Annotated in this window: 51 protein-coding genes (2 of these 51 cut by a window edge); 11 read left to right on the top strand and 40 right to left on the bottom strand. The window is 52.1% G+C overall.

The annotated features are described in order from the left end of the window. The 21 genes from PCI15_RS04700 to PCI15_RS04600 form a co-directional block, all read right to left on the bottom strand. Nucleotides 1–2,123, bottom strand: the 5' portion of a protein-coding gene (locus PCI15_RS04700) for an efflux RND transporter permease subunit (protein ID WP_271273205.1). The gene continues 1,015 nt to the left of window position 1, outside the view; the window shows 2,123 of its 3,138 coding nt (coding positions 1–2,123); its start codon is at nucleotides 2,121–2,123; its stop codon lies off the left edge, out of view. A gap of 3 nt (nucleotides 2,124–2,126) precedes the next feature. Further along, nucleotides 2,127–3,224, bottom strand: a complete 1,098-nt coding sequence (locus PCI15_RS04695) for an efflux RND transporter periplasmic adaptor subunit (protein ID WP_271273204.1) — start codon at nucleotides 3,222–3,224, stop codon at nucleotides 2,127–2,129. Then, nucleotides 3,221–3,904: a TetR/AcrR family transcriptional regulator gene (locus PCI15_RS04690; RefSeq protein ID WP_271273203.1), complete on the bottom strand. Its 684-nt coding sequence runs from the start codon at nucleotides 3,902–3,904 to the stop codon at nucleotides 3,221–3,223. The genes PCI15_RS04695 and PCI15_RS04690 overlap by 4 nt, the downstream gene beginning before the upstream one ends. Before the next feature lie 671 nt (nucleotides 3,905–4,575). After that, nucleotides 4,576–5,253 (bottom strand): hypothetical protein, encoded by a 678-nt coding sequence (locus PCI15_RS04685; RefSeq protein WP_271273202.1) that lies wholly within the window; start codon nucleotides 5,251–5,253, stop codon nucleotides 4,576–4,578. Nucleotides 5,254–5,268: 15 nt separating this feature from the next. Next, the gene (locus tag PCI15_RS04680) at nucleotides 5,269–7,458 is read right to left on the bottom strand and encodes a DEAD/DEAH box helicase (protein ID WP_271273201.1); all 2,190 of its coding nucleotides are present in this window, start codon (nucleotides 7,456–7,458) and stop codon (nucleotides 5,269–5,271) included. Continuing rightward, complete coding sequence (locus PCI15_RS04675; RefSeq protein WP_271273200.1) at nucleotides 7,455–8,765, bottom strand: ATP-binding protein; 1,311 nt, start codon at nucleotides 8,763–8,765, stop codon at nucleotides 7,455–7,457. The genes PCI15_RS04680 and PCI15_RS04675 overlap by 4 nt, the downstream gene beginning before the upstream one ends. A gap of 4 nt (nucleotides 8,766–8,769) precedes the next feature. Further along, nucleotides 8,770–11,055, bottom strand: a complete 2,286-nt coding sequence (locus PCI15_RS04670) for a tellurite resistance TerB family protein (protein ID WP_271273199.1) — start codon at nucleotides 11,053–11,055, stop codon at nucleotides 8,770–8,772. 19 nt (nucleotides 11,056–11,074) lie between these two features. Continuing rightward, the gene (locus PCI15_RS04665; RefSeq protein ID WP_271273198.1) at nucleotides 11,075–11,881 is read right to left on the bottom strand and encodes a competence protein CoiA family protein; all 807 of its coding nucleotides are present in this window, start codon (nucleotides 11,879–11,881) and stop codon (nucleotides 11,075–11,077) included. Between the two features lie 487 nt (nucleotides 11,882–12,368). Beyond that, nucleotides 12,369–13,343: a lipoyl synthase gene (gene lipA / locus PCI15_RS04660; protein WP_271273197.1), complete on the bottom strand. Its 975-nt coding sequence runs from the start codon at nucleotides 13,341–13,343 to the stop codon at nucleotides 12,369–12,371. Between the two features lie 15 nt (nucleotides 13,344–13,358). Continuing rightward, nucleotides 13,359–14,045 (bottom strand): lipoyl(octanoyl) transferase LipB, encoded by a 687-nt coding sequence (lipB, locus tag PCI15_RS04655; RefSeq protein WP_271273196.1) that lies wholly within the window; start codon nucleotides 14,043–14,045, stop codon nucleotides 13,359–13,361. Nucleotides 14,046–14,048: 3 nt separating this feature from the next. Further along, entirely contained in the window at nucleotides 14,049–14,321 is a 273-nt protein-coding gene (locus PCI15_RS04650) for a YbeD family protein (RefSeq protein WP_271273195.1), read from the bottom strand. Between the two features lie 31 nt (nucleotides 14,322–14,352). After that, a complete protein-coding gene (locus tag PCI15_RS04645) occupies nucleotides 14,353–15,237 on the bottom strand; it encodes an aminotransferase class IV (RefSeq protein WP_271273194.1) in 885 nt (294 codons plus the stop codon). Between the two features lie 58 nt (nucleotides 15,238–15,295). Further along, nucleotides 15,296–16,453: a D-alanyl-D-alanine carboxypeptidase family protein gene (locus tag PCI15_RS04640; protein WP_271273193.1), complete on the bottom strand. Its 1,158-nt coding sequence runs from the start codon at nucleotides 16,451–16,453 to the stop codon at nucleotides 15,296–15,298. A gap of 53 nt (nucleotides 16,454–16,506) precedes the next feature. Further along, entirely contained in the window at nucleotides 16,507–17,349 is an 843-nt protein-coding gene (locus tag PCI15_RS04635; protein WP_271273192.1) for a septal ring lytic transglycosylase RlpA family protein, read from the bottom strand. 29 nt (nucleotides 17,350–17,378) lie between these two features. Further along, nucleotides 17,379–18,377, bottom strand: coding sequence for a lytic murein transglycosylase B (gene mltB / locus PCI15_RS04630; RefSeq protein ID WP_271273191.1), 999 nt, complete (start codon nucleotides 18,375–18,377; stop codon nucleotides 17,379–17,381). 61 nt (nucleotides 18,378–18,438) lie between these two features. After that, the gene (gene rodA, locus PCI15_RS04625; protein ID WP_271273190.1) at nucleotides 18,439–19,575 is read right to left on the bottom strand and encodes a rod shape-determining protein RodA; all 1,137 of its coding nucleotides are present in this window, start codon (nucleotides 19,573–19,575) and stop codon (nucleotides 18,439–18,441) included. Next, nucleotides 19,575–21,605, bottom strand: a complete 2,031-nt coding sequence (gene mrdA, locus PCI15_RS04620; protein WP_271273189.1) for a penicillin-binding protein 2 — start codon at nucleotides 21,603–21,605, stop codon at nucleotides 19,575–19,577. The genes rodA and mrdA overlap by 1 nt, the downstream gene beginning before the upstream one ends. Nucleotides 21,606–21,668: 63 nt before the next feature. Continuing rightward, the gene (gene rlmH, locus PCI15_RS04615; protein WP_271273188.1) at nucleotides 21,669–22,136 is read right to left on the bottom strand and encodes a 23S rRNA (pseudouridine(1915)-N(3))-methyltransferase RlmH; all 468 of its coding nucleotides are present in this window, start codon (nucleotides 22,134–22,136) and stop codon (nucleotides 21,669–21,671) included. Nucleotides 22,137–22,181: 45 nt separating this feature from the next. Then, a complete protein-coding gene (gene rsfS / locus PCI15_RS04610; protein WP_271273187.1) occupies nucleotides 22,182–22,523 on the bottom strand; it encodes a ribosome silencing factor in 342 nt (113 codons plus the stop codon). A 15-nt stretch (nucleotides 22,524–22,538) separates the two neighbouring features. Then, nucleotides 22,539–23,204 (bottom strand): nicotinate-nucleotide adenylyltransferase, encoded by a 666-nt coding sequence (gene nadD / locus PCI15_RS04605; RefSeq protein ID WP_271273186.1) that lies wholly within the window; start codon nucleotides 23,202–23,204, stop codon nucleotides 22,539–22,541. Further along, nucleotides 23,201–24,454 carry a glutamate-5-semialdehyde dehydrogenase gene (locus PCI15_RS04600; protein WP_271273185.1) on the bottom strand — a complete coding sequence of 418 codons (1,254 nt, stop codon included), beginning with the start codon at nucleotides 24,452–24,454 and terminating at the stop codon, nucleotides 23,201–23,203. Before PCI15_RS04600 ends, nadD begins: the two co-directional genes overlap by 4 nt. A 222-nt stretch (nucleotides 24,455–24,676) precedes the next feature. Here PCI15_RS04600 and PCI15_RS04595 point away from each other — a divergent pair, with 222 nt between their 5' ends. Next, nucleotides 24,677–26,257, top strand: coding sequence for an atrophin-1 family protein (locus PCI15_RS04595; protein WP_271273184.1), 1,581 nt, complete (start codon nucleotides 24,677–24,679; stop codon nucleotides 26,255–26,257). A gap of 3 nt (nucleotides 26,258–26,260) precedes the next feature. Then, nucleotides 26,261–27,052, top strand: a complete 792-nt coding sequence (locus tag PCI15_RS04590) for a sulfite exporter TauE/SafE family protein (RefSeq protein WP_271273183.1) — start codon at nucleotides 26,261–26,263, stop codon at nucleotides 27,050–27,052. A gap of 198 nt (nucleotides 27,053–27,250) precedes the next feature. On the opposite strand, the gene grxC is transcribed toward PCI15_RS04590, so the two are convergent. Both grxC and PCI15_RS04580 read right to left on the bottom strand, forming a co-directional pair. Beyond that, a complete protein-coding gene (grxC, locus tag PCI15_RS04585; RefSeq protein ID WP_271273182.1) occupies nucleotides 27,251–27,493 on the bottom strand; it encodes a glutaredoxin 3 in 243 nt (80 codons plus the stop codon). Nucleotides 27,494–27,581: 88 nt separating this feature from the next. Beyond that, nucleotides 27,582–27,968: a hypothetical protein gene (locus PCI15_RS04580; protein WP_271273181.1), complete on the bottom strand. Its 387-nt coding sequence runs from the start codon at nucleotides 27,966–27,968 to the stop codon at nucleotides 27,582–27,584. 153 nt (nucleotides 27,969–28,121) lie between these two features. Between PCI15_RS04580 and PCI15_RS04575 the strand changes: the two genes are divergently transcribed. From PCI15_RS04575 to PCI15_RS04565, 3 genes are all read left to right on the top strand, one after another. Beyond that, nucleotides 28,122–29,021 carry an AraC family transcriptional regulator gene (locus PCI15_RS04575; protein ID WP_271273180.1) on the top strand — a complete coding sequence of 300 codons (900 nt, stop codon included), beginning with the start codon at nucleotides 28,122–28,124 and terminating at the stop codon, nucleotides 29,019–29,021. A gap of 96 nt (nucleotides 29,022–29,117) precedes the next feature. Further along, entirely contained in the window at nucleotides 29,118–29,612 is a 495-nt protein-coding gene (locus PCI15_RS04570) for a SixA phosphatase family protein (RefSeq protein WP_271273179.1), read from the top strand. Between the two features lie 126 nt (nucleotides 29,613–29,738). Next, complete coding sequence (locus tag PCI15_RS04565) at nucleotides 29,739–30,692, top strand: AEC family transporter (protein WP_271273178.1); 954 nt, start codon at nucleotides 29,739–29,741, stop codon at nucleotides 30,690–30,692. A gap of 4 nt (nucleotides 30,693–30,696) precedes the next feature. Here PCI15_RS04565 and PCI15_RS04560 read toward each other — a convergent pair whose 3' ends face one another. The 13 genes from PCI15_RS04560 to PCI15_RS04500 all read right to left on the bottom strand — a co-directional run bounded on the left by PCI15_RS04560 (nucleotide 30,697) and on the right by PCI15_RS04500 (nucleotide 42,573). Beyond that, a complete protein-coding gene (locus tag PCI15_RS04560) occupies nucleotides 30,697–30,987 on the bottom strand; it encodes a putative quinol monooxygenase (RefSeq protein ID WP_271273177.1) in 291 nt (96 codons plus the stop codon). Between the two features lie 141 nt (nucleotides 30,988–31,128). Further along, nucleotides 31,129–32,514, bottom strand: a complete 1,386-nt coding sequence (gene dnaB / locus PCI15_RS04555; protein ID WP_271273176.1) for a replicative DNA helicase — start codon at nucleotides 32,512–32,514, stop codon at nucleotides 31,129–31,131. Nucleotides 32,515–32,720: 206 nt separating this feature from the next. Further along, a complete protein-coding gene (gene rplI, locus PCI15_RS04550; protein WP_271273175.1) occupies nucleotides 32,721–33,167 on the bottom strand; it encodes a 50S ribosomal protein L9 in 447 nt (148 codons plus the stop codon). Nucleotides 33,168–33,271: 104 nt separating this feature from the next. Further along, entirely contained in the window at nucleotides 33,272–33,499 is a 228-nt protein-coding gene (rpsR, locus tag PCI15_RS04545; protein ID WP_205659073.1) for a 30S ribosomal protein S18, read from the bottom strand. 36 nt (nucleotides 33,500–33,535) lie between these two features. Continuing rightward, nucleotides 33,536–33,958: a 30S ribosomal protein S6 gene (gene rpsF, locus PCI15_RS04540; RefSeq protein ID WP_205659072.1), complete on the bottom strand. Its 423-nt coding sequence runs from the start codon at nucleotides 33,956–33,958 to the stop codon at nucleotides 33,536–33,538. Nucleotides 33,959–34,188: 230 nt separating this feature from the next. After that, a complete protein-coding gene (locus PCI15_RS04535) occupies nucleotides 34,189–34,692 on the bottom strand; it encodes a hypothetical protein (RefSeq protein WP_271273174.1) in 504 nt (167 codons plus the stop codon). 79 nt (nucleotides 34,693–34,771) lie between these two features. Next, nucleotides 34,772–35,179: an OsmC family protein gene (locus tag PCI15_RS04530; protein ID WP_271273173.1), complete on the bottom strand. Its 408-nt coding sequence runs from the start codon at nucleotides 35,177–35,179 to the stop codon at nucleotides 34,772–34,774. A 54-nt stretch (nucleotides 35,180–35,233) separates the two neighbouring features. Beyond that, nucleotides 35,234–36,049, bottom strand: a complete 816-nt coding sequence (gene trpC / locus PCI15_RS04525) for an indole-3-glycerol phosphate synthase TrpC (protein WP_271273172.1) — start codon at nucleotides 36,047–36,049, stop codon at nucleotides 35,234–35,236. Further along, nucleotides 36,049–37,074 carry an anthranilate phosphoribosyltransferase gene (gene trpD / locus PCI15_RS04520; protein WP_271273171.1) on the bottom strand — a complete coding sequence of 342 codons (1,026 nt, stop codon included), beginning with the start codon at nucleotides 37,072–37,074 and terminating at the stop codon, nucleotides 36,049–36,051. Before trpD ends, trpC begins: the two co-directional genes overlap by 1 nt. Nucleotides 37,075–37,094: 20 nt before the next feature. Then, nucleotides 37,095–37,703: an anthranilate synthase component II gene (locus tag PCI15_RS04515; protein WP_271273170.1), complete on the bottom strand. Its 609-nt coding sequence runs from the start codon at nucleotides 37,701–37,703 to the stop codon at nucleotides 37,095–37,097. A 181-nt stretch (nucleotides 37,704–37,884) separates the two neighbouring features. Further along, nucleotides 37,885–39,195 carry a DUF945 family protein gene (locus tag PCI15_RS04510; RefSeq protein WP_271273169.1) on the bottom strand — a complete coding sequence of 437 codons (1,311 nt, stop codon included), beginning with the start codon at nucleotides 39,193–39,195 and terminating at the stop codon, nucleotides 37,885–37,887. Nucleotides 39,196–39,349: 154 nt separating this feature from the next. Continuing rightward, the gene (locus tag PCI15_RS04505; protein ID WP_271273168.1) at nucleotides 39,350–40,255 is read right to left on the bottom strand and encodes a bestrophin family protein; all 906 of its coding nucleotides are present in this window, start codon (nucleotides 40,253–40,255) and stop codon (nucleotides 39,350–39,352) included. 134 nt (nucleotides 40,256–40,389) lie between these two features. Continuing rightward, complete coding sequence (locus PCI15_RS04500; RefSeq protein ID WP_271273167.1) at nucleotides 40,390–42,573, bottom strand: EAL domain-containing protein; 2,184 nt, start codon at nucleotides 42,571–42,573, stop codon at nucleotides 40,390–40,392. Nucleotides 42,574–42,946: 373 nt separating this feature from the next. Here PCI15_RS04500 and PCI15_RS04495 point away from each other — a divergent pair, with 373 nt between their 5' ends. After that, nucleotides 42,947–43,498, top strand: coding sequence for a YqiA/YcfP family alpha/beta fold hydrolase (locus PCI15_RS04495; RefSeq protein WP_271273166.1), 552 nt, complete (start codon nucleotides 42,947–42,949; stop codon nucleotides 43,496–43,498). A gap of 125 nt (nucleotides 43,499–43,623) precedes the next feature. On the opposite strand, the gene PCI15_RS04490 is transcribed toward PCI15_RS04495, so the two are convergent. Genes PCI15_RS04490 through PCI15_RS04475 form a run of 4 tightly spaced genes read right to left on the bottom strand, consistent with a single transcriptional unit; the run spans nucleotide 43,624 to nucleotide 49,318 of the window. After that, complete coding sequence (locus PCI15_RS04490) at nucleotides 43,624–46,329, bottom strand: arsenate reductase (azurin) large subunit (protein ID WP_271273165.1); 2,706 nt, start codon at nucleotides 46,327–46,329, stop codon at nucleotides 43,624–43,626. A 12-nt stretch (nucleotides 46,330–46,341) separates the two neighbouring features. Beyond that, nucleotides 46,342–46,920 carry an arsenate reductase (azurin) small subunit gene (locus PCI15_RS04485; protein ID WP_271273164.1) on the bottom strand — a complete coding sequence of 193 codons (579 nt, stop codon included), beginning with the start codon at nucleotides 46,918–46,920 and terminating at the stop codon, nucleotides 46,342–46,344. Continuing rightward, complete coding sequence (locus PCI15_RS04480) at nucleotides 46,917–48,191, bottom strand: cytochrome c peroxidase (protein ID WP_271273163.1); 1,275 nt, start codon at nucleotides 48,189–48,191, stop codon at nucleotides 46,917–46,919. Before PCI15_RS04480 ends, PCI15_RS04485 begins: the two co-directional genes overlap by 4 nt. Nucleotides 48,192–48,205: 14 nt before the next feature. Next, entirely contained in the window at nucleotides 48,206–49,318 is a 1,113-nt protein-coding gene (locus tag PCI15_RS04475) for a cytochrome-c peroxidase (RefSeq protein ID WP_271273162.1), read from the bottom strand. 423 nt (nucleotides 49,319–49,741) lie between these two features. Here PCI15_RS04475 and PCI15_RS04470 point away from each other — a divergent pair, with 423 nt between their 5' ends. From PCI15_RS04470 to PCI15_RS04450, 5 genes are all read left to right on the top strand, one after another. After that, the gene (locus PCI15_RS04470) at nucleotides 49,742–52,174 is read left to right on the top strand and encodes a HEAT repeat domain-containing protein (RefSeq protein ID WP_271273161.1); all 2,433 of its coding nucleotides are present in this window, start codon (nucleotides 49,742–49,744) and stop codon (nucleotides 52,172–52,174) included. 16 nt (nucleotides 52,175–52,190) lie between these two features. Continuing rightward, nucleotides 52,191–54,773, top strand: coding sequence for a PAS domain S-box protein (locus tag PCI15_RS04465; protein WP_271273160.1), 2,583 nt, complete (start codon nucleotides 52,191–52,193; stop codon nucleotides 54,771–54,773). Continuing rightward, nucleotides 54,770–56,143, top strand: a complete 1,374-nt coding sequence (locus PCI15_RS04460; protein WP_271273159.1) for a sigma-54-dependent transcriptional regulator — start codon at nucleotides 54,770–54,772, stop codon at nucleotides 56,141–56,143. Before PCI15_RS04465 ends, PCI15_RS04460 begins: the two co-directional genes overlap by 4 nt. A gap of 162 nt (nucleotides 56,144–56,305) precedes the next feature. Continuing rightward, the gene (locus tag PCI15_RS04455) at nucleotides 56,306–56,812 is read left to right on the top strand and encodes a nuclear transport factor 2 family protein (RefSeq protein ID WP_271273158.1); all 507 of its coding nucleotides are present in this window, start codon (nucleotides 56,306–56,308) and stop codon (nucleotides 56,810–56,812) included. Nucleotides 56,813–56,940: 128 nt separating this feature from the next. Then, nucleotides 56,941–57,671 carry the 5' end (the start) of a hypothetical protein gene (locus PCI15_RS04450; protein WP_271273157.1) on the top strand. It continues 778 nt past the right edge of the window, so only the first 731 of its 1,509 coding nucleotides appear in the window; the start codon lies at nucleotides 56,941–56,943; its stop codon lies beyond the right edge, outside the window.

Raw genomic sequence — 57,671 nt, 5'->3', positions numbered from 1 at the left:
ACATCAATCTCCCAGTCGATCCCCGGCAGCGGCCGATCATCTTCCGCACCTTTAAAGCCGCCGATCCCCTTCATCATTTCGCGGATATCCGCCACCGTGCGGTAGAGAATTTCATTGTCATAACCGCTGACGAGTAATTTAATCGGCTTACCGGAACTCGGGCCGTTTTCCCCTTTACGGGTTTCCAGAATGATCCCGGGAACGTCTGCAGTGCGGGCTTTCATTTCAGCCAGTATTTCAGTGGCGGTGGCCCGTTTATCCCAGTCATCCAGCTGAAACTGAATGATACCAATGACATCTTCAGCCACATCATTCGGCGGCGCATTGTAGCTGCGGGCGTAGACTGACTTATAGCCTTCCACCGGCATCACCCGCTGTTCCACATCCCGGAGTATGGCGTCCTTCTCATAGACAGAAAGATCACCCCGGGCATGGATATTCAGCAGCACCATTTCCGGCTCGACATCCGGAAAGAACTCAACGCCCTTGCCAAATACACCGTAGGCAACGTAGCTGCTGCTGATGGCAATCAGCGCCACAAACAGTGTCACCAGCGGGTAGCGCAGTAACCGCGTCATTATCTTTACATAGGCTTTGTTAACGGCCGTTTCCGGTAACGCATATTCATCACTTGCCTGCGCTGTATTTTGCTTACGCCGGGCACTCACAGCCCCCAGCACCGGGAGAAAGATCAGCGCCATAAACAGCGAAGCTGTCAGACAGACCACCACGGTTGCCGGCAGATACTTCATAAATTCACCGATAACGCCGGGCCAGAACATCAGCGGCATAAATACCACCAGCGTCGTGGCAGTACCGGCAATCACCGGCCAGGCCATTCTGGATGCGGCATAACGGAATGAATCACGGGCACTGAGGCCCTGACTCATGCGGCGCTCCGCCAGCTCGGTCACCACAATCGCACCGTCCACCAGCATGCCCACCACCAGAATAAGACTGAATAGCACAACTATGTTAAGGGTGAAGCCCATCAGGTTCAGCACCATCATACTGGCCAGGAAAGAGCCCGGAATAGCCAGCCCCACCAGCAATGAGGTACGTAACCCCATGGCAGCCAGAACCACCACCATGACCAGAATGATGCCGCTCAGTACGTTGTTCATCAGGTCCCGCAGCATCGATTTGATCTGGGTGGACTGATCCAGAATATAGCTGTATTCAAGGCCCTGAGGCCAGAGGGTGCTGTGCTCAGCAACGATACTCTGAACTTCCTGAATGGTATCGATAATATTGGCGCCGACCTTTTTCTTCACCTCCAGCACCATGGCGTCGCCGCCACCGACCCGGGCAAACCCCTGCGGATCTTTATAGGTTTTACGGATAGTCGCAATATCGCCGACAGTCACCACGGTTCCCGCTGAGGATTTCACCGGCATATTGAGCATATCTTCCAGCTCGGACACCACTCCCGGTACTTTCAGCACCTGCCGGCCGCTGCCGGTATCCACTGCCCCGGCGGCCACCAGCTGGTTATTCCGGGCCACGCTGTCCAGCACGGTCTGGAAATCCAGCTCATAGCTTTCCAGCAGTTGTGGCTCGATGACGATTTCCATCAGCTCTTCACGTTCACCGCCGATGTCCACCTCAAGCACCCCGGCAACACCTTCAATTTCATCTTTCAGATCTTTCGCCACCTTGAGCTTTACCCGCTCAGACAACGGCCCGGCAAGGGCAATGTTAAGCACCGGAAACAGGGCTACGTTGACCTCATGAATCTGTGGCTCTTCGGCATCTTCCGGTAACTTACTCTTGGCAATATCGACCTTTTCCCGAACGTCCTGCAGGGCTTTGTCACTGTCAAAGCCGGCATCAAATTCCAGGGTAACAGAGGCATGTCCTTCGGAGCCGACCGAACGCATTTCTTTTACCCCTTCAATGGATTTGAGTTCCTTCTCCATTGGCCGTACCAGCAGGCGCACCGCATCGTCCGGTGATATACCGTCAAAGGCGATCGACACATACATGATCGGAATGGCAACATCCGGGTCCGCTTCTTTGGGAATACTCTGAAACGCGGCAAAACCGCCTACCAGAAAAAACAGTAAAATCAGAATACTGGTGCGGCTACGGTCAATTGCCGCGGCAACAAGTGCTGCAATCATCCCTTAGCCTCCCTGTGTGCTGTCGCTGGCAGACACTGCCAGGTCAACGTCCGTCACCGGATCAATCTCTTCACCGCTGGCAACAAACTCCTGACCCACCATGATGACACGCACATTTTCATCCAGACCGCTGAGCCAGAAACCGCGCTGATCAGTACGGATGATTTCCACCCGGGCATTACTGACCCGGTTATCTCTGTCTACCAGCTTCACCCGCAGGTTGCCGGCTTCATCCAGCCCCAGAACCGACCCAGGCAACAGATGCCCCATCTGCTCACCGGCCGGTAACAGCAGAGTTGCCGACAGGCCGATAATCCGCAGATGATCAGGATTAGGGATCTGTACCTCAACCCGGTAACTGCGGGTGACCGCATCAGCTACCGGCGAGATATAGCTCAACTTGCCGGTCAGTTGCAGACCGTTATTCAGCTCAGCCTCTACATTCTGATTTTCCTGCAGACGGCCCACACTGTGCTGCGGCACCTGCCCGGTAATCTTAACGGTACCGTCGTCCACCAGCTCACCGATCACATCACCGGTCTGTAAAAAGTCCCCTAACTCAACCACCCGTGTATTCAGAACCCCATCAAAAGGAGCGACCACCCGGGTCTCTTTTATTTCATGCTCAATGCGTGCCAGCTGCGCCTGCGCAGCCTGCACCGCCGCCTGATCGGCAATAACCCGGTTCTGGGACTGCAGACCACGCTTCTTCAGTTTAATGCTGGCTGCCAGATCACTGCGACGCTGCTTCAGCAGAGCCTTTGCCTCAGCCAGTTGCGCAGAGCGGTAGTCAGCGGAAATCTCGATCAGATTATCCCCTGCTGCCAGCCGCTGACCTTCATCCACCGGTAAGCCGGACACCCGGCCATCGATTTCAACCTTCACTTCCAGGGTACGGTTTGCCTCAACCTGCCCCTGTACTTTTACCAATTGCTGAACCTTGGTAGCATCCGAATCCTGTACCTTTACCTTCATCAGCGGCTTTTCTTCCACTACCGGCTCAGCAGCAACCTGATCAGGTGCCTCTTCCTGCATCCCGGACGCCATCCAGGCACCCAGTCCGATAACAACGGCAATTGCCAGCAATACTGATTTATTCATGGTTTTCCCTGTTCCACAGGCCGGGTCAGACGGCCGGTAATTGCGGCGAGCATATAGTCCACCACCTGATTAATGTATTCGGTTTTCTGTTCGTAGGTTTCTAACATCTGATGTTTACAGCTACCACCTTCCTGCAGAGTGATCATCGCCCCTTCAAAGGTAGCGCTCATACCGGCGATCATCATTTCCTGCGACATCGCCGGGTTCACATCGCCTTCTTCAATGCCGTTGCGTACCGCCAGGCCAAAGGCTTCAGTGAGCTGCCCGTCAATGACATCCAGCTTTTCCAGATACTCGGGACTGATCCGCTCCCGGAAAGAGCGCTGCTTGCAGTGCACATGCATATGCTGATGTGCCACGTTATCCCGGTGGAACTCAAAGGCGTACAGCAACATGCCGCGCATCTGCTCCAGCCCGCTGAGTGACCTGTCCTGGGCCAGCGTCAGGAATGCTTCATGCATCTGCTGACAATCTTCAAACAGCAGGCAGGCGTAAATGTCATCTTTACAGCTGAAATGCTTATATACCGTGCCTTTCCCTATACCGGTGTGGCGGGCAATTTTGTCGACACTGAGGGTCTCCCAGTGCTCTCCCGCCAGTAATTCCAGAGTGCTGTCGAGAATGTCCCGTTCCCGGCGGCTGAACTCTCTCGCTTTACGTTCATTCATAGATTCAGACATACTTATTAAAACCGGCCGTCATTTTATGACCGCCGGTCACAAAACACAATAAACAGATTGCTGAGTATTTTTCACACAGTCTTAAAATGGCCAGGCAGGCCTTAAACAAGTGTGAAATCCAATCCACATCCAAACTGAGTTTGGAAAAATTTGGACGAATAGAAATGAGCTGAAAGGCTTACAGAGTAAGGAGATTAGTGGCTAAAGACAGGGTGGCAGAAATCTCGGAAATCCAAACTTTTCCGCATTCACCCATAAAAATATATCTACAGAAGACAGTCAAGATATGCCATCACAGTATAGATAGTACCAAAAGCAGCAGGATAAGCATCTTACGGCCTTCAATCCTATGTGCTGTTTTCACGTACCTGTGACTCCAACCGTTAAAATCTACTTAAGACTTCCACTGCTGAGAAAACTGATCCAAATCTAACGAGCTCCATCCGTTCTTCCATAAATTTAGATATGGCATGTCTGAGAAAGATGGTGGCATATCTGTTGTGTTAACTCGAACGACAAAGGGCAATATAGATGCATCATCCATTAACAGTGCATCTCCCGTTTTAAGCGACAACAAATTAATAGATTTATCCAGTTATTTTATCAGCTGCTACTCAAGTAGACATTTGCACTCAACTCTATAGAAGTTTGTCGACCCAATAACCAAAATATCAATCACTGAATAATGAAATGTACTCAAGCCCCATGCCAAAGCGCCCTTTAATATTTATATTACGTCCCTTTGAATTAAAATTATCCCCTTGAAACACTAAAGTAATATCGTTAGGGCTCTTATAGCTAAACCTCTCTAAGAAAATAAGCTTTGATACTTTCATTTTATTTAACAAAGAGCTGTCAACGTTATAAGCATCACCACCAACTAGCGAATTTACTAAACCAGACGCAAATTTTACACCCTTATGCTTTACCGAAGCAGAAACTACACTAGACGCTACAGATCCAAATTTCTCAACAGTCTTATCTACTAAGGACTCCCTAACTAAGTCAAAATGAACTCTATCATTATCTTCAACATCTAAGTCAGTTCTTACGTGATAGTTTTTAACATTATCATTTATTTCAATCGCTACACAACTCTTAAACTGAAAATCGATAGAGCTATTCCTATCTATTAAATAACAACCTGTTTGGCTATCGCTATCCATGTTTCTTATAAATAAAAATGTTCTGACACTGGCTAACTGAACATCTGATATTGAATATACTGTATCTGTAGAATTGAAATACAAGGTAACAGTACTATTCACTAAAAATTTAAAGATAACACAGCCAATTATAATCAAAACAAACGCAATGAAAATAAAAAACTTATTAAAAACAAATGACATACATTTACCAAAAAATCAAAACATACTTACTAAATAACTATGTAATTTTTTCACATCAAAAACTCTGTGACCAAAACCAATCGAAAGAATTTCTGGCGATACTAATTCATCGAATTTATCTATTATTTTATCAGATGCCATTTCTGCAAGTTCAGTCTCAGTTGGTAAACCTGTTACCACTATATCCTTCAGCATTCTTTTAACATTTGTGACTGTAGAGTTTTCAACCTCAACAACTCCAGCATAACTTCCTGCCTGAACACCTTTGGAGAGTAAAATCGCAACTAAAGTATTTGCTACTCGATCTCCACTCCAAGTTAGAATACAAACTGACTTACCTGACTGTATTACTGATTCTTCAGTCAAATTGGCTTCTTTAAAGTACTTAGCCCCTTCATTAAACAATTCTCTAGCTACTGCGTCAGCAAAATCGACTTTCTGACTACCAAGATCAATTCTATAATCACCCTGAGAATATATTTTATACATTTCCTGGCGAATTTTACCGTGTGTAAACATACCACTACCGCCAAACTTAGGTGGTTTTCCTCCCTTAGTGGCTTCTACATTAATAACCTTTTTGTCAGAATCGACATCAAGTACCTTCCACCTTCTTCCAGCAAAAACTATATGTTGGCTAGGCAAAACAAGTGAATCAACAGGCAATGTGCCAAGAGTCTTAGCTCCAACTACAACACGATATTCTTCAGGAGTCTGAAATACTGCATAAAATGTGTAATGGTTAACAATTTTCTCGCCTTCAATGCCGAGTACTAGCTCACCACTACCAAGTTGAGTAAGGAGTCTAGTATTTCCCATATGCTTCAATAGGGAGACAAAGTGCTCAGTAGTAACATTTTGAAAGGGGCCCTTCTTACAAAGGAGAGTGAATAATTGGTCAGCTCTCACTCCCCCCCACTGAGCTGTAACAGCTAAAACTTGATGTAATAAAGTCGAAAAATGATACTGGCTCGTATCTGCTGGCTCAAACCACTTGCTATCTAACAGTAATCGAATCATTGCCAGTGACTGAACTAACTCAAGCCTTAACTTATCAACAATCCCCGAACGTATCGTAACGTCATCTTCAGTTATGAACATTCTGAGAATAGAAGGATTCCCCCGCCTGCCAGAACGCCCGAGACGCTGCCTCAAACTGGATACAGAATGTGGAGCATTTACCTGTATTACTGACTTCACCTTACCAATATCAATGCCCAGCTCTAAGGTCATTGTGCAAAGAGCCGTTGTAGGCAAATTCCCCTTTTGTAACCGTTGTTCCAAATCCTCGCGAAGTTCTTTGGATAGTGAACCGTGATGGGGAAAAAATTCGTTCGGTACAATATTCTCTTCGCACATCTCGACTAATCGAGCCGCCAAGTTTTCGGTGTTATTTCTACTATTTGCAAAAACTAGGTGAGAATCACCACGACACAATTGATACAGCTCACTGCAAACAAGAGTATCTGCTGATTCAGCATTACCTTCCTGGCTTGCTGGCTCGACAAATCCCCGAACCTGGCATTTTATAGTCGCTGTACTTTTCGAATTTGTGATGATTTCACAAGGTAAGCTTTGATCTGGTCTAAGTGACTTTGGCACTTGCTCTAAGTCACCAAGAGTAGCGCTCAAAGCAACTCGTGGAATCGGTTTGTCATATCGATCCAGTAGATGCTCTAAACGATTCAATAATGACAATAACTGCATGCCACGTTCAGTACCGATAAAAGCGTGAAATTCATCAATTACTACATACGATAAGCTGTTAAATGCTGAGTTTACCCATCCTGACTCTCTTACAAGCAGTGATTCAAGGGACTCTGGAGTAATCAATAGAATTCCAGAGGGCGTGCTTCTAGCTTTCTTTTTCTTCGCTTGGGAACTATCACCGTGCCAAGGCGTGACATCCATTTCCAACATTTCTGCTAAGCTATCTAACCGCCGATACTGATCATTGATCAGTGCTTTAAGAGGGCTTATATATAGTATTGAAAAGCCGTCTTTAACATTAGCTACAGCAGAAGATGCTGGTAAAAAAAAAGCTTCTGTCTTACCCGCTGCTGTAGAAGCACTAATCAAAACATCTTGGCATCCTGATAAAATAGGCTCTATAGCTAGTTTTTGTATCTCTCGGAGATCAGACCAGCCTTGTTTAAAGAGCCACTTCTGAACACTCACATCCAACTGTTCGTAAGACGCCTTCATAGCTTAAAACTAATCAGTTCATCAGACTCTGAGTCATCTTCCGTTAGTTCTATATCACTGGGCTGCTCTTCCTCGATAACCAGTTCAGCAATTAAGTCAGACCATTTAAGACTTGGGTTCTGGTCAAGCACTGCCAGCATGTCTAAAAATGATTTGATTGTATTTCTAGGCGTACGAAAATAAGCATCGCCGATTGTGCGACTACAATGTTGTAAGAATGCCTTTAGAGCTTCATCTGGTATTAAATATTGCTCTTTATCTCCACCCGCATATACATGGCGTAGATTCATCAACAAAATGTAAAGCTCTTCTGGTGTTAAGCTTGCCAAGTGCAATGCTGGTGATGAGTAATCAATAACACCCGCATTTTTTGCAAAGCTGTTCTCTGCTAAACGAGACTGCAGGGCTTCATAGCTATAGAGCCCTTTTCTAGGATCAAGAAGGAACTCTGGGGTTCCACCCAGCAAGAAACCTAAATGTTCGGCAGATCCCTGAAGGCAATCATTCAGTATTCTCAAAACTTGCTCATAATTCGAAGTGCGAGCTTGAGTACTACTTAATTTATAGAGGTTAACCAACTCATCAAGGTTTACGAGTAATCCAGCATATCCTGCCTGTCGAACAAATAGACTCATTAACTTTAAAGCATCATAAAACGATGCATCAGATATAATTGTTCTGACACCTAAATCACGTTTCGCATCAGTTTTTGTAGAGTACTCTGCTCTTAGCCAACGTATTGCAGCTACTTTCAACGACTCATTATCTTCCTCATGGCCCAACCAATAACACTCAATAACCTTAGCAAAATCATAACCACCTACTAACTCAGAAAGAGCTGATAGCTTTTTGTGAATGACATCTGAGACATCTTCTCGTGATTTTTCGGCATCCTTACGTGCTTCAGTTATAAACCGCTCAACTACGCTTGTTAATGCATTCCCATCAGGCTTATTCCGTGTAGAGAGATTTCGCATTAGTTCAGAATATAAATTCCTGGCCTGTCCACCTGATGCATGAATCCTTCTATCTGGCGATAAATCAGCATTGATAGTTACCAGTTTTTTCTCTAAAGCAATCGACCTGACCACACTCAAGAAAAAAGTCTTTCCTGAACCATACTCACCAATTATTAATCGAAATCCTGAACCGCCTTCTGCAATTCTTTCAATATCCTGGTACAGAGCCTTAAGTTCATTCACTCGACCCACTTGTATATGCTGAATACCTATTTTGGGAGTCACACCAGACTTCAACGACTGAATGATCGCATCCCTTTCCTTCAACCTAATTCTTTTGTCAGCCATTAATCTAACCTTCTAATTCCAATACGATTTCTTGATCTACATAAATATCATCATCGTCATCAAATACGGGAGCATCTACTTTATCGAATGACCAATCATTAATTGCTTCTAAAGCCCCATCGACCATTAAACCAAGGCTTTGGCAAAACTCTGCAACTTCTGAACGAGGCCACTTTTCCTTAACTTTAAGATAAGCGAACAACTCAAGATGTTTATCATCCAGCCCTTCAATAGCATTACTCTGCACCGCCACTTCCAGCGGCTCATGCTCACTTTCTTCATCTTCCGAGAAGATAGCTCCAAGCATATTTTGAACATCGTTAGTAGCTGCCTGATGTATCGATAAAATCTCATCGTCGAGTTTAAAACCTGCTGTTTCGTATTTTTCAACCTTATCTGCTGGTGACTTAGGTTGTTGGACTGGAGCTGAAGTGATGCTATGGATATCACTAGTAACCATTGCCTTATTCAAACCCAATACTGTATACAATTTCTCAAGCTGTTTAATCTCTCTCGGATCAATCGTTCCGTCGGCAAGAGCAACACTAACCAAGATACGACTTATCGATGCCTTTTCATTAGAAGCCAACTTCTCTAAACGAGCTTTCAGTCCAGTCATATTAGATGGCGAGTTCAACCGCCAATTAAGATAAGCGTGAAGTGATCGTTTTTCGACAGGAGATAATTTTGTATCGTGGTCAATAAGGTTATGCAGAATTTCTACTTCTCTGTCATCAATATTAGAGTCAATTGCTGCAACCATACTCCCTAAACGCAATACCATTCCTGTTTCATTAAACATTGATGAAGGTTGAAAGTATTCACCATGGCCATCATGAAACAAGACTATTTTTCCATCAACAGATGGCTTCGCATGATGATAGCGATTGTCAGGGGCCATCCCAAAACCAGCTTTGTCAGTAAGACTTTGGATTAGCTCAACTTCCTTTTTATTAATTTTTTCTGGCAGACTATTTTCTGTGTGCTTCCAAAAATCTTTAAACTCAACTATGCCCTTGTGATTCTGTATAACATCTTCCGCCCACTCCCTTAATCCAATGAGCTGTGGACAATTCACATCATTGATTAACTCGTCAGGCAGTAATAAAATCGCAGCTATATCATTTTTATCTGTGTCTTTTTTACCAAGATATCGACTATAGCCTTCTAGAGCATCTGTACACTGATCAGCAATCACGATTAGTTTTTTAACTGGCCCTTTCAAAATACTAGGATCAGGTAAGTCTTCTTTATCTAAACTAATACCGCTCAACGTACTACTAGCAGAATGGTAACCTATACGCAGCTTAGTCTTATTAGGCTTTACTAAAATCCCCTCTCCAAATTTCTCTATATACTTAGCTTTAAAAAGCTCTGCGAACTCTAGAGAGCAACGACGAGCAGGAGTTCTAAGTGAGTATTCCTGAGTATTTCTAATCCACTCCAATGCTAATTCCGCAGGTATTTCAGAACCCTCTAGTACTGTTCTCGCAAGATTCACTCTAAACAACAACGAGTCAGGTGAAGCTTGTAACTCACTATCCATTGAGACCAAATCAGGTTCATGAATACACATAAACTCAAGTAATCGATATGAATAATTTCGAAAAGATCTACTACTTCCATAGATACTTCTCAACCTTGTCACTTCAGCAAAAATATCCTGATACTCGGTCTTAGAAACATTACCTTTGACTGCTTCGACTACGATTCTTCTTTCTAACCCATAAAAATAAATGAACACATAGCCCAGAGGAGTTTCTGGAGTATTTCTCTCACTTGCTAACCAATTAATATACGCTCCCCTGCAGCGAGGAGAGATAGAGATGAATTTTGGCCAGTAGTTAAGTGACTCATCAGTAAAAGAATGGTCTTCCAGTTGAATCTTTAGGCTGTTGTCGATGAGCGATGCTTCTGTGCTATTTCTCATGTAATAACTATCTTCCTGAGAAAAGGCCTTCAACTTACCACCAAAGTAAAAATTACCTCCTGTAATCTCCACTCCAGCTATCACTATTTTATCGCCTGATTTTATCCAGCGCGCTGGTGTTTTATTATTGCTTTCTTCTTCCTCATAACCATATGAAATAGTAAACGTAGCTAATTCATCATCGTCACTACTACTGGAGGATATCGAACTAGTTTTAACATTCACAGACAAGCCTTGCCTAACACTTTGAGATTTTGGCTTACTAGTAGCCACTGTTCTTTGGCTATTTTTATCGTCTTTTTTCTTGAATAAAAATCTGTACACAAGATACCCGATAAAAATATAAACCAGCACATCCATGCAAATCTCCAAATATTAATTAAAATTTACGATTAAGTTCAAAACCATCCAAAGCTCTATCTATAAAGTCACCTCTCTTTTCTGCACTCTTACTTTTTAATGCAGCTGCCGCAGAAATATAGATAGGCTCTTTGAGTAACAACTCTCGAGCCCTGGTAATCATTGCATCTTGACGTGAATGGTAAAGCCATTCCTTACTATCAAGCTCTATCAATAAATACTCACGAAGAAGACTCTTAAAACTTTTCTCAGTCTGACCATTCATCTCTGAAAAAATCTTCAATGTTCCAGTCAGATCTATGTTGATCACTCCTGTTTCAATTCCATCCAGTAACTCTGGATCTATAAGAAAAGCTTTATGCTTATGAGACAAACCAACAACCAATTGGTAAGTACCAACATGGATAACAACATCTGCTTGATGCCTACCAACTCTGCCTTCAATCACACATTCACCAATCTCTATATCGGAAGCAGGTGTAATTAGTATTTCACGGCTTATTCGGCACTGATGAATTGGATGACGATCTTCAACGTCATAGAGATATGATGGTACGTGAAGCTTTTCAGTCTTAGACTCGGCAAAGATTTGCTTCGCCATCTGAGTAACAGAAACAAAAAAGGAAAACTCACAGTCCTTATCTGTTTGATCAGATGTACCACGTGTAGCGTGAGAGAAGTGCCAAGTATTTACATTACCTTTTCGAGCACTGAGGGGGGTTTTACAAGAGGGGCAGATACATTCGCATTTCAGACCTCGTTCAACTTCATGAACACCAACGTACTTATTGGTTTCTTTTTGTAATGCAAATGGGACCTTATTCATACCTTTTCCATGTAAATTAAACTGGCAGTTACTCCTTTGCCAATTCTTTGTCTATAAGACCTTATTTATCAGTTAACTGATCTCCAGTCTAGCGAAATGCTGCCCATCAACCTTTGACCTCAAACAACTTGAAGCTTGATTACTTTCCACATACAGCAGCACAATTGAAGCTAGACACTCCGCATTGAGATCACAGTCTCATGAGATAACTAATAATCACGGTTAAGCGCCTGAATTATCGAAAGAAGAGAAAAAATTCCAGGATCAGAAATATGACTGAAATTTAAGCATCCCGGTGGATAAGCGCAGTGATGGGCCGCAGACGAGTTACCACAAGGTTATTAACAGGGTTGTCTAATGATTCTGTGTATAACTGCTCAAAGTCAGCCTCTCCGCTGACAGAACCGAAACAAAATGGATAGGCTGCTGATACAAAAATGCCGGCTAAAACATTGCCGGCATTTATATGCTTATGAAAGCAGCGGAATCAGGAAACGCTTTCGCCTTTCGCCTGAAGATCCGCATGATAAGACGAACGCACCAGCGGACCACTGGCAACATGGCTGAAGCCCAGGGCTTTGGCTTCCGCGGCATAGTCGTCAAACTCTTCCGGTGTCACATAGCGGTCAACCGGCAGGTGGTTACGGCTTGGCTGCAGATACTGACCAATGGTCAGCATATCCACATCATGGGCGCGCAGATCTTTCAGCACTTCAAGAATTTCTTCTTTGGTCTCACCCAGCCCCACCATCAGACCGGACTTAGTACGCACTTCCGGCCGGGCGGCTTTAAAACGCTGTAACAGTTTTAATGACCAGGCGTAATCTGCCCCCGGGCGTACCTGACGGTACAGACGCGGCACGGTTTCCAGGTTATGGTTGAATACATCCGGGGGAGTGTCTTTCAGAATATCCAGGGCAACATCCATCCGGCCACGGAAATCCGGTACCAGGGTTTCTACCTGAATATTGGGGCTGCTTTTACGGGTTTCCTGAATGCACTTTACAAAGTGTTCGGCACCGCCGTCGCGCAGGTCATCACGGTCTACAGACGTAATAACCACATAACGCAGGCCCATATCGGCAATGGCTTCAGCCAGTTCCTGCGGCTCATTCTCCGGCAAGGCTTTCGGACGGCCATGGGCAACATCACAGAACGGACAGCGGCGGGTACAGATGTCCCCCATGATCATGAAGGTTGCCGTGCCGTGGCTGAAACATTCCCCAAGATTCGGGCAACTTGCTTCTTCGCATACCGATGCCAGTTTGTGCTTGCGAAGCTTGTCCTTGATGCCCTGCACCTTGGGTGTCGAACCCAGCTTAATACGCAGCCATTCCGGCTTACGCAGTATCTTGTCCCGCTCGGTGGGAATAATTTTCACCGGAATGCGGGCAACTTTCTCAGCACCCCGTAACTTTACTCCGGCTTGCGCGCGCTGCGGCTTGCTGCTCTGTTCGGTCATGCCAATATATCCACTTCAGTTTATCGTTGTAGCATGGCTAAGCTGCTGGTAGTCCAGCTTCGCCAGTAAAATATCAAGAAATTCACGGTGCACAGCGGCCGGGTCTGCAACCGGCTGTAACCGGGCCAGACTGGTCACAGCCATGCCGGCGTACCCGCAGGGGTTTATCCGGTCAAAAGGTGCCAGGTCCATATCAATGTTGAATGCCAGCCCGTGAAACGAGCAGCCCCGGCGCACTCTTAATCCCAGTGCAGCAATTTTGGCATCACCCACATAAACACCGGGAGCATCTTTACGGGCATAGGCTTCAATGCCACGTTGTGCCAGCAACTCAATGACACTCGCTTCCATCCGGGCGACCAGCTCACGGACGCCGAATTTTTTCCGGCGGATATTCAGCAGCATGTATACCACCAGTTGACCCGGACCGTGATAGGTGACCTGGCCACCCCGGTCAACCGGAATCACGGGGATATCTCCCGGGTTCAGCACGTGTTCTGCTTTACCGGCATGCCCCTGGGTGTAAACAGGACTGTGCTCCAGCAACCAGACTTCATCGACAGTTGCTGCTGTTCTGCCGGCAGTAAAATCCTGCATGGCTTGCCAGGTGGTCATATACTCCTGCTGACCCAGCTCCCGAATCATCAGTGCCTGCGGCGAAGCGTCCTGCTGCTCAGCCTCTGCAACCGTTGTTTCAGCCATGCCTTACATCACCATCTGAACACGGCCACTGGCCATAAATTCTTTATGCATGGCTTCCAGAGCTTCGGCGCTTGCTGCCGTCATTTTAATACGGATCGCCGTGAAATTGCCCTTCTTGCTCGGCTGCTCAACCACTTTAGAAACGTCCAGCGCCGGGTCATATTTACGTACCACGTCCAGTACAAACTCTTTATAGTCCGGCGCACTGCGACCCAGAATTTTAACCGGGTAGTCGGCGCAGGGGAATTCTATCTTGGGAGCTTCTTGTTCACTCATTGTCAGGTCTCTCGTTATAAATCTGTTACTTTCAGCCATGCATCATCTGATGTTGCAACTGAATAAAACGCTCAAACATCTGTTGCCAGAGGCGGCCCTTGTTGCCATCGCCGATGGTGTGTCCATCGACACTCAGTACCGGCACAATCGCCCGGGTTGAACTGCTGATCCACACTTCATCGGCGGCCAGCAGGCGGGAATATTCAATATCAACCTGCTGACAGGGTATCCCCTGTTCATCAGCAAGCTGAAGAATCAGTTCGCGGGTCACCCCGCCAAGAATCTCTGAACTGGATTTCGGTGTATACAGCACCCCGTTCTCCACCATAAAAAGATTACTGGAAGCACCTTCTGTCAGCACGCCGTCACGTATCAGGATAGCTTCTGCTGCATCGGCCTGCCGCGCTTGCTGTAACACCAGTATATTCGGCAGTAAACCGGTCGCCTTAATATCACAGCGGTGCCAGCGCAGGTCTGCAGTCACGATAGCAGCAATTCCCTGAACGGAATCAGGGCCATCCGCATAAATATCATTAATGGGTTTACAGCAAGCGAATATTGTCGGGGTCAGGTCGGCATCATACTGATGGCTGCGCCCTTCCGTCGCGCCACGGCTAACCTGCAGATACACTGACAGATTACCGCCACCATTGGCAGCAACCAGCGCGTCTAACAGGCTGCTCCAGTCCACGTCTGTACGGATCTGAATAGCCCGCAGGCTGTGTTCCAGCCGCCGGATATGTTCCTCCAGCCGAAACCCCTTACTCTGATAAAAAGGGATGACTTCGTAAATACTGTCGCCAAACAGAAATCCGCGGTCGAACACCGAGATCTGGGCCTGGTCCGCGGGCAGCAACTGCCCGTTCAGATGCACTATATCCATGGCGGCTATTTTAATGCCCTTCGCCCCAAACATAAACGCCCGTGCTGAAATCAGCACGGGCGTTTTGTATCAGACTGATATCCGTCAGGGATTAATTGATCAGATTGTAGAAGAACAGAGCAATTTTATCCCAAATACGCTTCAGTAAACCGGCTTCTTCAACATCCTGCAGCGCGACAACCGGTACCTCTGCTACCAGCTCATCACCCAGCTTCACCTGAACCTTGCCGAAAACATCACCTTTGCTCAATGGTGCTTCGATTACATTGTCCAGATCCAGCGTTGCCTGCAGCTGATCACTCTTACCCCGCGCGACAGTGACGGCAAGATCAGCCGCCGGCCCTAACGCAACCTGATCAACCTTACCGCCCCACACTTGCGTGGTTTGTAACCGCTCACCTTCTTTATACAGCTGATGGGTACGGAAATAACGGAAGGCATAAGCCAGCAACTTCTGGCTTTCCTGGGCGCGGGCTTCTTCACTTGTCGTCCCCATCACGACGGAAATAAGCCGCATACCGTCACGCTTGGCAGACGCTACCAGACAATAGCCAGCGGCTTCCGTATGGCCGGTCTTTAAACCGTCAACGCTGTTATCCCGCCACAGCAACTTGTTACGGTTCGGCTGGCGGATTTTGTTGTAGGTAAAGTACTTTTCGGAGTAGATACCATAATGCTCCGGGAAATCCTTAATGATCGCGCGGGCCAGAATCGCCATATCACGGGCAGATGAATAATGGTCATCTGCCGGTAAGCCTGTCGCGTTCATAAACTGACTGTTGCTCATCCCCAGCAAATCAGCGTGCTGATTCATCAGGTCAGCAAATGCCGCTTCACTGCCGGCAATGTATTCTGCTACCGCGACACTGGCGTCGTTACCCGATTGAATGATAATGCCTTTAAGCAGATCACTGAGCAGTACCTGAGTACCTTCCTGGATAAACATCCGCGAGCCCTGCGAACGCCATGCTTTTACAGAAACAGGGACCAGATCGGTTTTGCTGATATTGCCCTTGGTCAGCTCGTCTTCGACGATGTAGCTGGTCATCATCTTGGTCAGGCTGGCAGGCGGGAAACGTTCATCTTCACGGGACGCCAGTATCACCTTACCGGTGTCCGCATCCATCACGATATACGCACGGGCAGCAATCTGAGGTGGTGCCGGCACCAGTGTTGCGGCTTGCAACGGCGCAGCCACAATGGCGATAAACAGCAATAGAAACGGTTTAAACAGTCTGGAAATCATCATTATCTTTATCGTTGTCTTTTCTTCGCTGCATATCATGCAGCCTGTGTTGCTACTCAATCCACCAGATGCGGCTGGGCATAGCCCGCAGCTTCTACCTTGGAAACAATTTCAGCCAGGTTAGCACCGGAATCCACCGGGCCCAGCTGAACCCGGTACAGGGTCAGATCACCTTTGGCCAGCGGCACAATGCGTACCGGCATGTTACCAAACAGCCCGTTCAGTTCCCGGGTGGCCTGTTCGGCACTGCTCAGCAGGCTGAACGCGCCCACCTGCAGATAGCGTTTTTTACCTACCTGCTGAGATTGCACCGGCTGACCCGCGGCCACTACCGCCCGTGAACTCTGCCAGGTACGCGGATCAATGGCTTCAACTTCAACCCGGCTAACACCGCCACCCAGCATATCGAGTTTTTTGGCTGCGACAAAGGAAAGATCAATAATCCGCCCTTCATGGAACGGCCCGCGGTCATTCACCCGCACAATAATCTTACGGTTGTTCTTCAGGTTTGTGACCTGAACATAGGTCGGCAAAGGTAATGACTTATGGGCAGCCGTCATGGCAAACATGTCATAAATCTCACCATTTGAGGTTTTATGACCATGGAATTTTTTACCGTACCAGGAAGCAATGCCCCGTTCTTTATATCCTGCTGATGAAGGCAGTACATAATAGGTTTTACCAAAGACTTCGTAACGGCTTTTGTTGCCACCACGGCTTTTCGGTTCTACCCGAGGAACAGCATTCGGAATTTTAGACACATCCACATCGGTTTCATCCGGCGGCCGGTCCTGTTTGATCGAGTAACGGCCACCGCCGTCACTGCCACCGCTGCCCGGCAGGTAAGAACAGCCTGCAAGCAGCATAAGCAAAATGCCACCGAATAATGCTCTGAACATGTATTTGCCTTCTTCCGTTGCAATTAAACTTATCGCTTAGCCTTCAGCGCAGCACTTAACTCAAACACCGCCGAAGCATACAGACGGCTGTGGTTATAACGGGTTATTACATAAAAATTATGTAGCCCGAACCAGTCCTGATACTTACCGTCCTTTTCAAGCCGCATTAGACTGACCATTTCAGCATCATCAAGTTCCGCAGCACTGCTGAAATCTCTGGCACGCCACTGCGCCATATTCAGCTTGGGCTTTAAACCGTCGTTAAACCAGTCCTGCTCGGCAGTTGCCGGCGCAATGGCTTTAATCCGTACCGTGCCGCCATTTTTCCAGCCATGTTCGGCAAAATAATTGGCCACACTGCCGATGGCATCTGTAGGATTATTCCAGATGTCCTTTTTGTTGTCGCCATCAAAATCGATCGCATAGCTGTTAAAACTGCTGGGAATAAACTGACCCAGCCCCATCGCACCGGCATAAGAGCCTTTCAGGGATAACGGATCAACACCTTCCGCCCGGGTCAGCAGGAAATATTCTTTAAGTTGCTCCCGGAAAAAAGCCGCCCGGCGGGGATAATCAAAGCCTAACGTAGCCAGCGCATCGACCACCCGGTAGTTACCGGTAATCCGGCCATAACTGGTTTCAATGCCGATGATCGCAACAATGATTTCGGCCGGTACGCCAAACTGCTGCTCAGCTTTTTGCAACGTCTGGCGGTTTTCCTGCCAGAATTTCAGCCCCTGGCTGATACGTTTTTTGGTCAGGAAGAGCTTGCGGTATTCCCCCCAGGTCAGGCGTTTTTCCGCCGGACGGGACATCGCTTTAAGAATGCTCTTCTGCTTTTTAGCCTGATCCAGCACCTGTTCCAGTTCCGCTTTGGAAAACCCCTGTTCAACCAGTTCACTGATCAGGGCCTGCGCTTCCGGCCGCTGTGTATAATTCTCAGCCGTTTTGGCTACTGAAGTGCCTGACACTGCCAGTAAGCAGCTAACCCCTATGCCTGTACAGGCGCGTAATATATTCCGTTTCACCCTGATACCCTTTAACTGTGTGCATCTGCCGGGAGGAAGACACTTCCCGGCTGTATAATTATTAGCGTTTGATCATCTGCCGGTGGGTGTGAACAGACATCAGCAAGCCGAAACCGGCCATCAGCGTTACGATGGATGTTCCACCATAGCTCACCAGCGGTAACGGTACCCCCACAACGGGAAGCAGGCCGCTCACCATGCCTATATTCACAAACACGTAGACAAAAAATGTCAGGGTGACACTGCCAGCAACCAGACGGCCAAAGCTGTCCTGCGCCTGCACGGCAATTATCAGCCCCCGGGCAATGATCATTACATACAGCGATAAGAGTATCAGCACACCGACCATGCCCTGCTCTTCTGCCAGTACCGCGATAATAAAGTCGGTATGGCTCTCAGGCAGGAAGTCTAACTGTGACTGGGTTCCCTGAAACCAGCCCTTACCGGAAATGCCCCCGGAACCGATGGCCGCCTTGGACTGGATAATATTCCAGCCGGCCCCCAGAGGATCGCTTTCCGGATCAAGAAACGTCAGTACCCGCTGTTTCTGGTAATCCTTCATCACCATCCATAAGCCGGGCAGACCCGCTGCCGCAACCGCCAGCGCACCGAAGATATACCGCCAGTAAATACCGGACAGCAGGAGAACAAAAATACCGGATGCAGCAATCAGCAACGATGTCCCCAGGTCCGGCTGTTTCATGATCATCACCACCGGCACAAACACTAGGCCCAGCGAGATGAATATGTGCTTAAAGCTTGGCGGTAACGCCCGCTTGGCAAGGTAACCCGCCACCATCAGGGGCAGCACCAGCTTCATAATTTCAGAGGGCTGAAAACGAAAACCCGGCAAGGCTATCCAGCGCTGGGCACCTTTTGCCCCGACACCAAACAGCAGAACACCGACCAGCAGGGCAATGCCCAGTACGTACAGTATAGGCGCCCAGTGCGCAAAGAAACGTGGCCGGAACTGTGCCAGAAGGACCATCACAGCAAAGCCAGCACCGAGCCGGATACCCTGCCGGGTCACGTAGTCCATATCCCCACCGGAAGCACTGTAGAGAATCAGTAATCCGTAACTGCACAGCATCAGCAGCAGGACTAACAGCCAGGCGTCCAGATGGGTGTAGGACCAGAGCCCCCGACGGCGGGCCAGATGCGGCTGCGCCTCTGGCATCGTGCGTTCAAAATCACGCATTACAGGGCCTCCGCTGCGGTTATCCGGTCAGCCGGCCGAGTTGCCGGTAAAGCCGCTTTCTCTGCCGCTGCCGCCTGCGCAGCAATCAGATCATTCTGTTCAAACTCAAAAAACGCATCCATGACTTCCCGGGCAACCGGTGCTGCAGTACTGGAACCACCTCCGCCGTTTTCAACAATCACCGCCACGGCAATTTTCGGGTCGTCCACCGGCGCAAATGCAACAAACAGCGCATGGTCACGGTGCCGCTCAGCCAGTTTTTCGGCGTCGTAGGTTTCATCCTGTTTAATCCCGACAACCTGAGCGGTACCGGTTTTACCGGCAATCTGAAAATCAATGCCGGTACCGATACGGCGGGCCGTACCCCGCTCGCCGTGTACCACCGCAACCATGCCGTCGATAATGTCATTCCAGTAAGCCGGCGTGTTCAGCTTCACATCAGGCATTTTTTTACCTTTACTCGGAATACTGATCACACTCTCTTCAAGCGGTTGCCCCGGCTGCACCGACTGACTGCTGACAGTCACCAGACGGCCGTCCGTATCCTGCCTGATCTGCATGCCTTTATCTTTGGTAATGATGTTCTTCAGCATGGTCGGCTGCTTCCATTCACCCCGGTTTGCCAGCACCATTGCAGAGGCCGCCAGCTGCAGCGGTGTCGCCAGCATCCAGCCCTGCCCGATACTCAGATTAAGCGAATCCCCCGGGAACCAAGAGCCCCGGCCGGTACGTTTTTTCCATTCACGGGACGGTAAGATTCCCGGCAGGGCCTCCGGTAAATCAAGGCTGGTCACCTGCCCGAAGCCAAACTTATCCAGATAGCCGGACATCACGTCCACGCCGGCCCGGTTCGCCACATCGTAGAACCAGACGTCACATGACTGATACAGCGCCATGCTCAGCCCGACCCGGCCATGGCCGCCCCGTTTCCAGTCACGGTAACGCCGTCCGCCCTTGCTCAGGGTCATGAAACCCGGGTCCCAGACCGTATGGGCCGGGCTGACAACGCCGCTGTCGATCACACTCATCGCCACCACAGGTTTAATGGTAGAGCCCGGCGGATACTGGCCCCGCAAGGCGCGGTTAAACAGTGGCAGATCTTCAGATTCACGCAGCGCGGTGTAGTTCTTCTGGCTGATCCCGGTGACAAACATATTCGGGTCATACCCCGGCGTACTGACCAGTGCCAGAATGCCGCCGGTTTGCGGATCAATCGCCACCACAGACGCCCGGCGCTCACCCAGCAGCTTCTCCGTTGCCTGCTGTAAACGGATATCCAGGTTAAGCACAATGTCTTTCCCCGGAACCGGATCCGTGCGTTCCAGCACCCGCATTACCCGGCCGCGGGCATTGGTTTCCACCTTGTGGTGACCAACGGTGCCGTGCAGTAATGGCTCGTAAAACTTCTCAATGCCCAGCTTGCCGATATAGTGCGTCGCGCTGTAATTGGTCGGATCTACCCGTTTCAGTTCTTTCTCGTTGATCCGTCCCACATAGCCCAGCGCATGCACCAGACTGGCCCCGTAGGGATAGTAGCGGATCAGATCCGCTTCCACCTGCACGCCGGGCAAACGGTAATAATTCACACCGATTTTGGCGATTTCTTCAGGGGTCAGCCGGAAACGTAACGGCACGGTTTCATACGGGCGGCGGCGCTGCTTAAGACGTTTACGGAAGGTTTTCAGCTGCCGTTCCGTGACCGGAATCAGCTTTTGCAACTCAGTGAGGACCGTTTCAAGATCCTCCACTTCCTCTTTCATGATGGTAACGCTGTAGCTGGGGCGGTTATCCGCCAGCAGAATCCCGTTACGGTCATAGATCAGCCCACGTGTGGGTGCCACCGGCTGCAACTGGATACGGTTATCATCGGAAAGGGCTGCCTGATGGTCATATTCCACCACCTGCAGATAATAGAGTCGGCCGATCAGCACCCCAAGCAGGATGCAGACGATCACAAAGGCGATCAGCGCCCGGGACAGGAAGGTATTTCCTTCTTTTGTGTGATCCTTCAGGCTTTCAAGTACGGCCATGTGTATACAGTAATGTCGTCAGCGTTAAACCGTCCGGCCACCCTGTGGCCGGCGGTTGTGTCACTATTTGTGATATGGATGCCCCTGGATAATGCTCCAGGCCCGGTAAATCTGTTCTGCCAGCAATATACGCACCAGCGGGTGCGGTAATGTCAGCCCTGACAAAGACCATTTCTGATCGGCCTGCGCCAGGCATTCCGGCGCCAGCCCGTCCGGGCCGCCCACCAGCAAGCTGACGTTCTGGCCAGACATCTGCCAGTCCTCTGCCTGTTCTGCCAGCTGTTCGGTGCTCCAGTTTTTGCCGCCAACCTCAAGCGCAACCACCCGGTCACCCTTTCCGATTGCCGCCAGCATGGCTTCACCTTCCTGGCGTTTGGCACGGGCAATATCTGCCCCCTTACCCCGGTGGCCAGACTGAATCTCAATGATCTCCATCGCAAACTCAGCCGGCAAACGTTTCAGATATTCCTGGCAACCTTCGGTCACCCATTTCGGCATCTTGGTGCCAACCGCAATCAGGCGAATCTTCATAGCAGCGGTCTGTACTCCGTGCGGGTTAAAGACACTGAAAACACATCAGCTCTTAGTATCGACTTCGTCGAAGCCCCAGAGTTTCTCAAGATCGTAAAAACTTCTCGCATCCGGCATCATCACGTGCACAATCGCATCGCCCAGATCCACCAGCACCCACTCACCGGTGTCCTGACCTTCGATACCCATTGGCAGCATACCGCTGGCTTTTACCTGCTCCAGAACGTGCTGGCCAATTGACTGCACGTGGCGCTTAGAGGTACCGCTGGCAATGATCATACGGTCAGTGACCGTCGACTTCTCGCTGACGTCCAGCTCAACGATGTCCTTCGCTTTCATATCTTCAAGGGCATCATGTATAACATTGATCATCTGATCTAATTCCATTGGTTAATCTTTACCTTACTTTGATTTACAGCCATACAGCTGCTGTTGTTGGATATACTGCCAGACGCTGTCCGGGAGCAGATAACGGGGAGAATGCCCCTCGCTCACCAGCGTGCGTATCTGTGTGGCAGAAATGGCCAGCGGCGTCAGCTCATGAAAAATCACATGCCCCGCCGGCTCAGTTAAAATTTTCTGTTTATCCGTGACTTCATGTACCCGGGTAAACGCCTTCATCTGCTCACCGGGCTGATATACCCAGCCAGGCCGCTTAACAACCACAATATGGGCCAGCCGGATCAGCTCCTGCCAGCGGTCCCAGCCCGGCAGCGACAGGTAAGCATCCATTCCCAGTATCATACACACTGGCACATCTGCCCCCAGCTCAGCGCGCAGGGATTCAAGGGTCAGTACTGTGTATGAAGGTTTTTCCGATGACACTTCCCGGGCATCAGCATATAAACCGGGCTCCGCTGCCACCGCCTGTTCAACCATTGCCAGACGCTGTTCAGACCCGGCCCCCGGCTGCTGACGGTGCACCGGCACTTTTGACGGCATCAGTGCGACCTGATCAGCATTCAGCCAGTCACGGATTTCCAGCGCCGTACGCAGATGGCCATTATGGATGGGGTCAAAAGTCCCACCCATAAACGCACAGACAGCAGGCTTAACAGTGTTGCTCACTGACGAATATGGCCGTCACCCAGCACCACATACTTCTGGGATGTCAGACCATCCAGCCCCACCGGGCCACGGGCATGAATCTTATCGGTAGAAATGCCAATCTCAGCACCCAGACCGTATTCAAAACCGTCAGCAAAGCGGGTGGACGCGTTCACCATCACTGAGCTTGAATCCACCTCACGCAGGAAGCTGCGGGACTTGGTGTAGTTCTCAGTAATGATGGCATCCGTATGGTGTGAACCGTAACGGTTGATATGGGCAATCGCTTCATCCATATCCGCCACCAGCTTAATCGCAAGGACAGGTGCGAGATACTCGGTCGCCCAGTCCTCTTCCGTCGCGGCAGTGGCAAACGGCAGCACCTCAAGAGTCCGTTCGCAGCCACGCAGTTCAACACCTGCTGCCCGGTAACGTTCTGCCAGTTCCTGAAGCACTTCAGTGCGGGACTCATGCACCAGCAGGGTTTCCATGGTGTTACAGGTACCGTAGCGGTGAGTTTTCGCATTCAGCGCAACATTCACTGCCTTAGCATGATCCGCTTCGTCATCAATATACACATGGCAGATACCATCAAGATGTTTGATAACAGTCACCTTGGCGTCACGGCTGACCCGTTCAATCAGGCCTTTGCCGCCCCGCGGTACAATCACATCCACATACTCAGGCATGGTAATCAGCTCACCCACCGCAGCACGATCAGTGGTTTCCACCACCTGCACCGCATGCTCAGGCAAGCCAACTTCCTTCAGGCCTGCTTTAATGCATTCGGCAACCGCCGCATTACTGTGAATCGCTTCAGAACCGCCACGCAGAATGGTGGCATTGCCGGATTTCAGACACAGGCTGGCCGCTTCTACCGTCACATTCGGACGTGACTCATAGATAATACCGATGACACCAAGCGGTACCCGCATTTTACCGACCTGAATACCGCTGGGCAGATAATTCATATCCGTAATCGCGCCGGTGGGATCTGGCAAAGCGGCAACCTGCCGTAAACCCTCGATCATGGTATCGATCTGACTGGACTTAAGCTGCAGACGATCCAGCATCGCAGCGTCGAGACCATTCGCCTCGCCCTGCGCCAGATCTTTGGCATTGGCCTCAACCAGCGCATCACGGGACGCATCAATCGCATCAGCCATCGCCAGTAAAGCACGGTTTTTAAGGCCGGTATCGGCTTTTGCAATAGCACGGGAAGCAACCCGCGCCTGCTGACCCAGCTGGGCCATATATTCAGTTACATTCATGGTGTACCCCTTGGAGATGGGGCATTATACCCCGGGGCTCTGGCAGGAAAAAGGCCTGATCCGTCCGACAAATCAGGAATCACAATCCGGCAATAAAAGCGCCCGCAGGGACAGACAGCCGCCCCGGCTAACTGCTATTATCTCCCGGCTGGAGAATAGCAGCCTGATCCTTGCCAAAACCGGAGCAGATTGACTGCGTAAGTGTTAATTAAACAGATACCTATGAAGCCTCTATCAAACAAAGCCACACAACTTATGCTGAATACTTCCCGGCAACGCCCGCAGCTGCAACTGACCATCATCGTTGCTGTCTGCCTGTTCCTGGGTATTTTTCTGGCAGGCTTCTATCTGAACCTGGTGGCTGAACGGGTCGCCGAACAGCAAACCCATCAGCGCGGACAGCTGCTGGCGGAACAGACCGGCGCGCTGATCAAACCGGCGATTCTTGCCAATGACCCGGTCAGTCTTAACTACCAGCTCAATCAGCTGGTGCGGCAGGATTATATCGATGCCATCAGCGTCAGCACCCCGGCGGACAAACTGCTGGCCCGGGCCGGCAATGCCCACCGGCTCGGCACCCTGACACGCAACATCACCATTACCCAGCAGGGCGAAAGTCTGGCCAACCTGACCCTGGTGCTGAACCCCACTGAACAGTACCTGCAATTCAGGGGGTTGCTGCTGCAGGCCCTGATTCTGGCGCTGATCATCGCGATCATCTGTATATTACTGACCTGGCAGCTGGCGGCCCGACTGCCCGCAACCCAGGGCAGTAAACAGCTCCCCCCCGCAGAAGACGATGAGCAACAGGAAGCCTTTCAGGCGCAATTAGCTAGCCACTCAGCCCGACACAGCACACCCGTTCCGGCAATCGCTACTCCGGCAGTCGCAGACCTGTTTGAACAGTCCGGCAACCAAACACATCAGCCCGCACCGCCCTCTGCGCCGGATGCTCTGGTGGACTTACTTAAACCGGATACTGATACCCCGAACATCCCCAGCTTTGCCCCTTCGGAGCCACTGCCTGAAACACCGCAGGCAAACACGCCACCGGCGCCGATCATTGAAGAACTGGAAATCCCTCAGGAAGCGAATATACCCACCGTGCAGCCACCCCCGCAGGAACAGGCCGACAACAACCGGCCAAGCATTCTTAAAAACCCACTGTTCGACCAGGACACCGGTGAAGTGCAGCTCGATCTGTATGCCTTCGAGCAGGAACTGGAAATGATCGTCAATGCCGAGGAAGCCGGATACCTGCTGTATCTGGATCTGACGTCAGGGCATGCGGAAAATCTCTCGTCTGCGGAACTGGAACAGACGCAGGACTACTACACCCGGATGCTGGAAATGGTCATTGCTATTTATCAGGGCGAAATTACCCGCCTGAGTAACGGCGATCTGCAACTGGCGTTCCTGCGCCCCAACCCGGAAGATGCCCACGGCATCAACGCGATCTGTGCCAGCCAGCTGTTTAACCGCCTGTACAAAGCATTTAACCAGCAGCGCATCCGCCGGATGCAGCCCATTCTGAACCTGCACATGGCCATCGTTCGCGGTCACTATAAAAAGCTGCCCCGTCTGCAGGAAGAAGCCCGCTATCTGACCCGCTCGACCGACAGCAACGAACTGATCAGCCATACCGCTCTGAGTGAAGCGCCGGACCTGAAAATCAGCCTGCTGGCCGGGGCCGATATCGAACGGTCTGAGGAAGATAAGGTACTGCTCAGAGCAGTCAATGAAAGTTACCAGAAGCTGCTGGACAAACAGGCCCAGCACTTACTGAAAAAACTGCCTTTCTGATCAATGACGCCGGCTGATCTGCTGTTACTGTTCGCCGCCGGCATCATCAGTGGCATGCTTAATGCTGTTGCCGGAGGGGGCAGTTTTATTTCATTCCCGGCCCTGCTGTTCGCCGGGGTTCCGCCGATCAGCGCCAACGCCACCAACACTTTTGCCGCCTGTTCCGGCTACCTGAGCGGTACCTGGGCGTTCCGGCACGATTTAAAAGCCCACCAAAAACAACTCCCACTGTATATCGTCATCAGCCTGACAGGCGGCGTAACCGGTGCCTGGCTACTGCTGCAAACACCCCAGGAGCACTTCTCAGCAGCCATTCCCTGGCTGTTACTGTTCGCCAGTACCCTGTTTATCTGTGGCAATCAGCTGAATAAGCTATTGCGACATTTTTCACCCGCAGATAAACCCCGCCACTGGCTTGCAGCCGCCTGTTCCGGCGCGGTACTGCTGGGTGTATGTATTTATGGTGGGTTCTTCAATGCCGGGCTGGGGATCATTGCCCTGAGCTATCTGGTCCTGACCGGTCACACCGATATAAACGCCATGAACGGCATTAAATTACTGGTGTCGTCCTGTGTATCCCTGATTGCCATTGCGATCTTTATCGCTGACGGTGCAATTGTCTGGTATGAGGGTGGGGTTCTGTTAACCGGCTCACTGCTGGGCGGTTACTCCGCGGCAACAGTATCCCGACGGATTCCTCAGCAGCGCATCCGACAGCTGATCATTATCACCAGCCTGTCGATCACGGCCTATTTCTTTGCGGATCACTATCAGCTCTGGCCGATCAGCGGATAGTCCCGCAGCAGACATCCTGTTACGGATAAAAAAATGCCGCAGGCGAGCTGCGGCATCTGAAAAATACCGGACTGAAACAGGGGGGACATTCCACTTCAGCCAGTAACTGCTTTTACTCAGGAAGACACTTAATCCAAAATGCTTAGCCGGCATACACCGGCTTAAACATCAGCTGAACTTTCAATCAACTGAACTCAATCAACTGACTTTGGCCAGACGGCGCACATAAGCCGAGAAGTCATCGTAACCGCCAATATGCCGGTCATCGATAAACACCTGCGGTACCGTTTTCCGGCCGGAACGGCGAATCATTTCCTGATGCTTTTTCCAGTTCTGCGTGACTTCATATTCCTTGTAACGCCAGCCCAGCTGTTCCAGCAAACTCTTTGCCGCTTTACAGTATGGGCAGTAATCTTTGCTATACACTTCAATAATGGCCATCAGAATTCTCCTTCAGACACCTGTAAAACACCGAAACGCAGCGCCGTCTTAAACAGCGCTGCGGTAATCAAGCCAGAGTGGCGTCAAATTACTGCTTCTTAATGTTGTCCAGCTCATACCATGGCGTTGGGTTGATCGGGCAGCGGAAACGGATACCGTCTTCAGTCACTGTCACACGGGAGATACGCTGCTCACCCGGCTCCAGCGGAAACATATCCAGACCTTCATGGGTCTTGTTGTTCTGAATCTGGAAACCTACCAGTTTGTCTGCCTTATTCGTGACGACAAACTCATAGGTACCGGTTTTCAGACCCGCGACAGTTTCATGGGCAGAAAAGTAACCGCCATACTGATCCAGATGGATAACCGTCACACCGTCTTCACGGACTTCAGGGGTTGCTGCCGCTGCAAAAGGTGCGGCTACCAGTGCTGCCAGTAGCACCATGGCTGACGTAATACGTTTGAAAATACTCATTGTTTGTCTTCCTTTAGTTTCTTAAAAGGTTGTTATATTGATCACCGGCACCCTGTGCAGGAATGGCTTTACTTTAGCCAGCTTTAGTAAGACGATGTATGCCAGAAAATCCAATATAATTAGCAGTTCGTCCAAAACTATGGCAGATACCCCATGCATCAAGATGGCTTAAGCGACATCCTTCACTGGCTGAGACTCAAGGCAGAGGTCTATTTGCATACAGATTTCCAGGGATGCTGGGCGGTTGACACGTCCGGCAGCCGGCACGTCCCCTTTCACTTTGTGAATAACGGCCACAGCTGGTTACATTTACCCGACGCCGCCCCACGGGAATTACATCAGGGCGATCTGGTCATCTTCCCCCGGGACTGCAAGCACATGCTCTCCAGCGAACAAAACTGTCCGAGCCGTTATCTGGTGGATGAAACGCTGGAAAAAATCGGCAAATTTCCCGATGAAGGGCCACTGACAGGGCTTACCTGCGGATTTTTTGAATTCGAAAACAAAGCCGCCTGGCCATTACTCGACAGCTTGCCGGAAGTAATCGTGCTGGAATTGAGCCAGCCAGATAAACTGCACAGCACCCGAACCTTACTGGAGTTGCTGATCAGCGAACTGGAAGCCAATGAACCCGGCACCCGGGTGTCAGTTAATTACCTGACCCACACCCTGTTTGTACATATTCTGCGCAGCCAGATTGGTCACGGCCTGGAAAAAGGCTTACTCAGCGCCCTGTTCCACCCCAAGATAGGTAAAGCACTGGGGCTGATTCACGCAGAACCGGCCAGAGACTGGTCGGTAGAAAACCTTGCCCACACCATCGGCATGAGCCGTTCCGGTTTTGCGGAGCAATTCCGGGACCTGACCACCAAAACACCCATGCGTTATCTGGCAGAATGGCGCATGCTGCAGGCCAGCGAACTGCTGCGTACCTCCGAGCTGAGCATTACCGATATCGCCGAACGCTGTGGTTATCATTCTGAAGTGGCTTTCCGCAAAGCTTTTAAAAGCATCACCGGCGCAACGCCAGGGGCGATCAGAAAACAAACCTGAATCAATTAATTACGAAAAAAAGCCCAAGTTAATAGCTTTTCAGCCTGACTTAACTAGTATGGAAAGTACTTCGTGAGCGATTGAGAGCAGCAAAAAATGAAGCAATTAACTCTGGTTCGACACGCGAAATCCTGCTGGAAAGATCCCCAGTTGGCAGACTTTGACCGCCCACTGAACAAACGGGGCCTGCGTGACTTACCCGGTCTGGCCACCCGGGCCGGCGAAATGGGTTTACGACCGGACCTGATCATCAGCAGCGGCGCCAACCGGGCAATCAACACCGCTATCCAGCTGGCCCGGGGCATCGGCTATCCGCCTGAAGAGATAGAAAACATCGCGGAGCTTTACCATGCCCGCAGTGAAACCCTGATGAACCTGCTGCAAAGCCAGAGCGATCACCATCGCCATATCGCCGTCGTCGGCCACAACCCGTCTCTGGAATTACTCACTACCTACCTTACCGGCGAGAAACTCAGCAAGTTTCCGACCTGCGGACTGCTGCACATCCCCCTGAGCATTACCTGCTGGACGGAACTGGCGGAATCATGCGGCACCCTGGAAATCTTTGATTACCCGAAACTGCACGCCTGACAGTACTGCCCGGGGCCTGCGATAGCCGCAGGCCTGTTCGCAGCTTTATTCTGCACCTGCTATGATCCCCGGGTAATTCCCCCGGCCGGTTACCGGTTTTGGCTCTGACAAGAAGGTTGCAGCCCGTTGAATCTTTATCTTGAAACCCTGCTGTTCACCAGCGATATCGTTGTACCGATTTTCTTTATCGTATTTCTCGGCTACCTGTTACGCCGTTACCGGGTAATCGATGAAGGCTTTGTGACGACTTCATCCCGGCTGGTATTTACCATTACCCTGCCGGCACTGGTATTCATGAGCATCTCCCAAACGGATTTTAAAGCGGTTTTTAATCCGCAACTGTTACTGCTCTTTGCCGCCTTTACGCTGGCAACAGTTGCTCTGCTGTGGTGGTTCAGCGGCCGGATGAAACTGGCGGCCAACGCCAGAGGTGTATTTGTACAGGGTGCGTTTCGCGGTAATTTCGGCATCGTCGGGCTGGCGGTATGTTTCAACATGTTTGCCGAACCGGGGCTGGCTCAGGCATCGGTGGTACTGGCGTGTGTGATCCCGCTGTATAACGTTTTATCGGTACTGGTGCTGAGCATTCCCCGGCAGGATAGCCGCGTCAGCCCGCGGAAAATCATCAGAGACATCATTACCAACCCCCTGATTCTGTCGGTAGTATTTGCCATGCCGTTTTCTTACAACGGCTGGCACCTGCCGGTAATTGGCGATGCCATCGGCAACTACTTCGCCAGCCTGACCCTGCCACTGGCCCTGCTCGCCATCGGCGGTTCACTGGACCTTAAGAGCCTGCGTAACAGCTCAGTTACCGCTGGCTGGGCGACGGCCCTGAAGCTGGTGATCATTCCGGTTGCCGGCACCCTGCTGGCCTGGCTGTACGGCTTCAGAGGACAGGACGTGGGGATTTTGATGGTGCTCTATGCGTGCCCGACGGCCGCCGCAAGTTTTGTTATGGCCAAAGCCATGCAGGGAGATGCCCAGCTGGCCGCCAATATCATTCTGACCACCACGCTGGGCTGTGTTCTGACGCTCAGTGGCGGCATTTACCTGCTGCGCCTCTGGCAGGTTATCTGAACGCTTATTCCGCGACTGAAGAGTAATACCAGCCCTTAGGAGAAGCTGCGAACAGAATGCCGGCGGCCTGCATATCTTTTTGCGGAAAATTAGCGACGGATGCCCGGTGGGCGTCTTTACTTTCCCAGCGTTCCAGCACGATACATTCTGAAGGGTTATCATCGTTGCTCAGAACTTCACAGGAAATACAGCCCGGAGACCCTGAAATATACGGCACCAGGGACCGCAAAAACGCCGGCATATTTTCTTCATTACCGGCAGATGCCTGAAACTGATTAATCCTTGTAATTGCCATCTGAGTCACTCCCTGTTGGATTATGTGTTTGCCGCCACAGTATTCACAGATCAGCTCCGACAATCAATCCCTCTTTGGAACAGCGTTTTGACGCCACAAAAAACCCCGCATAACGCGGGGTTCAGTGCACAGGCTCAGGGGCTATTCGTCATATCCCTGATACGCCATCGGCGCCAGATTCTCAAACTTGGTGAACTGACCAATAAACGCCAGCCGGGTCGTACCGATTGGTCCGTTACGCTGTTTACCAATGATAATTTCAGCAATGCCTTTATCCGGTGAATCTTCGTTATAAACTTCGTCCCGGTAGATAAACATAATCACGTCGGCATCCTGCTCGATCGCACCGGATTCACGCAGGTCCGAGTTTACCGGGCGCTTATTCGGCCGCTGTTCAAGTGCACGGTTCAGCTGCGACAGCGCAATAACCGGGCATTCCAGCTCTTTCGCCAGCGCTTTAAGGGACCGGGAAATCTCAGAAATTTCAGCAGTACGGCCTTCGCTCATACCACCCTTGATCTGCATTAACTGAAGATAATCGATCATAATCATCGAGATATCGCCGTGCTCACGCACAATCCGGCGGGCACGGTTACGCATTTCCGTGGGGCTGATACCGGCCGTATCATCGATAAACAGCGGTTTATCCCGCAGCAGGTTCACAGCGGTTGTCAGCCTTGGCCAGTCATCTTCTTCCAGCTTACCGGAACGCACCTTGGTCTGGTTGATCCGCCCCAGAGATGACAGCATCCGCGTTACCAACTGATCCGCGGGCATCTCCAGACTGAATACCAGCACCGGTTTATCCTGCGCCATCAGAGCATTTTCCACCAGATTCATGGCAAAGGTTGTCTTACCCATGGAAGGACGCGCCGCCACGATGATCAGATCCGAAGGCTGCATACCGCCGGTAGCGCCATCCAGATCCTCAAACCCGGTCGTCACCCCCGTCATACTGCCTTCAGAGTTAAACAACTCGTCGATTTTATCCACTGCTTTTTTCAGCAATGGATTTACCCCAACCGGCCCACCTTCGTTCGGCCGCTCCTCCGCAATCTGGAAGATTTTCTGCTCAGCTTCGCTCAGCACGTCATCACTGGCACGGCCGTCCGGGAAGAAAGCGCTGTCGGCAATTTCATTCGCCACTTCTATCATCTGCCGCAGCATCGCCCGGTCACGGACAATTTCAGCATAGGCACGGATGTTAGATGCACTCGGCGTATTACGGGCCAGCTCAATCAGGTAATCCAGACCACCGGCTTCTTCAAGGTTAGCCGTGCGGTCCAGCTCTTCCGACAGGGTCACCACGTCGATCGGCTGCATCGCTGCAACCAGCTTTTCCATGGTACGGAAAATCAACCGGTGGTTATGCCGGTAAAACTGAGCTTCCAGAACAATTTCCGACACCGTATCCCAGGCGTTATTATCCAGCATCATCCCGCCCAGCACTGACTGCTCGGCTTCCTGGGAATGCGGCGGGACTTTAACCCCGGCTAATTCGTTCGACTCAGATTCCAGCTCTTCCACTCTCAGCCCTCTTCGTACCACTGATTTTATTCATCTTGCTGATCACTCTAGCACGGCAGACACTTACTGTACGCCGCTGCCTGTTGCAATCACTGCCCCGAAGGCAAACCACTTCCTGCAGGCATAAAAAAACACCGCGCAATATAATACTACGCGGTGTTTTTTATCTCACCTGATATCGGAATATCAGGTGACTGCCACAGGTATTATTCGCCGACTACGACGATACCAACAGTAGCAGTTACTTCAGGGTGCAGCTGGATAGCAACGCTGTACTCACCAGTAGCGCGGATAGCACCTTCTGGCAGACGAACTTCGCTCTTAGCTACTTCGATACCGGCAGAAGTGATTGCTTCAGCGATATCGTTAGTACCGATAGAACCGAACAGCTTGCCTTCGTCGCCAGCTTTAGCAACAACAGACAGTTCAACTTCGTTCAGTTCTTCAGCGCGCGCCTGGGCAGCAGTCAGCTTATCAGCTGCAGCTTTTTCCAGTTCAGCACGACGAGTTTCAAATGTTTCCAGGTTGGCAGCAGTTGCAGGAACAGCTTTACCGAAAGGAACCAGGTAGTTACGACCGAAACCAGCCTTAACGTTTACCTTGTCACCCAGGCCGCCCAGTTTGCCAACTTTCTCGAGTAGGATTACTTCCATCTCGCAAACCTCTATATCTTACGAGCTGCGAACAGCTCTGAATTCTTGCTCGACAATCCTTACGGACTGTCGCTCTAAAACCTATCAGTCAGTAGCAGTTCTGCTTACTGATGAGCATCAGTGTAAGGCAGCAGTGCAACGTAGCGAGCGCGCTTGATAGCAGTCGCCAGCTGACGCTGGTAGCGAGCCTTAGTACCAGTGATACGGCTAGGAACGATTTTACCGGTTTCAGTGATGTAACCTTTCAGGACGTCCAGATCTTTGTAATCGATCTCGGTAACACCTTCAGCGGTAAAACGGCAGAATTTTCTACGACGGAAAAAACGGGCCATGATATATCTCCTCAATAATAAATGTTATTAAACCGATTACTCGGCAGCAGCTTCTTCAGCAGCAGCTGGTGCTTCTTCAGCAGCAGGTGCAGGTGCATCAGCAGGCTTGTCTTCGCGACGTGGACGACGCTCTTCACGGCCTTCAGCAGCTTTGATAGGAGATACTTCAGAGATAGCTTCCTTACGACGTACAACCATGTTACGGATAACCGCATCGTTGTAACGGAAGATGTTAGTCAGCTCGTCCAGAGTTTCCTGTTCGCATTCAACGTTCATCAGAACGTAGTGTGCTTTGTGGATCTTGTTAATTGGGTAAGCCAGGTGGCGACGGCCCCAATCTTCCAGACGGTGGATTTGACCTTCAGATTCTTCGATCAGCTTGGTGTAACGCTCAACCATCGCTGGAACCTGTTCACTCTGGTTAGGGTGAACCAGAAAAACGATTTCGTAATGACGCATTAATTGCTCCTTACGGTTTAAACAGCCCCCAACCCGTATCGTAAACGGCCGGAAGCAAGGAGTTAAAGTTAATTCCACCCCGGCACACAGCCGAAGGGAGGCAGAATTATACGCCAATCAGATATAAAAACAATCACCTGTGCAGTTTTCATACACAGAGATGCAACGGAGAATTCTCAGCCAGAATACCGCGCCCGGAAATACCCTAAACTCACGCGGCTGAACCGGGCTCAGACGCCGTCGATAAGCTGATTCATTTTGGCACAGAAGAGATTGTCGGAATGCTTTTCCGCATCGTCACGGATGGCAGCCCAGCAGCTGTTAGTATCTTCATACCGGGTGAAACTCAGGGATTCACGCATATCAACCAGATAGATGTACTGATAGAAACCGCGGGGGTCCCAGCGGCTGATCTTACGGTCCGACTCAATGCAGCGGTAACGGGGTTTGAGGGTAATACCGGTTTTCTGCTGCCGGATATGGTGCCGGTAGAGTTGCTGGTCGGCAATGCTGTTACGGATATTTTTCTTCAGAAATGCCTGGCACTCAGCCAGCTCGGTTACCTTCCGCTCATGCAGTAACACAGAAATTGTGACGGGAGTGCCCCGGATATCTATATTGCCGAGCAAATACACCTTGCTGCTTTCGGCACGCGCAGACACAGCCTGCGCCAGCAATGCCATCAGCATCAGGAAGTTTAAAAGATAAGATGTCTGAACATATCCGTTTCGCATTTCAGCCAGTCTCCGACTAACCCATCTCAGTCAACTGTGCAGCCACCGCCACACAGTCTCCGAACCACTACACCATCAGTTACTCAACTTCGATAATCTCGTAGCTGTGGGTAATTTCCACACCGCCCTTTTCCAGCATCAGTGAAGCAGAGCAATACTGTTCTGCAGACAGCTTAACGGCACGTTCCACTTTCTTCTCATTCAGATCACGGCCAGAAACCACAAACTTAACGTGAATCTTAGTGAACACCGCCGGTACAGCATCCGCCCGCTCAGCGTCAATTTCAGCCACGCAGTCAACCACGTCCTGACGGGTTTTCTTCAGAATACCCACGACATCATAGGAAGTGCAACCGCCCAGCCCCAGCAGCATCATTTCCATCGGCCGCGGACCTTCTTTCAGTTCACCATCCAACGTCAGATCAAAACCGGAACCGGTCGTACACTTAAAACGGACATCGCCGTCCCATTTAACTTTTGCTTGCATGATTTTTATACTTCTTATGAAAATGAATATTCAGCACAGCTTTTGCCCTGTAGATCAGGCAAACAACTCACTCAGTTTAGCGCCCGGATCTTCCGCCCGCATAAAGGCTTCACCCACCAGGAAGCTGTTAACCTGTTTGGCACGCATATCCTGTACATCCTGCTGATTCAGAATGCCGCTTTCAGTCACCACGATACGGTCCTGCGGAATTTCATCCAGCAGTTCGTAGGTGTGCTCCAGCGTCACTTCGAAGGTGTGCAGGTTACGGTTATTAATGCCCACCAGGGTATTGTTCAGCGGCAGCGAACGGTGCAGCTCTTCACGGTTATGTACTTCAATCAGTACATCCATGCCCAGTTCGATGGCCAGATCGTTCAGCTCGCGCATCTGTTCGTCCGTCAGGGAGGCGGCAATCAGCAGAATACAGTCAGCACCGATCGCCCGGGCTTCATACACCTGATAGGTATCCACAATAAAGTCTTTACGGATAACCGGCAGGTTGCAGGCTGCACGGGCCTGCATCAGGTAGTCTTCGCTGCCCTGAAAGAAATCTGCGTCCGTCAGAACGGATAAACAGCTGGCGCCGCCAGCTTCATATGACGCGGCAATATCGGCCGGCACAAACGGATCACGCATCACGCCCTTCGACGGGCTGGCTTTCTTCGCTTCAGCAATCACCGCCGAACGGCCTTCGCTGAGGGCTTTCTGCATGCTGGCCACAAAGCCACGCGGATCAGTTGCACTGCCCTGCTGCGCAACAATCTGTTCTTTAAGCTGATCAACAGACACCTTTGCCTGACGCTCAGCCACTTCTTCGTGCTTACGCGCGATGATCTTCTTTAAAATAGTCGGGGTATCAGGATGACTCATTATTCGCCCTTAAAACGTTGCGTAAATTCGGCCAGCTGCTGCAGTTTCGCCGCGGCCTTACCCTCAAGAATGGTTGCTTTTGCCAGTGCCACACCGGCCGCCAGACTGTCCGCCTGATCCGCCGCATACAACGCAGCACCCGCATTCAATGCAATCATATCCACAGCTTTCATGTTTTCACCGGCAAATGCGGCGTTAATCAGCGCCAGACTTTCATCCGACCCGTTTACCTGCAGGCCGTCCAGAGACTGAACCTCCAGACCGGCATCCGCCGCACTGATGGTGTATTCGCTGATGTCGCCGTCTTTCAGCTCGGCGACGAAGGTTTTTTCCGCCAGACTGATTTCATCCAGACCATCCGCAGCATGTACCACCAGCGCATGGTTAGCGCCCAGTGCCTGTAATGCCTGCGCCATTGGCAGGCACAGCGACTGATCAAACACCCCCAGCAGATAATGCCGGGCAGAGGCCGGATTGGTCAGCGGCCCCAGAATATTAAATAAGGTGCGCAGCCCCATTTCTTTGCGCGGGCCAATCGCGTATTTCATTGCGCTGTGGTGTTGCGGTGCAAACATAAAGCCTACACCCACTTCATCAATACAGCGGGCAACCTGTTCAGGATTAATTTCCAGATTCAGGCCGGCTGTTTCCAGCAGATCTGCCGCACCGGAACTGGAGGAAACCGAACGGTTACCGTGCTTGGCCACATGACCGCCAGCAGCTGCCACCACAACGGAGGAAGCGCTGGATACGTTAAACAGGTTAGAACCGTCACCGCCGGTACCGACGATATCCACCGCTTTGTCTGCCTGAATAAATACCGGGGTCGCCAGCTTGCGCATAGCATCCGCCGCGCCGGTAATTTCAGCCACACATTCGCCTTTCATCCGCAGGCCCATCAGCAGTGCGCCAATCTGGGCATCGCTGGCATTGCCGGTCATGATCTGATTCATCACCGCCTGCATCTGTTCAGTCGACAGGTCCTGCTGTTCAGCAACCACCGCCAGTGCTTGTTTAATATCCATGTCGGCTTCCTTCGTCTAAATTATTGTTCTGCAGCTGCCGTGGCCGGGCCACGACGCTTAAGAAAGTTTGCCATTAAATCATGACCCTGTTCGGTGAGAACAGACTCCGGGTGAAACTGCACCCCTTCAATATCCAGTGTGCGGTGCCGCAGCCCCATAATCTCGTCCACACTGCCGTCTTCCTGCTGGGTCCAGGCGGTCATTTCCAGGCACTCAGGCAGGGAGTCTTTCTCCACCACCAGTGAGTGATACCGGGTCACACTGACAGGATTCGCCAGCCCTTCAAATACACCGGTATTGTTATGATAAACCTTTGACACTTTGCCGTGCATCACCTGACGGGCACGTACCACGTTACCGCCAAACGCCTGCCCCATGCTCTGCATACCCAGGCAAATTCCGAATACCGGCAACTTGCCGGCAAAATAATCCATTGCCTCAACAGACACACCGGCCTCATTCGGCGTACAGGGACCCGGAGAGATAACCAGTTGCTCAGGCTGCAGTGCTTCAATCTCTGCAATGCTGATTTCATCATTGCGGTGCACCTGGACATCTGCTCCCAGTTCACCGAAATACTGTGCAACATTATGCGTAAAGGAATCGTAGTTATCGATCAGCAGTAACATAGGTTTGGTAAGCCAACTTATTCAAATAAAAACAAAGGCCTTACAGGGGCCTCTGGTAAAGGCTTTGCAGCGATATCCGGCGATTCACCGGTAACTATCGGAAAAGCGGCAGACATAATACCGCAAGAGAGGAAGGCTGTATAACTGCAGGTGCGACACTTCGCACCTGCAAAGGGAAAACTTACAGTGGCAGCGGTGTACCGTTGAGTATCACCTGGCCGTCCTTAACGGTCAGTTCACCACGGTACCCCTGTTCATCCTGTACCAGCATGCCCTGTATCACAGCAAAATCCAGCATGGACGGATCAAACTCAGGATCAAGCGCTGAAATTGCATCCAGTAATTCAGACGGAATCACCAACTGGGCATCCAGATCCACTTTTTGCAGCAACGCCTGCTGCTGCATCATGGCTTCTTCCATCGTGAAAGGTTGCATGTCCAGATCGGCAGTGGCACTGACCTTGCTGCCCTGCAGGCCAATGGACAGATCATCAATTTCCAGCCCCAGACCTTTTCCGGTCAGACCGCCCAGCATGCCCATCATCACAAACGGATCTTCCAGCTGTGCCGGATCGGTGCGCTGTAAATCGCCAACCTGCTTCGCCAGGCTATAGAAGGCGTCAAAGTCGACATCAAACACCATATGCATGTTCGGCGTGAAGCTTACCTGCTCTGCGATATCCTGGCCCTGAACCTGAACTTCACTGGCACCGTAGCCGACACCGATCAGGGTACGGTCGCCTTCGGTTTTCTGATCCGCGGTTACGTTAAACCCTTTGATCTCCACACTCTGCTCAGCATCCTGAAAGCTAAAGGTATCCGCTGATATCAGTAAATCAAATGCGGTCGTCATCATCGGGTCAGCCGCGTACAGAGTGCCGGATTCAGTCAGGCTGACACCGCTGACGGCCATGTTGCCTTCACTTGTATCCAGCTTCAGTGCACCAACGTCCATGCTGATATCAAACGTCTCACCCGCCAGCCTGTATGTACCGGCAGATGCCGCCAGGCTGAAACTTTCGCCAGCTTCGGCATACGCCAGCGCTGCCAGCTGGAAATCACCGTCAACCAGAACCTGTTCGGTACCCATGTCGTAGCTGTAGCGGGTTTCAGCCGTTAAAAACTCTTCTGCGCTATTCGCCTGAATCTCTTTCAGGTCGGTCCGCAGCTGTGTATCCGCCAATTTTGAAGTGCTGGTGCTGTTGAGAAAACCGTGCTTAAAGTTCACATCCAGAAACAGTTCTGAGCTACCGACGTCAGCAACAAGATCTTCCGGCAGACCCAGAATTTTCACACTGACCTGATAATCAGAAGAAAACATGCCGGCAGTACCTTTATAACCAACTTCAGCCTGTCCGGCATAGGCAAGGTTCAGCCGGTCCATCTGTGCAGCGAAGGCTTCATTCACTTTTCCGGCCGTGACCGCTACGCCACCCACATATCCCGCAGCGCCAACGGCAACCACCAAACCTGCAACAAGTACCTTGTTCATTTAATATCCCTGATCATCATTGATATGGGCTGATTACCTCTTAGGCTCAACCATATGACTTAACATTATCATCCTGTACCTGTCTGTTGTCCTACACAGGCCGGCACATTGTAAAACGGTTAGCCACCCAGCACTACTTTAGCGCATGTATTCTCTAACTCAGCACAAAGTCCCGGGCTTCAATGGCAGGTCTGGCAGGCTCGCCCAGCGCTTCCAGAATGGCGTTCTCAGCGGTTCGGGTAATGGCACAGAGCGGCAATGCATTTTTAACATCCGCAAAAGGATGTTCCAGCTCATTGGTGACCGCCTGCAAACCAAAAAACACATAGGCCACCACCGCGGCAATCAGCGGTGAAAACCATCCCACTTCGCCGGTCAGGGCGAAGGGCAGCAACAGACAGTAGAGATATGTGGTGCGGCGCACCAGCAGTGAATACACAAAAGGTAGCGGGGTGGATGCGATGCGTTCATTTCCCGCCTGAGCATAGGCAAACGCCGCTAAACGCCGGGCCAGCGTCAGCCGCCCGAAGTCGTCCAGTTCACCGGCGGTGTGCAACCGGTTAAGGTACTCACCGGCCTGCTGCAGCGCTGCCGCCGCCGGGTTTACGGCCTCCAGCATTCGCTGGCAGGCCTGGGGATCGCACCAGCCCTGCGGATGGGAATCCAGCGCCTCACCGCGCAGCTGCTGGCGATGGAAATACAGAAACATTTGCAGATAGCCCATCCAGTAACGCCGCGCCTGTGCCTGCGACAGGTAAGTATTCACTTCAATGCCGGCGGCCCGGCTGTCGGCAATAATCTGTCCCCACAGCTGGCGGGCTTCCCACCAGCGATCATAGGCTGCGTTATTACGGAAACCGAGAAACAGCGACAGCGCAATGCCGAACACCCCCATCGCCGTAATCGAAACATCCGGTAACGGCTGTATAAAATGGTGAATAAGCTGCAAACAGATAGCAAAACCGGTGAAGAAAACAATCTTGCCGATTACATTGCCGATGATCGATCCCTGATGAATGAATAATAATTCCCAGGACTTAGGCTGCGGACGAATAATCACGGTGAAACCCCTGTGTTTTTAAGACACCGGAATCCATTGTCAGGCAAATATCCGCTATGTACCACATAAGACATGTGATTATTTTCAGATACACAGACAAAAAAACCGCCGGTAGGCGGTTTTTTTATTCAGGCTTACGCGGTTGCTTCAACCCGGTAGTGTCTGGCGAACTCAATAAACTCATCCAGCGGCAAGGGTTTGGCATAGTAGAATCCCTGCACCTCCTGACAGCCACTGGCTTTCAGCAGCGCTAACTGTTCAGCTTCCTCCACGCCCTCAGCCAGAATCTTCAGATTCAGCTGCTGCCCCAGCTCAACGATCATTTTCAGAATCGCCTGATCATCCGAGCTGTTCAGTAAATCCCGGACGAACTCCCGGTCGATCTTCAGACGGTCCACCGGCAGGGTTTTCAGATAGCTCAGTGAAGAATATCCGGTGCCGAAATCATCCAGTGCCAGCTCAATGCCCAGCTCATGAAGTTTCTGCAGTGAAGCAATTACTTCATCCACTTCTGCCAGCAGGCCGCTTTCCGTCACTTCCAGTTCAAGCAATGCGGGCTGCAGACCGGTACGGCCCAGCACGTCTCCGGTCAGTACGGCCAGATCATCATCGGCAAACTGGACGCTGGATACGTTAACAGCCACCCGGATACCTGCCAGCCCCTGTGCCTGCCATGCCTGACAGTCCCGGCAGGCATTCTCTAAAATCTGTGCCCCCATCGGTACGATCAGGCTGGACTGCTCCGCCACCGGAATAAACATCCCCGGTGGCATAAGTGAACCGTCTTTACGCCGCCAGCGCATCAGGGCTTCAGCGCCAATCAAAGCCCCCGTCTGCAAATCAAACTGTGGCTGATAAAAAGGCACAAATTCTCCCAGATCCAGACCGGTGTGCATATCGTGCACCAGCTCCACCCGCTGAGTGACCGCCTCGCTGAGCTCCGGAGAATGGATCACTGCCCGGTTACGCCCGGATGTTTTCGCCTGATGCAGGGCGATATTGGCCTGTAAAATCAGTTCCTGACCATTCGCCGCCTCATGGGATGAGCAAGCAGCCCCAACACTGGCACTGAGCTGCAGCGTCCGTCCGGCCACGGATATCTGCTCGGCCACCGCCCGCTGCACTTGCTCAGCCATCTGTTCAAGGCCGGCCCAGTCGGCGGTATCCACCGCCTCATCCAGCAAAACACCGAACTCATCCTCCCCCAGCCGGGCCAGCAAAGTATCCGCTGGCAAAGCAGCCTGCAGTGTTGCGGCCAGCATAGACAGCACCTTATCGCCCACTTCATAGCCCAGGGTATCGTTAATATCACGGAAATGATCCACATCCACCAGCCAGATACGCACCAGCACTTTGCGCGCATCACTGTCGCCCATTCTTTTATCCAGCTCCTGCTGGAAGCCGGTCCGGTTGGCCAGCCCGGTCAGCGGGTCGGTATAGGCCAGTTTTTCTACTTTAGTGGCCAGTTGTTTACGTTCCCGCTCTTTGTCACTGAAACCGTTAAAAGCATCTGCCAGTGACTCAACCTCCCGGTATTGATAGTCCTCCGGGGCAAGCCCCCGGTCTTCTCCCCGGGACAGGCTACGCAGGGAACCGGAAATCCGGTTAAGGGGTTCAGACACCTGCCGCGCTACCCGGAAATTCACCAGCATCACCAGGGCAAACGCCAGTAAGGTTACCCCGGATAATGTACGGCTGATCCAGACGCCCCGTTCCAGCCAGCCATCCACCACGGTACTGACTTCCAGCAAACCGCGCACATCACCCAATTTCCAGTCCCGCTTGATTGAGGTCGGATGATTGTTATGGCAGGCAACACAGGCTGGCGCATTCAGGGTATCTGCCTGGGCTGCCCGCACCATCATCTTGCCATCCTGCTCGAGTAGCTCGACATAAAACTCATCAGGATTCGCCTGCACCGCTTTCCAGGCCCGTTTCTGATACTCATCCATCTTCCGTTCAATGCGGTTTTTGAAAGGGTAAGGACTGATGAGATCAGTCATCACCAATTCCTGAGGCTGATCATAATCAACCATTTCTATCAGGAAGGTTGCCGGTACCGGCACCCCTGCAGCAGAGGTCTGATGGTCGGCCATGACACTGAATTGCCCGGAACCTGTGACTTTGGAAACGACCTGTTCAGAATAGTAGTTGCGGATATTACGGAAGGTAGCAGCCTGTTGCTGCGCGTTATCAACAGCAGTCTTAGTAACAAACCACTCCAGCAAATACGGTGTTGCCAGAGAGACTGTCAGTGTGCCCACCAGTGCAATCAGCAGCACCGGCGAAGTAATTTTCCAATATAACGAACGTGACATGCATCGAAGCCTTATTACGTTTTACCAAGCCCTGAATATGTCGTCCGTTACACAGGGAATTCAAAAACCGGCCAGGTAAAGCCGGTTCTGCCAAAACCAAAAGCGTGTACTTCAGTAAGCAAACCTGAACATTTGCCCTGTGGAAGCAATTTCTTTCAGGTCCTGCTTATACCACGCCGCTTTTGCTTCTCTGTGACTGTATTACCAGCTACCTCCGGTGAAGTCAGATATCTCTTTACACCGGCAATGGCCGCCGATTGCTTTAAACCATAACAAACCAACCGGAGTAAACAACACCTAAGCCGCGGATTAATCATCAAAATGTTGAGCTGTTCATTTACAATACAGCTTTTCTCCGGCCTGAGTTTTGACAATGAACAAGGTTTTCTATCTGCACGGTCTGGGCTCCGGCGGCCAGGCCTCGACTGCCCTCGCCCTGCGAAATGCCGGGCTGAATATTACCGCCCCGGACTATGCGCCACAGGATTACACGGCCAGTATTGCGCTGCTGACGCAGCTGATCACCAAACAGCAACCGGCCCTGCTGGCCGGCACTTCGATGGGCGGATATTACGCGCTGAAACTGGCAGAACTCACCGGCATACCCTGCCTGGCAGTCAATGCCTGTTTTGAACCGGCCCTCAGCCTGAGTAAATACCTGCAGCAACCGGCAGAAGATTACGCCAACGGCGGCGTTATTCATTTCACACCGGCGATGCTGAATGCGTTTACTCCGCTGAATTCAGCCGTCAGGCCGGCAGGCATCGTTATTGGCCGGCGGGACGAAAGCATTCCGGCAGACTATCAGCAGGCATTCTGTGAACAGATGGGATGGCATTACCAGTTTCAGGACTGGGGACACCGGGTGGAAGATGCGCAGTGGCTGGCAACAGAGATAAGAAAAGCCCTGACATCCGGTGAGTAAACGTCAGATAAAAAAATGCCCCCTTAAGCCGCACAGGTAAGCCAGCGTCAGGGGGCATTTGCTTGCTGCCATTACCTGTCCAGTCGGTAATAGCAGCCCACCAAACTTAGATCAGACAATATTGATCAAACAATATTGCGCGGTGCGAATGAGAAGCTGCGGAACTCCTTCTTGTACTGGGATTCACCCAGCTTACGAATCCGCGCGACACCCATTTTGTAGTTGTAGTTACCACTGATGTTATCGACGATCCGGGCACTCAGGGAGTTAGACGGCTGCCGCATATCCAGCATGTTGGCGTAGAGCACGCCTTTCTTCACCGCCGGCGTTACAATAGCGACGGCAGTCACCGCCCCTTTGCTCAGCTCCACATGGCCGTTTTTCATCAGCTCGGAGAACTGGAAATCATCAGCATGGACGCCCAGAATGGTATCTTTCACCCCGACCACGCGGTCGGAATACATCATCACCTGATCGCCTGATTCAATGCCCCGCTTCTTCGCGTCTTCCGGATGGATTTCCACCCAGTTTTCCGGCCAGCGCTGAATCACGTAAGCACGGCGTTCCACGTCATCAAAGCCGGACTGCCAGATTTCATTGATACGGCCATTACTGAACCACAGTTCGTCATCCTTCGGCGTCAGCCATTCATAAAAATCACTGAACAGCCCCCACGGATGTTTCTGCAGGTTGACCTTACCGGTCTGAGAATTGAAGTGGGTTAACTTCTTACCCAACACGTTGGCCTCCTGCGGGCCGTCTTTCAGGCCCATGGCAGCCAGTTCTTCCGGCTTATTCATCAGTTCGGTGTCATGCAGACGCTTAGTCCCGACCAGCTCACCGGTTTCGTAGTTATACATCACCGGCCCCTGAATGCCGTCGGTGCCGAACTCACGCAGTTTTTCGTGCAGGGTTTTGCCTTCCTTATGGGCGGCAATCTTAATCATGTGGAAGTCTTTACGGCTGCCACGGCTGAAACGGGAAGCCTCTTCCGCCACTTCGTTGGCGTTACGCCAGTCGAAACCGTCATAGCCCATCCGCTTGGCCAGTTGGGCAATGATCCACCAGTCCGGTTTAGCCTGCCCCGGAGCATCATTAAACTTCTGATACAGCCGCAGGCGGCGTTCGCCATTGGCGCGCATAAAGTTTTCTTCACCCCAGGTCGCGGCCGGGAACACGATGTCAGCAAACTTGGCACCGATCGGATCACGCAGATAAATATCCTGGTTCACCACCACCATGCCGCCGGAATCCACCCGCTTTTTCAGGGTGTCGATGATGTCCTGCTTATCGTAGCTGTAGACCTGATTCGGATTCGCGGTGGTCAGCTCCCAGAACTTCTTCTGCAACCCCTGAGAACCACTCATAGACTGAATCCAGGTTGTACCGATGACATGGGCAAACCGGGTATGGCCGGAATACAGCCAGCGGTCAGTGTCCAGCGCCCGGCGACGCCGGCCCGGCACTTTCTCCGGCGACTTGTTCCGCGGGAATTTACCGCCCTTCACGCCGCCACGCTGGTGCCCACCAAAGCGACCGACGACCCGGCCTTCACGGCCACCGGCACCGACAATGGTTGCCAGCGAACTGATGGCATTGGTGTTACCAGTGTTGTTCGACCAGTAGAAGCCCTTCTCAATCCCGATGGACGTTTTGCGGCGGCTGCCATCGTCCTTCGGTTTGGCCAGCATTTCTGCCGCTTTGTAGATCTTATCCACATCAATACCGGCAACCTTTGCCGCGTATTTCGGGTCATATTCCTGCTGGGCATACACCCACTTTTTATAGTCTTCAAAACCATTAGTCTGGAATTTGCCCCAGGTGGTACGCCACTGCCACGGGGTATTACGGGTACCCTGACCGAAGCCGGAGTTAGACTCCCACTTGCTGTTAACCCACTTGCTGATCCACTCGGAATCTTCCCAGCCGTTTTCCATAATGACCCGGGAGATTGCCCCCAGCACCAGGTTGTCTGAACCGGGATTAATATCCAGATGCAAACCGCCATGTTTCTTCATGAAGGCAATGCCGGCGGTTTCCCGCGGGTTCAGAATCACCGTCTGCATCCCGGAGTAAATCGCCGGCATGATGAACTGGGTAAACAGAATGGTCTTGGTTTCGTAAGGGTCAGTCCCGCAGATCATCAGGGTGTCGGCACTGCCCCAGTCTTCATAACTCGGCCCGAAGTTATCAAAGCCCGCATCCCGGAACCCCGGCGTAGAGGTCACATCCGACGGTGTATCGTGGAAGGTGAAGTTCGGGGTATTCACGTGACGCAGTGCATACTTGGAAATCGCGTAGGTATTTTCGATGTACTGATACGAATATGTCTTTACGCCGTACGCAGATTCACCGTGTTTTTCCATCACGTATTTGCCAACTTCAGCCGCGATTTCCAGTGCCATATCCCAGGTGACCGGCTGCAATGTACCGCCGATACGGATCAGCGGCTGAGTCAGACGGTCACGGGTTGCGGTGCCGGGGTTATACACTTTCTGGGCGATCATCCCGCCCCGCATGGAAGAATCACCGTTGCGGTTAACGTGTTTGGTGTCTTTATCCGGCACAATTACGATGTTATGCGGCTTACCTTTATGCATCACCACATTGTGCTGCGAAGGGGCTACCCAGGCCTGCAGTGGCGCAGAGGGAAAATTAATCCCAAAGGCGTTTTCACTGGCTTTCATGCCACCATTGGCTTTCTCCAGCGGCCAGCGGTAAACCTTATATCCACAGGCCACAATGCAGTAATCACAGGCAGTAGTGAGTACTTCAGCATCTTTCGGCGGTAAAGGTGCATGATCTTCCGGAATATAAAAATTAGTCGTCATGATGCGCTCCTTCTAACCTACCAGCTTGTTATCAACGCGGCCAAACAACAGGCCCATGATGCCAACGGCATAGACATTGTCACCGTCCACTTCCAGCAAAACCTGCGGCAGGCTCTCATAAGCCTGACCGGAGACAATGATGCCGTGACGGCGCAGATCGAATGTCGACAGATGGAACGGGCACTGTCCCAGCACCCGGTGCTCATCCACCACCTTATATTCGTTCTGTAACGGACCACCCTGATGCGTACACATATAACTGAAGGCCACCACATCCTGATCATCACCGACGCCTCCGCCCCCCTGAACGCCCATTTTCACCAGCATTGCCTGGGAATTCGGGCCGTCATCCGGGTAGTTAAAATCTACCGGCTGGTTGTCTTTCAGTTCACTGAGCTTCGCCACCAGCATTCGCGGATAGGTGGTCACTTCTGCTTGCATATCACGGGCCATGGCTGTGCCGGGAAACATGTTCAGGGTAATGACGCTGCTGGCTGCCGCGGCGCTACCGGAGTACATCAGGAATTTACGCCGGGTCAGCATGCATTTGCCGTGCTCTTCGGCGGTTTGCTTAGACTTATCAATACTCATTTTCTCGCCTCCTGCAGTTCTTGCTCAGAGAACAGCGGCTCGTAAGGTGGCAGTGTCGGGCGTTTGGTTTTCATCTTCTCGCCGCTGAATGCATCCAGGAAAGCCAGCAGCTGTTGCTTTTCTTCTCTGGTCAGCCCCAGTGGCCGGATCAGCTCAGACTTGGTCTGCGGAAACGCGGTAGTTGTACCGGCCCGGGTAATCCCGCCCTTGTTGTAGAAGTCGATCACGTCTTCAAGGGTTTCAACGGAACCGTTATGCATATACGGCGCGGTATACTTAATGTAACGCAGCGACGGGGTACGGAACTTACCCTTCATAGCCGGCAGCTTGCCGCGGAAGTAAACGCCCGGGTCCGCCTTGGTTTTACGGTACATCTCTTCCGTTGAACCTTTGGCATACAGTTCATAGCGGAAGGTAATCTGCGCCAGCGCATCCTCTTCCCAGCGTTCCAGCGGGGCGACGCCGATGTTGTAGTACTTCTGATCAGATGCCAGCGCGCCGTTATGACACTGCACACAGCCGGCCTTACCTTCGAACAGTTCTTTACCTTCCAGTTGCTCACCGGTGAGGGCGTTTTCATCACCGTTCAGGTAGTTATCCAGCGGTGTATCCCGCTGTACCAGGGTGCGTTCATAGGCGGCAATCGCCATCCAGGCGTTGCTGATTTTCGGCCAGTTATCCCCGAACACATCCTTAAACCGCTGGCGGTATTCAGGAATCAGCGCCAGCCGGGCTTCCATAATGTCGTTTTCACCGTTGCCGGCAACGCCACCTTTTGCTGCAGAACGGGCCTGGGCTTCCAGTGATTTCGAAGAACCGGCCCAGAACAGCTTGTCGTAATAGGCGGAGTTAATGATGGTCTGGGAATTACGCCAGTGAATGGTGCCCGGATACCCCAGGGAAACATCATCCGGCCAGTCCCAGCCCATAGACGGCACATGACAGCTGGCACAGGAGGTAGACCCGTCACCGCCCAAACGGCCATCGAAGAACAGGATCTTGCCCAGTTCGACTTTCTCATCACTCATCGGGTTATCCGGCGGTACCGGCACCGGCCCTAACGCAGCCAGTGCAGGGTAAGTCTGATCGCCGAACTGAATGGTTCTGGCAGGCTGGTTCTGACCGGCACGCATCGCATCAGCAATGGCAACGGAGACCTCAGACATGGCATTTCCGGAAACATCTTTGCTGTCAGCATTAATGGAAGAGCAGGCAGCGGTACTGGCGGCAACTGTCATGGCAAACAGCCGGGCTTTTCGGTTAAGTTTCATAATTCGCATCCCCCTCAGTTCCTGGCGCTCTGCCAGTTCTCGATTACCTGATAGCTGTAATCATCGGCTTGCCAGACATAATCCGGGGTATTCAGCGGATCACCGGACAACGCTTCCAGGAAACTCACCAGATCCCGCTGTTCTTTAACAGACAAACCCAGCGGCCTGATCAGCGGGCTCTTGTTGCTGTCTTCACCGCCACCGCCGTTGTAGAAAGACACCACTTCCTGCAGGGTTTGCAGGGTGCCGTTATGCATATAGGGGGCGCTGTATTTCAGCTCGCGCAGAGTCGGCGTCATGAACTTACCGATATCTGAGCCGTCAGCCTTATGGCTTTGTACGTGGGCACCCACATCACGCTTCAGGTTCATGTAATTCTCGTTACCCATGAACATATTGAAGGCAATGAAAGACTGATGCCGCTGCGGATCGAGGAAGATATCAAAGTTTTCTGCCACCCCGGTGTTATGGGCTTCGCTGTCAGAGAACAGCGGCCCGGTATGGCACTGGTTGCAACCGGCTTTACCTTCGAACAGTGTCTGGCCCCGTTTGGCGGCAGCGCTCAGAGTGCCGTTATCGAACGGCACATTCCGGGATGTCAGGGTCTTCAGGTATTCAGGTATGGCTTTACGCACTGAACCGTTAGAAGGCTCGCCGTAGCCGGCATCCTTAAACATCTGCACATACACCGGGTCCTGCTTGATACGCTCCTGCATCAGGCGCATATCCATGTTCATCAGGTAATCTTCGGTAATCATTTCCCGGGTGACATCGTTCAGGTTGGTCCCCAGACGGCCATCGTGGAACCACTGATCCTTATACACAGTGTTGATCAGTGTCGGGCTGTTACGGAAATGTCCGCTGCCCGGATACCCCGGAGACAAGGCTTCAGGATAGGAATACCCGCTTTCAGGCTGGTGACAGCTGGCACAGCTCAGTGCGGTGTCACCGGAAAGACGCTTATCAAAAAACAGTCGCTTACCCAGCTCAGCTTTCGCCGGATCGGTTTTCAGCGGCGGCAACTGCCGGGAATTATCTTCAGCAGCCTGCAGACCAGCCGCCGTAAACGCCGCGGCCATTACACCGGCAACCAGCCAGGGGCGTTGTTTACTTTGCCGAATTCTCATTGCTATTTCTCACCTCGTGATTGTTTACCCTGTGATGTCATCTGGCGACGTATGCCACTTCCGTAAAAGCGGCTGTTGCGTGGTAAACACATTGCGAACATGTCTGTGCAGGATCAGTACCAACTCACAAGAAACGAGATAAAACCAAATAAAAACAACAAATTAAAATTAATGGCATCGCTGGCAAGTGCCGCAGCGATGTAACGTTTTATGCAATATTCCAGGCAAGCTGCCGGGCTGATTTAACGTTTCGTTCAATCCTGCACTGTTGACTATAAATGAACTGATTCTCCCCGGTAGCAACAACGCTCATGGCCTTGATACACATCAACAGATCGGGGCAAACAATGGCATAAACTGGAAATTCACCGTTGGCAGCCGCTGTCTTTCAGCCCCCGCCCTCAGACCAGAAGAGGATTCGTTATGTCTATTGCAGTGCGCGACCAATTCAATCAGGTACTCAACCATCTGCTGACTCAGGGTGATGAAGCCGACCGCTGCTACGCGGCCCGGGCAGCAGGCCAGACCGGTGCCCATAACAACCTTCAGGCACTGCTGGACAACCTCTGCCACGAAGATATCGATGTCTGTGTCGATGCCGCTGACGCACTCGGGCACCTGAAACCCGCCGGAAATACTGACGACCTGATCAGCCGGCTGATTGCCGTTGTTGAGCAGCATCCCGAGGGAGATGCCAAAGCAGCGGCGGCGAATGCGCTGGCCAGACTGGATCATCCCGCAGCAATGGCGGCTCTGCTCAGCTGGGCAAAAGGCAACCCCGCCGCCAATGACTTCGTGGAAGAATGGGATGACTGGTGGGACATCCAGCTGAACGCTGTCAACGCACTCGGCCGGCTCGGCCACAGCGATGCAGTGCCGGTGCTGTTAAATGTACTGGAAGAAGAACCGCTGGATATCGAAGCAGATATTCTGCGGGCCTTAAGCCGCTGCGGTGAGCCGGGTATCAGCGCGGTCATCGAACTGAGCCGCAGCAATCAGCCACGGATTGTCCGCCGCAGCATGAACGCTCTGGGCCAGTGCGAATGTGACGCCAGCCTGATTGCGGTCTTTAAAGGCCTGCGCCATGATCAGCCGGACGTACGCAGCCACGCCGCTCAGGCCATTGGCCAGCGACAGGCAATGAAGTACTTCATCGATCTGCTGTATCTGCTGAAAGATCAGGACACGGACGTACGCCAGCAGGCACTGAATGCGGCACAATCCATGCTGCCACACCTTCAGCCCTACCACAGTAAACACCTGACGCCGGAAAAATTTACCGAACTGCATCAGCAACTGGATGCCCGGGGGCGGGGGCTGATTCTCAACGCCCTCGATCAGTTAATCAGCCGGGATCTTCTAGCGGAAGAACTGCAGGAACAGGCATCACTGCAAAGCGCTATCCGGGAAAGCCTTAACTCCGCCGACGGCGAAGAAACTGAAGCCGCTGTACAGCTGCTGCATAAAGTCCGCATCAGCGATGCCCAGCAACAAATTCTGGCGCGTTTAGAAGAAACCGGCCTGCCCCTGACGACCCGGCGACGTCTGGTGTCTGCACTGGCGCACTTGCCCGCTGATCCGCAAAACTGCCTGCTCCCCCTGAACAACCTGTTACAGAATGAAACCGCGGCCATGCGTCAGGTCGTTATGGAAACACTGGTACAACTGGCGCAGCAACCGGCCACGAAAAACCGTTTCAGCTGCACCGATTTACTGGCCCTCTATCTGGCCGGCGAAGACATTTGTTCAGACAAACTGCAGCAACAGCTGGCAAACGCTGATGCCCCGGCAGACGGTCAGGACAACCAGATGATCCCGAGCGTTATGGTTAACGCCGCCGGAGACCCGGACAACCCGCCACAGCCCCTCAGCGATGAAGAACGGATGGCACAGATCCTGGCCAACTTTGGCGAAGCATATCCCCTTCCGGATCCCCCGGACGAAACGGATCCCAAAGTCCATAAACCGAAACCCCGCTCCACACTGGACGCCATTAATCTGGCCAATGTGGAAGCCAGCCTGCAAAGTGAAAGCCGGACGGAAGACACCGGCCGGGGCGAGCATATCCGTGAAATGGTCGAAGAACTGCCTGAGGATATGCACACCTTCGGGGGCATTGTGGTTGGCCATCTGGATACCGGCAGCAAACTGAATCTGAACCGTAAGAAAATAGCCAGACTGCCGGAATACAACAACCAGCTACTGGCCGTCCGGGCGCTGGGCAAACTGATCAGCAATGACAGTGCTGAACAGTTACTCAAAGGCCTGCTATGCGAAGATCCGCACTATGTGCTGGAAGTGGTCAGCAGTCTGGCGCAGATCGCGGAACAGGATAATCGCCTCAGCGCGCTGGAAAATGCCGTCGGCCCGCTGTCCACCCTGTTACTGGCCGGCACGGATCAGATCCGGCAGATGTCAGCCCGGACACTGGGTGCACTGGCCAGCCGCAAACCCATCCCGGTGCTGAAGCAGGCCCTGCTGGACGAAGACAGCAATGTGCGCATGGAAAGCTTACGGGCGCTGCAGAAAATCCTGCCAAAAGGCTCGCCGGACTCGGTTATCAGCGTTGTTCGCGAATGCCTGCAGGACCCGGTGGACGGGGTGGTATTGGCCGCCTGCGACTATCTGATTGCCGAACAGGCCGTCAAACCGCTCAGCACCGATACCGCGCTGATCGCTCAGTTAACAGAGCTGGGGCTGAGCAACTCAGCACTGACCGGCAAAATAGCAGAAACCCTCGCCAGCCTTGCGCCGGACCAGGCAGCCCGGTTACTGCTGACACCCATTCTTAATGAGGACTTTGCCCGGCAGCGGCCTAAGGCACTGCAGATGCTCAGCTATCTGACCCGCACATAGATACCTGCTGAGCAGCATGACATTTCCAAGAGAACAGCTGTCCCGGCGCCGCTACTTACTAGCGGCGCTTAAAACCCTGCTGCCGGGCCTGCTGATACTGGGTCTGGTACTCACCGCACTCTATGAGGTAACCCTGCAGCAACAGGTCAACCTGATCCAGCAGCAGGAACGTTCAGCGACGGAGCGCACCCGGCAACTGATGTCCACCCAGTTGGACAACATGATTGCCGATGTACAGATCATGACCAATCTGGCCGCGCGGATGAAGCTTGATGCCCCCCGCGGGGTGCAGCAACTGACCGATAATCTGCTGCGTTTTGCCCGCCATAAACCCAGCTATGCACAGCTGCGGTTTATCAACGCCCGGGGCAGAGAAGTGGTACGGATAAACCAGAGCCGCCAGAAAGCACCGGTTGCCGCAACACGGCTGCAAAACAAAGCCCACCGTTATTACTTTCAGCAGGGAATGGCACTGGAACAGGGGCAGGTCTATGTATCGCCCTTTGATCTGAACGTCGACCGGGGCAAAGTCGAAACCAACAATCCTACCCTCAGGGTCGCTGCAAGGGTGACCAGCCCCACCGGGCAGGCGCTGGGCATTGTGATTGTCAATCTGGACGGTGCAGAGCTGTTCGAACGGGTCTGGGGGGATACCGCCCTTAAACTGGATACCATCGCGCTGGTCAGCCAGTACGGTTACAGCCTGATCCGCCCGCAGGCCAGCAGCAACCGGGTGAGCTTCAGCGATAAAAACCTGCTGGCGGAAAGCACCCCGCAACTCTGGGAACGGATCAACCGGACCTCAAGGGGCGAACTGATCTTTAACGACCGTTTCTTTGCCTTCAATACCCTGGAAATCAGAAACGCCACCGGCAACCACCGCTGGAAGATTTTCACCGTGCTGAACAGCCATGCCCTGCAACAGGTACGTACCGATTTCGTCTATGCCAACCTGCCGGGATTCGGGCTGGTCCTCATGATGTTAATCATCGGGTCGGTGATGCACGCCCGGTATCAGCTGCGCCACCGGGGCGCCATGGAACTGAATGCCTATGAACGCAGCTTCCGGCATCTGTTCGAAGACATTCAGCTGGCTGCCGTCGCCCTGAATGAAGATGCCCGCATCAGTTTCTGTAACGATCACTTTCTGCAACGCACCGGTTATAGCCGTGACCAGTTGCTGCAGTGTAACTGGTTTGAAATGGTCGCCGATGACAGTCCCACCCTCTGGCATGAATTACTGGAAGCCGCAGAACAGGCCAGCGGCCCCTGCCGCTTTCTGCAAAATATCCTTAGCCGTACCGGCCAGACCCTGACCTTCGCCTGGACCTGCACCCTGCAACAGCAGAACGACAACGACACCCGGCGAATTACCCTGGTCGGGGAAGACATCACCGCCCGGCTGGCCCGGGAAAAACAGCTGATCCAGCTCACCCAGGCGGTAGAGCAAAGCGCCAATGCCGTGATGATCACCAATACCCACGGCCATATCACCTATGTGAATCCGGCCTTCTGTCAGCTCAGCGGTTACAGCCCTGATGAAGTACAGGGCCGTAATCCTGGCTTCCTGAAATCCGGCTATACCAGCGACGAACAGTACCAGACCCTCTGGCGTACCCTGCGGGATGGCGGTATCTGGCAGGGAGAATTCCACAACCGGAAGAAAAACGGCGAACTGTTCTGGGAACGGGCGATGATCTCCCCGGTACGCAACAGCACGGGCGAAACCCTTTCCTTCATCGCCGTCAAACAGGATGTCACCGCCGAGAAACACCTGCAACACCAGCTTGAGCAGGAGATCCAGGAACGTATCCGCAACGAACAGCTGGCAGCCGTGGGCCGCATGGCCAACATGATCGCCCATGACCTGCGCAATCCCCTGAGTTCAATCAGAGTAGGGATTCAGCTCACACGCCGTAAACCCGGCATTGATCAGGAAACCCAGGAGCTGTGTCAGATCTCTCTGGAACAGATCCGCTATATGGATAATATCCTTGAAGACCTGCTCAGTTACTCGCGGCCCGCGGACCTGAACCCTGAATGGCTGTCGGTGAACACCCTCACCGAACAGGTCATCATGAGCCAGTTACGGCTGATTAAAGACCGCAATATATTCATCGACCAGGATCTGGGGGATAACCTACCCACCATCCATGCCGACCCCGCCAAACTGCGGCAGGTGATTCAGAATCTGGTGGTCAATGCGATTCAGGCAGCGGACGACAATCACGGCCAGCTTGCCCGGGTCAGCCTGCGCAGCCGGCTGATCTTCACCGATCAGGGCCCCAAACTGGAAGTAGAAATCTGCAATAACGGCAAAGGGGTCGACCCCTGTCTGGGAGACAAAGTCTTCGAACCCTTTTTCACCACCAGAGCCAAAGGCACCGGGCTGGGGCTGGCCATTGTGCAGCGGATTGTCCGGCAACATCATGGGCATATCAGCATTCAGGCCATCCCCGGCAGAAAAGGCACCGGCGGCACCCGGGCACTGCTGAGCCTGCCGGTCAGCCATCACCCCGCGTCTCAGCCTGAACACACGGACACGGCCGACGAAAACAACGAAAAGAAGCACCGTAACACGGAGGTATACAGCGCATGAATTCTATTCTTATCGTCGATGATGACCACGCAATCTGCCGTACACTGGAAATTCATTTTGGCAGCATCGGTCATCAGGTCGCCATTCGTCATTCAGTGGAAGAAGGTCTGGAATGGCTGAACCACAACAGCGCGGATGTGCTGGTTCTGGATATCCGTATGGCGGGGCTTTCCGGGCTGGAAGGTCTGCCGATGTTCAAGGCACTGCAGGCTGACCTGCGTATCATTATGATCACCGCATACCACGACATGGCCACCACCATTGAAGCCATGCAAAACGGTGCCGACGAATATATCCACAAGCCCCTTGATCTGGATGAGATAGACGCAGCCGTTGCCAGCGCGCTGAAATATCGCCAGCAACAAAACAGCGACGGCATTGAAGTCCCGCAGGCCACCGTCTTTGGCAAATACGACCTGGTCGGCTCCAGCGCCGCCATGCGCACTGTTTTCAAAACCATCGGCCGGGTTGCCGATACCAGCGCCTCGGTGCTGATCACCGGCGAAAGCGGTACCGGCAAAGAAGTGGTCGCCCGGGCGATTCACAACGCCAGCAGCCGCCGGGACCAGAGCTTTGTCGCAATTAACTGCGCCGCACTGGTGGAAAACCTGCTGGAATCTGAAATGTTCGGCCATAAACGCGGCGCTTTCACCGGTGCCGTGAAGGACCAATTGGGCAAGTTTGAACTGGCAGACAAAGGCACCCTGTTTCTCGACGAAGTGGGCGAGTTATCCCCGGGGATTCAGGCCAAGCTGCTACGGGTGCTGCAGGACAGAGAATATATTCCTCTGGGGGCAGAAAACGTCCGCTATACCGATGCCCGGATCATCGCCGCCACGAATGCCGACCTGAATCTGGCGATGCAGGAAGGCCGCTTCCGGGAAGACCTGTTCTACCGTTTACAGATCGTTAACCTGCACCTGCCGCCGCTACGGGAACGCAGCGGCGATCTGGTGGAACTGGTACAGAATCTGATGACCCGCAGTAACCGGGAAATGGGCCGCAGTGTTAACCGGATCTCGGTGGAAGCCATGGCCTGCCTGAATAGCTACCACTGGCCGGGCAACATCCGCGAACTGCAAAACCTGCTGACCAAAGCAGTCGCCCTGTGCAACGGTGAAGTGCTCACCGCAGACCTGTTACCGGAGCACCTTACCCGCGACGTACCTCCCCATGAAGGTGCCATTGGGCGGTTCAGTGATCCGCACAGTACAAAAAACCTCAGCCTGCAGGAAATCGAACGGCACCATGTGGAACAGGTACTGGAAAGTACCGGCTGGCACAAAGGGCAGACCTGCGACATTCTCGGCGTCTCCCGGCCCAGGTTGCAACGGATGATCAGCAACTACGGTATTCAGGAGCCGGAATAACCCCGGCCCCTTCCCGATTCATTCCACCGGATTACGCAACACTCCCGCCCTCCCTGCCCGGTTTTTCCCCACAGGGCGCAGTATTAGGCTTTTCCTGTCTCAGGCAGTGTCACTCTCAACAGCTGACGCTGTTCATCATCACTCACTACAGGAACAACCAGTATGCCCCGTTTTGCTCTCATCTGCGGTTTATTCACAGCCCTGACGTTCATCGGCGTTGCACCACTTACGCAGGCTCAGGACACCGCGCCACCCCCTCAGGAGAATACCGTGCAATCACTCAGCAATCAGGAAATTATCGCCCTGACCTACGAAGGAAAAGACTCATCGGAAAACGCAGTCAACCTGCAACGCTATCTGGCGGACGATGTGGTCTGGACGGAAGCAGCCGGCTTTCCCTATGCCGGCACCTATGTGGGATTCAGCAACATCGCTAAGGTGTTTCAGCAACTGGAAACAGAATGGACCGATTACCGTTTCACCGTAGAAGGTTATGTTGCCTCCGGCGATAAAGTCATGGCGTATGGCACCTATACCGGCACGTTCAAAGAGACCGGCAAAGCTTTCCGCGCCCGGGTCAGCCACCTGTGGACACTGAAAGATCAGACAATTATCGGCTTTGAACAGTTCGTCGACAGCCAGCCGGTTAACGACGCCATGCAGCCATAAAGCAAAAACCCGGCACCGGTCAGGCGTTTTCTGCTCAAACTTGCCAGGTAGCACATATTTTTTGTTCATTTTCTGATACAAAAGAGGGGCCAATCGCTGTATCAAAATAAGAACAAAGGATGTCACTTATGAGCAACAGAATTCCCCTGACCGATGTTGAACTGGTCGACGCCGTTAAATCCTGTACCAGCTGCGCCTGGTTCTGGCAGGGTATCAGACCCTACGGGCCCTTCCCTTCATTTAACTGGGCCGAAGAATTCCCTGAAGCCATCCGTGATCAGCCGCCCCAGACAGCCAACAGCCGGTTCCATGAAAAAACCCACATGGCACAGGCCGTGGGTGCGGAATACATCCAGCCGGCTGTTCTGCGCGGCTGCCGTAAAGCCCCCATCATGACCGTTGGCATCAACCCCAACCTGAGCGCCTTCAAACCCTACGACAACGGTGCGGACTTTACCTACCCCTGGTTTGACCGCAATGGCAGCTATGCCTATTACTACCGCCACGCCAGCGTATTTCAGGAACGGACCGATCTGGAATACATGCGCAAAGGCATTATTCCCGGCAGCGAAATCATTGCGCGGGCTGACGGGCAGATAAAACGCCCTGCCCGGGGCATGGATCACCGCTGGATGGAAATCCCGGTGCAGTATGACGACAGCGACGAAGAAACGGTTTACGAACTGGGCTGGATACCGGAAGAACGGGCGGTGGTATTCGCATCAGACAGCTTTAAGAAAGGCGACATCATCGCCGCCAAAACAGACCCGGCGAAAGACACCGACATGCAGCTCTATGCCCAGGCGGTGGGCTATTACCAGCGTATTCTGCCAATTCTGAATATTCTTGAACAGCGGAT

It is taken from the genome of Aliamphritea hakodatensis, assembly GCF_024347195.1.
Taxonomy (GTDB): Bacteria; Pseudomonadota; Gammaproteobacteria; order Pseudomonadales; family Balneatricaceae; genus Amphritea; species Amphritea hakodatensis.
This window is presented reverse-complemented; position numbering and strand designations above follow the sequence as displayed.

Bases quoted from the DNA above. Each gene is read 5' to 3' on its own strand.
- PCI15_RS04645 (WP_271273194.1), bottom strand. From the start codon at position 15,237: ATGTTTGGGGCGAAGGGCATTAAAATAGCCGCCATGGATATAGTGCAT.
- PCI15_RS04560 (WP_271273177.1), bottom strand. From the start codon at position 30,987: ATGGCAATTACAAGGATTAATCAGTTTCAGGCATCTGCCGGTAATGAA.
- PCI15_RS04675 (WP_271273200.1), bottom strand. From the start codon at position 8,765: ATGGCTGACAAAAGAATTAGGTTGAAGGAAAGGGATGCGATCATTCAG.
- rodA (WP_271273190.1), bottom strand. From the start codon at position 19,575: ATGCGTGATTTTGAACGCACGATGCCAGAGGCGCAGCCGCATCTGGCC.
- PCI15_RS04635 (WP_271273192.1), bottom strand. From the start codon at position 17,349: ATGTTCAGAGCATTATTCGGTGGCATTTTGCTTATGCTGCTTGCAGGC.
- PCI15_RS04485 (WP_271273164.1), bottom strand. From the start codon at position 46,920: ATGAGTATTGATAAGTCTAAGCAAACCGCCGAAGAGCACGGCAAATGC.
- PCI15_RS04515 (WP_271273170.1), bottom strand. From the start codon at position 37,703: ATGTTACTGCTGATCGATAACTACGATTCCTTTACGCATAATGTTGCA.
- rpsR (WP_205659073.1), bottom strand. From the start codon at position 33,499: ATGGCCCGTTTTTTCCGTCGTAGAAAATTCTGCCGTTTTACCGCTGAA.
- PCI15_RS04455 (WP_271273158.1), top strand. From the start codon at position 56,306: ATGCCCCGTTTTGCTCTCATCTGCGGTTTATTCACAGCCCTGACGTTC.
- PCI15_RS04685 (WP_271273202.1), bottom strand. From the start codon at position 5,253: ATGTCATTTGTTTTTAATAAGTTTTTTATTTTCATTGCGTTTGTTTTG.
- PCI15_RS04460 (WP_271273159.1), top strand. From the start codon at position 54,770: ATGAATTCTATTCTTATCGTCGATGATGACCACGCAATCTGCCGTACA.
- PCI15_RS04575 (WP_271273180.1), top strand. From the start codon at position 28,122: ATGCATCAAGATGGCTTAAGCGACATCCTTCACTGGCTGAGACTCAAG.
- PCI15_RS04665 (WP_271273198.1), bottom strand. From the start codon at position 11,881: ATGAATAAGGTCCCATTTGCATTACAAAAAGAAACCAATAAGTACGTT.
- PCI15_RS04640 (WP_271273193.1), bottom strand. From the start codon at position 16,453: ATGATGATTTCCAGACTGTTTAAACCGTTTCTATTGCTGTTTATCGCC.
- PCI15_RS04480 (WP_271273163.1), bottom strand. From the start codon at position 48,191: ATGAAACTTAACCGAAAAGCCCGGCTGTTTGCCATGACAGTTGCCGCC.
- grxC (WP_271273182.1), bottom strand. From the start codon at position 27,493: ATGGCCATTATTGAAGTGTATAGCAAAGATTACTGCCCATACTGTAAA.
- trpD (WP_271273171.1), bottom strand. From the start codon at position 37,074: ATGGATATTAAACAAGCACTGGCGGTGGTTGCTGAACAGCAGGACCTG.
- rsfS (WP_271273187.1), bottom strand. From the start codon at position 22,523: ATGGAATTAGATCAGATGATCAATGTTATACATGATGCCCTTGAAGAT.
- PCI15_RS04670 (WP_271273199.1), bottom strand. From the start codon at position 11,055: ATGGATGTGCTGGTTTATATTTTTATCGGGTATCTTGTGTACAGATTT.
- PCI15_RS04510 (WP_271273169.1), bottom strand. From the start codon at position 39,195: ATGAACAAGGTACTTGTTGCAGGTTTGGTGGTTGCCGTTGGCGCTGCG.
- mrdA (WP_271273189.1), bottom strand. From the start codon at position 21,605: ATGGCCGTACTTGAAAGCCTGAAGGATCACACAAAAGAAGGAAATACC.
- lipA (WP_271273197.1), bottom strand. From the start codon at position 13,343: ATGACCGAACAGAGCAGCAAGCCGCAGCGCGCGCAAGCCGGAGTAAAG.
- PCI15_RS04680 (WP_271273201.1), bottom strand. From the start codon at position 7,458: ATGAAGGCGTCTTACGAACAGTTGGATGTGAGTGTTCAGAAGTGGCTC.
- PCI15_RS04695 (WP_271273204.1), bottom strand. From the start codon at position 3,224: ATGAATAAATCAGTATTGCTGGCAATTGCCGTTGTTATCGGACTGGGT.
- PCI15_RS04470 (WP_271273161.1), top strand. From the start codon at position 49,742: ATGTCTATTGCAGTGCGCGACCAATTCAATCAGGTACTCAACCATCTG.
- PCI15_RS04490 (WP_271273165.1), bottom strand. From the start codon at position 46,329: ATGACGACTAATTTTTATATTCCGGAAGATCATGCACCTTTACCGCCG.
- PCI15_RS04535 (WP_271273174.1), bottom strand. From the start codon at position 34,692: ATGCGAAACGGATATGTTCAGACATCTTATCTTTTAAACTTCCTGATG.
- lipB (WP_271273196.1), bottom strand. From the start codon at position 14,045: ATGGCTGAAACAACGGTTGCAGAGGCTGAGCAGCAGGACGCTTCGCCG.
- PCI15_RS04600 (WP_271273185.1), bottom strand. From the start codon at position 24,454: ATGAATGTAACTGAATATATGGCCCAGCTGGGTCAGCAGGCGCGGGTT.
- rlmH (WP_271273188.1), bottom strand. From the start codon at position 22,136: ATGAAGATTCGCCTGATTGCGGTTGGCACCAAGATGCCGAAATGGGTG.
- PCI15_RS04595 (WP_271273184.1), top strand. From the start codon at position 24,677: ATGAAGCCTCTATCAAACAAAGCCACACAACTTATGCTGAATACTTCC.
- PCI15_RS04570 (WP_271273179.1), top strand. From the start codon at position 29,118: ATGAAGCAATTAACTCTGGTTCGACACGCGAAATCCTGCTGGAAAGAT.
- trpC (WP_271273172.1), bottom strand. From the start codon at position 36,049: ATGAGTCATCCTGATACCCCGACTATTTTAAAGAAGATCATCGCGCGT.
- PCI15_RS04590 (WP_271273183.1), top strand. From the start codon at position 26,261: ATGACGCCGGCTGATCTGCTGTTACTGTTCGCCGCCGGCATCATCAGT.
- PCI15_RS04475 (WP_271273162.1), bottom strand. From the start codon at position 49,318: ATGAGAATTCGGCAAAGTAAACAACGCCCCTGGCTGGTTGCCGGTGTA.
- PCI15_RS04500 (WP_271273167.1), bottom strand. From the start codon at position 42,573: ATGTCACGTTCGTTATATTGGAAAATTACTTCGCCGGTGCTGCTGATT.
- PCI15_RS04690 (WP_271273203.1), bottom strand. From the start codon at position 3,904: ATGTCTGAATCTATGAATGAACGTAAAGCGAGAGAGTTCAGCCGCCGG.
- PCI15_RS04650 (WP_271273195.1), bottom strand. From the start codon at position 14,321: ATGAGTGAACAAGAAGCTCCCAAGATAGAATTCCCCTGCGCCGACTAC.
- rpsF (WP_205659072.1), bottom strand. From the start codon at position 33,958: ATGCGTCATTACGAAATCGTTTTTCTGGTTCACCCTAACCAGAGTGAA.
- PCI15_RS04465 (WP_271273160.1), top strand. From the start codon at position 52,191: ATGACATTTCCAAGAGAACAGCTGTCCCGGCGCCGCTACTTACTAGCG.
- PCI15_RS04495 (WP_271273166.1), top strand. From the start codon at position 42,947: ATGAACAAGGTTTTCTATCTGCACGGTCTGGGCTCCGGCGGCCAGGCC.
- rplI (WP_271273175.1), bottom strand. From the start codon at position 33,167: ATGGAAGTAATCCTACTCGAGAAAGTTGGCAAACTGGGCGGCCTGGGT.
- PCI15_RS04580 (WP_271273181.1), bottom strand. From the start codon at position 27,968: ATGAGTATTTTCAAACGTATTACGTCAGCCATGGTGCTACTGGCAGCA.
- PCI15_RS04530 (WP_271273173.1), bottom strand. From the start codon at position 35,179: ATGCAAGCAAAAGTTAAATGGGACGGCGATGTCCGTTTTAAGTGTACG.